Here is a 56,131-nt window from a genome sequence, read left to right on the forward strand (position 1 = left end):
GTGAGCACGACGATCACGTCAGGCGCGTAGCCGGCCGCCTGCTCCCGGTCGGCCGTCGCGCCCGTCGGCGCCACCGTCGGGTCGATCTCGGCGATCGCGTCGATCGCGGTCAGGATGGCCTGCCCGATCGCCGTCCCGCGCGAGGTGGTGAGGCCGTCGAGCGCGTCGAGGAGCTCGTCGGTGTCGTCGGTCGGCGGCACCGGCAGCCCCGCCGTACCCGCGAATGTCACCAGACCGATCCGCGGGCCGCCGGACTGCGAGTCTACGAACTCCTCGGCGGCCTTCTCGGCGGCGGTGAGGCGGTTCGGGTCGACGTCCGTCGAGCACATCGAGCCCGAGATGTCGAGGGCGAGCAGGATGCTGGTCGAGTTGTCGACGACCGGCACCGACGCCTGCGGCCGGGCGGCGCCGACTGCGAGGACGCCGAGCCCCAGGAGGAGTACGCCGGCGGGGACGCGCCTGCGCCAGCTGCTGTGCCGGGGGACGGCCGCGCGCACGAGCGCGACCGAGGTGACCCGGAGCGCCCTCCTGCGCCGACGGCGTCGCGCCCACCACGCGTACGCCAGCACCAGCGCCGGCAGCAGCAGCGCGGCGAACGCCCAGGGCCAGGTGAACGACATCAGACGATCCGTCCCGTCCGCCGCACCGTGAGCACGGCGCCGAGGGCCAGCAGGAGCAGCGCTGCCGCGGCGAACGCGCCGGCCAGCGGGAGCTCGCGGTCGGCGACCTCGAGCCGCAGGTCGATCCCGGACGCGACGTCGTCGAGGTCGGCCGCCCCGGTGGCGGCGTGGTAGTCCCCGCCGGTCGTCGTCGCGATCCCCTTCAGCGTGTCCTCATCGAGCGCGGTACGCAGCCGGTAGCCGTCGACGTCGACGACCGTGCCCTGCGTCGTACCGACCCCGACGGTGTCGACATGGACCCCGGCGTTCTGCGCGGCGGTCGCGGCCGCCTCGGTCCTGTCCGGGTCGCCCTCGTCCTCGCCGTCGGAGACCAGCACGACGGTCGCCGAGCTCCAGTAGCCGAGACCGGTCGGCGCGCTCCCGTCCCGCTTGAGGGCGACCGGGCGGCCGGTGATGGCGGAGAGCGAGGCGAGGATCGCGGCGGCGAGCGACGTACCTCCCGTGACGCGCAGCCGGTCGACGGCCGCCAGCGCCGCCGTGTGGTCGGTGCTGGGCCGGGAGGTCGTCAGCGCCCCCTGCTCGAAGGCGACCACGCCGACCTTGACGTTGTCGGGCTGGGCCTCGACGACGGCCTTGGCCGCGCGCTGGGCGAGCGCCAGGCGGGTGGGGCGTACGTCGTCGGCGCCCATGCTGTTGGAGACGTCGACGGCCACGACGACCGTGCCGGTGCTCTGCGGGACCGGCACCGACGCGGTCGGCCCCGCCGCGGCGACCGCGAGGACGCCGACGCCTGCGACGGTGCACCACAGTCCGCCCTGACCGAGCCGGCCGCTCGGCGTCAGCCCCGCCCGGCGCAGTGCGGCGGAGCGCTGCCGGCCGAGGCGTACGGCGGCCGTGACGAGCCCGGCCAGGACCAGGACCCCGACGACCAGGAGGAGCGGCGAGGAGAGGCTCACGTCCGCCACCTCGTCCGCGCGACCACGTCGACGAGCGCCTCGACGAGGTCGCGGTCGGTGGGGATGCGGTACGCCGGCACGCCCGCCCGCCGCATGCCGCTCTCGAGCGCCGCGTCGCGCTCGCCCACCGCGGTGCGCAGCTGCACCTGGAAGAGCGGGTCGCTGGAGTCGACGACGAGCTGCTCGCCGGTCTCGGCGTCCTCGACGACGATGAGCCCCGCCTCGGCGAGGCCGTCGTCCACGGCGTCCACGACCCGGAGCGCGACCACCTCGTGGCGGCGGGCGAGCCGCATCAGCGGCCGCTCCCAGTCACCGATGCCGATGAGGTCGGAGACGACGACCACCAGCGACCGCCGCCGGGCCAGCGACGCGGCGGTGTCCAGCATCGCCGCGAGGTCGGTCGTGGCGCCCCGCGCCGGGGTCGCCGTGCGCTCGAGCTCGGCGCCGATCCGCAACGCCTGGTCGCGGCCGGTGGCGGGCGGCACGACACGCACCGTGCCGGCGCCGGCACCGGTGTCGTAGAGGATCGCCCCGACCCGGTTCCCGCCGCGCCCCAGCAGCCGGGCGAGGACCAGGGCGAGCTCGGTGAGCACATCGGCTTTCCCGCGGTCGGGCGCCCCCGCGACCATCGACGCCGACCGGTCCAGCACCAGCCAGGTCGTCAGCTCGCGGTCCTCGACGAACTCCCGCACGACGGGCTCGTCGAGCCTCGCGGTCGCGTTCCAGTCGATGTGGCGGGCGTCGTCGCCCTCGGCGTACGCCCGCAGCGAGGTGATGTCCACGCCGGAGCCGCGATGGGTCGTGCGGTAGGCGCCCTGGAGCCGCCCGTCGAGGCGGCGTACGACCCGCCACTCGAGGCGGCGGAGAAGGCGGTCCGGGGCGGTGGCCATGGCGCGCTGCCGGTCAGCGGTCCTGGAGCACGACGTCGGGCGCTGGCACGGCCCGCAGCACGCTGGTGACGACCGTGTCGGGGTCGACGTCGTCGGCGAGCGCCTCGTAGGACAGCACGACTCGGTGCCGGAGGACGTCGAGCGCGATCTCGCCGAGGTCGTGGGGGAGGACGTAGTCGCGCCCGCGGAGGAAGGCGATCGCCCGAGCCCCGAGGACGAGCGCGATCGAGGCGCGCGGGCTGGCGCCGTACGTGACGTAGCGCTCGAGTTCCCCGAGCCCGGCGGTGCCGGGCGCGCGGGTCGCGGTGACGAGGCGTACGGCGTAGTCGACGACGGCCGGGTCGACGTAGACCTGCTGCACCCGCTCCTGCATCGGCAGGATCTCCTCGGGTGTGAGGATCGCCTGCGGGGGAGCGGGCGGCCGCATCGCCCGCTCGACGACGGCGTGCTCCTCGGGAGAGCTCGGGTAGCCGACGACGACCTTCATCATGAACCGGTCGACCTGCGCCTCCGGGAGCGGGTAGACGCCCTCGGACTCGATCGGGTTCTGGGTGGCCATGACGAGGAACGGCTCGGGGACGCGGAAGGTCTCCCGTCCGATCGTGACCTGGCGCTCCTGCATGACCTCGAGCAGCGCGCTCTGCACCTTCGCCGGCGCCCGGTTGATCTCGTCGGCGAGCAGCAGGTTTGCGAAGACCGGCCCGAGCGCGGTCTGGAACTCGCCGGTGTGCTGGTGGTAGACGCGGGTGCCGACCAGGTCGGCCGGCAGCAGGTCGGGGGTGAACTGGATGCGCTGGAACTGTCCGCCGATCGCACCCGCGAGCGACTTCACCGCCAGGGTCTTGGCGAGACCGGGCACCCCCTCGACGAGCAGGTGGCCGCCGGTGAGCAGGGCGACGGCCATCCGCTCGAGCAGCACGTCCTGCCCGACGATCGTGCGCTTGACCTCGAACAGCACCTGCTCGAGCGGGTTGGTGTACGGCGTGCTCCCGGTCGTGCTCGGCGTACTCATGGCTGCTCCTTCGTCACAGCAGCGGCCCGCCGCCGCCTCCGCCGAGGAGGCCGCCGATCGGCGCCGCGAAGCCGATCCCGGCGAACGCGTCGTCGCGTCCCGGGTCGGCGATGGAGACGACGATCCCGATCACCGCGCCCTGGGCGTCCAGGAGCGGTCCGCCGGAGCTTCCGGGGTTGACCGAGGCGTCGAACTGGATCAGACCGGTGAACCGGCCGTGGTCGGTGCGGGCGGGGCGGTCCACCCCGGAGACGACGCCCGATGAGACGCTGTCGACGAGGCCGAGCGGGTGACCGATCGCGACGACCTGCCCGCCGACCTGCACCTCGCCCCCGATCGTGGCCGGCACCAGCGGCTGGGGCAGCCGTGCGGGCTTCAGCGACGCCACGTCGGCCCGCTGATCGCGGGAGACCACGGTCGCGGGGCTGCGGGTGCCGTCGAAGAAGCTGACGCTCACCGCGCTGCCGTCCTCGATGACGTGGTCGGCGGTGAGGATGGTCCCGTCGTCGGCGGCGACGACGCCCGAGCCGAGCGACCCGTCCTTCGTGCGTACGACGACCACCGACGGCACCAGGTGCCGGTAGATGTCCGAGACGGTCGGCGTCTTCGACGCGCTCGGGCTGGCGCTTGGGGACGTGCCGCTCTGCGGCGTACCGCCGTCGTCGGGGTGGAAGGCGAGGACCGCCAGCACCACCACGGCCGCGACGAGGGCGACGACCAGCAGGGCCGCTCCGAGGACCACTCCGCGCCTCCCGCGGATCCCCGGCGCGCGCCCCTCCGACTCCGAGACGGGCTCGGGCCCTGGCGCCATGTGGTTGATCGTAGGACCACTGCGGAAACGTCCGCGCCGGCCGGATATCTCGTTGCCGCGTCCCCCGGCGGCGCCTAGCGTCACCGGATGACCTGCCAGCTCCTCGGCCTGGGCTTCTTCGCGAACGACCCGCCGCTGCTCGCCTGCTTCTGGGCGGGGGTCCTGGGTCGTGAGCTCGACGGTGGCGGGGTCGTCGTGCTGCCTCCGGACGACGTCGGCCTCCGTCTCCGCTTCCTCCCGGCCGACGAGCCCAAGACAGGCCTGAATCGTACGCACTTCGACCTGACGAGCGAGTCCGCCGAGGGTCAGCGGGAGACGGTCGAACGGGCACTCGCGCTCGGCGCCCGACCGTTCGACGTCGGGCAGTCCCCGGACGAGGGCCACGTGGTGCTCGCGGACCCCGACGGCAACGAGTTCTGCGTCATCGAGCCGGGCAACGGCTTCCTGGCGGGATGCGGCTTCCTCGGCGCCGTCAACGGCGACGGGACCCAGGCGGTGGGCTACTTCTGGGGTCGCGTGCTCGACTGGCCCCTGGTCTGGGACCACGACGAGGAGACCGCGATCCAGTCGCCGCGGGGCGGCCCCAAGCTCGCGTGGGGTGGTCCGCCGGTCATGCCGAAGCCGGCGCGGAACCGGCTGTTCTTCGAGATCGCGCCGGTCGACGCCGAGCAGGGCACGGAGCTCGACCGTCTCGTCACCCTCGGGGCGCGGCCCCTCGAGACGCTCGACGACGGCTCGCTGTTCCTGGCCGACCCCGACGGCAACGAGTTCCGGCTGCTGACGGCCGGCGGGCCCGGTAGGCGGCCCCGCGAGCGGCGTCAGTCGATCGCGACCATGACGTCGGAGGCCTTCACGACGGCGTACGCCTTCTGGCCCACGGCCAGGCCGAGCTCGTCGACCGCCTCGTTGGTGATCGAGGCGGTGACCGTCGTACCGCCGATGTCGAGGCGCACGTGCGAGGTCGTGGCGCCCTTGGTGAGCTCGACGATGGTGCCTTCGAGGATGTTGCGCGCGCTGATCTTCATCTCGTACCTCTCGGGAGACTGCCACCGGACCCACGACGCGTGGACCGATCGGAGTCTCGTCCCCGGGGCGCAGTCCGGTCAACCGGCGGAGGCGCGACGGTCTCGCCAGGGCCTCCCGCCTCGGAACCGCCGTAGGCGGACGGGTAGCGTGGCCGGGTGGTCGAGATGGGTCCGGTGCTGGTCGACCACCGCGAGCGGGGCAGCGGGATCCCGGAGGCTCTCAGTGCCGCTGGTCTCGACGTGCGCCTGACGGATCTTCCGGTGGGCGACTATGTGCTGGGGCCAGGGCTGGCGGTCGAGCGGAAGGGCCCCGCCGATCTGGGTGCGTCGATCCGTGATGGACGCATCTTCGACCAGGCGGTGCGTCTGCAGTCGGCGTTCACCCAAGCGGTGCTGCTGGTCGAGGGTGAGCCCTCGGGGATCCCTGAGGCCGCGTGGCGGGGCGCGGTGTGCCGGCTGGTGGAGGACGGGTTCACCGTGTTGCACAGCCTGGACGCCGAGGACAGCGCGGCGTGGATCGTCCGACTCGCCAAGCGGGCCCGGCGCGCTGCGCCGACCACTCGAACGGAGGGTCCCCGCCGGGCGCCGCGGCACCCGTCCGCTCAGGCGGAGGTGATGCTGTCGGTCGTGCCGGGCATCAGCCTGACCATGGCCCGCAGCCTGCTCGCCGCCTACGGCAGCGTCGCGGCGGTCGCCGCGGTCGCGCCCGAGGGTCTGCTTCGTCACCCCGGCATCGGTCGCGTGCGAGCTGGTCGGCTCGCCTACGCGCTGGGCGGCGAGTACGTCGCACCGGTCGACCGCGAGCCGGAACCGGAGCGGCCTCGCCGCGGGACGCGACCCGTACGGCGGTGGATCCTCGCCGAACCTGATCGCGGCGCGGAGCCCCGGTCGTTCGACCGTCGCGCGATCGCACTCCGTGCGCTGCGCTCGGCCGCTGACGGCGCCCAGTTGATCGACGGCCTCACCGGCGAGGTCCTCGAGGCGAGCTCCCACGCAGGCTCCCGGACCGACTGAAGCGCCCGACGACGCGCGTCGTTCACAGACAGCGGTGAAGATCAGATGAGTGACACCTTCTCGCCGCGACGTACGGCGCGGACCGTGCTGGGCACCTGTCGCTCGCGGGCGACGCGCACGAAGTCCTCCAGCGGCGAGCGGAAGACGGTGTAGTCGTCGTAGTGGACCGGCACGGTGACCGCCGGGCCGAGCAGCTCGACCAGATCTGTGCCCTGGTGCGCATCCATGGTGACCAACAGACCGAAGGCCCTGGTGCCGCCCAGGTGGATCACCATCGCGTGAGGTGTGCCGAGCCGGTCGGCGACCTCGCGTAGCCATGGACGGTAGAGGGTGTCCCCGGTGATGTAGGCGCGGAAGGGGTCCTCGGGCGTGCCGTACTCGATCACCGAGCCCATCACCGGCGGCAGCAGCGCCTGCGCCACGCCAGGTGCGTGCTGCCCCGGCACCGACGTGACGCGCAGATCCTCGGCCAGCGTCATCGTCTCCCAGGTGGCCATGCCGTGTGCCTCGCCGAAGCCCCAGCGCGTCAGGCGCCGACTCGCGGCGGGTGTGGTGAGCACCGGCAGCCGGCGCTCGAGCCGGTCGCGTGCGATCGGGTCGAAGTGGTCGCCGTGCAGGTGGGAGAGGAGCAGTGCGTCGAGCGGCGGCAGCGAGTCGGGTTGCCGCGAGGGTTCGGTGCGGCGTCGGGAGAAGAGCCCGTTGCCGAGGTAGGCGCGGTGGCCGTGGTGGCGGAAGTCAGGGTCGGTGAGCAGGGTGTACGGACCCAGGCGGAGCAGGGTCGTCGCCGTACCGATGAACTCCAGCGTTGCCTCCACGACCACCAGTGCCCGCGAGGCGTCCGGTTCTCACCTCGGGCCGTCACGTCAGCTGCGGGAGCTCCTGGTCGACGCCGAGCAGGACGCGGAACAGGTCAGAGGTCCTGTGCGGACGGGCCGGTCTGTAAGCCGGGGTCGGACCCCGCGTGGACGGCCGGTGGTGGCAGGTAGCGCCAAATGCCCTCTGACCTGGGAAAACGTGATTCCGTGGTGATGGTCGTCAACGGGCCGCGCGGGATCTCCTGCGGACTGTGTGCGGACTGAATCGCAGCAGAGGATCGGTCGGACGGGCCATTCGCGTCGACCCTGGGACCTAGCGGATCTACCTCCACACCTAAGGGGTGAGCATCACTGCCCAGCAACGACCGGGACCGGGTTGGGCCGGCCGGTCGGAGCGGGGAGGGGTGCGATCCCTGTGAGTCAACGGAGGCACCATGTCCACCCTGCACACCCAGTCGTTCCACGAGCGCGACGACGACGAGCTGCTGACCATCTTCGAGGTCGCCGAGATCCTGCGGGTCCCGATCAACACGCTGCGCTGGTGGCGCCAGCTCGGCCAGGGGCCGCGCTTCTTCAAGATCGGCCACCAGCTGCGGACCACGGTCGCGGAGGTCCGCGGCTACCTGGATGAGGCCCAGGGCGACCTGCGACCGAGCGTCTGACCGGACACGGTCATGGCCAATGTCCAGAAGCGCCCCGACGGCCGGTGGCGTGCCCGGTATCGCGACGCCGCCGGCAAGGAGCACTCGCGCCACTTCAGGCGCAAGGTCGACGCCCAGCGCTGGCTCGACGAGGTCACGGCGTCCATCGTCACCGGCCAGTACGTCGACCCCAACGCCGATCGGATCCTGTTCCGCGACTACGCCGAGCCCTGGCGGGCGGCGCAGGCCCACCGACCGGCCAGCCAAGCCCACGTCGAGGGCATGCTGCGTCGGCACGCCTACCCGTTCTTCGGCGAACGCCAGATTGCCAGCATCCTGCCCTCGGAGATCCAGGCATGGGTGACGAGACTGTCCACCGGTGATGCGGCGACGAAGAGGAAGCCGCTGGCGCCCGCGACCGTGGGCGTCGTGCACGGGATCCTCTTTCAGATCTTCCGAGCCGCTGTCCGGGACCGGAAGCTGATGGCCAACCCGTGCGAGGGGACCCGGCTCCCGCGAGTCGAGAAGCGCCGGCTGACCCCGGTCAGCACCGCCCAAGTGGAGAAGCTCCGCGAGGCGCTCCCGGCCCATCTGAAGGCGCTGGTCGTCCTCACGGCCGGCACCGGGCTGCGGCAGGGCGAGGTCTTCGGCCTCACCCGTGACCGGCTCCGGCTCCTCGGCAGGAACCCGGTCGTGGTGGTCGATCGCCAGCTCGTGCAGCGGCGCGTGACCGGGCCGGCGTTCGGCCCGCCCAAAACGAAGGCGAGCTACCGCACAGTGCCGCTGCCCAAGATCGTCGTACAAGCTCTCAACAACCACATCGCCCAGTACGACATTGCCGAGGACGGCCTGCTGTTCACGATGTTCGGCAAGCCGATCGTCCGATCCACGTTCGGCCATATCTTCCGCCCGGCGGCCCAGGCCGCCGGGTTCACCGCCGAGACCGGGACCGGGATGCACGCCCTGCGGCACTACTACGCGTCGCTGCTGATCCGATACGGCGAATCGGTCAAGACCGTCCAAGTACGACTTGGCCACGCGAGCGCGGCGGAGACGCTCGACACCTACTCCCATATCTGGCCCGACGCCGAGGACAGGACACGCGACGCGATCGATGAGGTCCTCGGGAAGGCCGAGGAGAGTCGCCATCGTGACCATCTCGGCGGACCTGAGCACCTTTGACCGCAATCGCGATCAGATTTGGGGAGAGTCTGCGGCGGCCGCCGGGCGGTGGATGAGGGCGGAGTGGAGGACCGAGCGGCTGAGCCCCGGTGCCACTGGCTCGGCCGGGTCGCGCGGGAGGAGTCCTCGGACGGCGTCGACGAGTTCCGTGTTGACGCTCCGGTCGAGAGGCATGAACCGTTCACGCACGGGTGAGACCATCTGCCCGGCGGCGGTGACGAGGCGGGGGACCTGCACACGCTGGAGGTACGCGCCGCGGTCGATCCCGGTGTCGACGATCTCCGCGACTCGTTGGTCGATGCCGTCGAAGAGGGTCTGGAAGCCAGCCGCGACGCGTGGTTCGACGATGGTGTCCGCGGGCACCGCCCGGAGTCGGGAGACCGCCTTCGAGGCTTCGGCGACGGCGGGTCCTCCGTTGCCGATCCGGCCGCCGACGTTGCGCAGCTGCTGCTTGAGGAGTGCGTACGACGCCGCGCGGGCGCGCCACGTCTCGGCGCGACAGGCATCGGTCCGCTCCACCATCGGAGCGAGTCGCCGTGACAGCCGCTGCTGCGAGTCGACGATGAGCCGCAGGTTCATCGCGGTCGGGAAGGACTTGAGCCATACGAGGAGGTCGTGTTCGGCCTGGAGGACGCCGAGGATGCCCTTCTGCGGGCTGATCCGGAGCTCGTGGGTGCGTGGGCGCCAACCGGTGTTGTCGATGCTGTAATCAGGCTGGCCGAGGCTGACGTCGAGGGCGGTCGCGAGCGCCGCCCAGCCGAGCCGGCCTGGTTCGGCGAGTCTTTCCCAGCCGGGGATGTTGAGGTAGCGCTGGTCGAGTACGACGAGCGCTTGCGTGACGGCGGCGACGTCACCGACGAGCGCCTGCGCTTGGGGGCTGGTAAGTCGTGCGCCCGCGGCACCGTTCGTGTCATGCTCGGCCAAGGCTGCGGCCCGTGCGGCCTGCCGCCAGTGCTCGACGACTTCGTTGGGGCTCGGGATGGTGAGCAGTGCGGTGGTCGCTCGGCGCGAGGTGGACGCGTCGCGGGCGAGACGGAGTGCGCGGGCGAGTTCGCCGACCGCCGTACCAGGCTCGTTCGCTGTCTTGAAGGGGTTGGCCGGCGCGGGAAGCGTTGCGCTGAAGATGAGTGGCTTCGCTGCCATGACGGCCTCGGCGCACCAGCTCAGGATCGTCTGGCGGTACTGCTGCATGGCGATGCCCGCGGCCTCGCGATCAGCAACCGCGTCAGCGGCTGCGGGGGAGTGCTCGCCGAGGCGGTGCAGGATGCGGTGCTGGCGCAGCAGGGCGGCGAGCTCGGTCCGCATCAGGTCGCCCGTCTCGCCGTACATCAGAGCCTGTCCAGAGCTCGGGCTGCCTCGAGCCGCACGAGAATCAGTTCAAGGTCGAGCGCGTCCAGACCGAAGAGGGCCAGGGCCTCGATCGCCGCGGTGGCGGCCAGGTAGAGGACGTTGCGGTCCTCGCTGAGCCCGTCGGTGTCGAGGCCGGGGGATTCATCGCCGTGGAGCCAGTCGAGCTCAACCAGAACGCTCTCGAACGCGGCGGAGACGTCGTCATCTACCGCCGCATCGGCGAGAGCGGCGACGAACGACCGGGCCTGGGCCAACCTCAGCGCGTGCTCAAGATCCATGACGACTCCTTTCGTTGCCGTCACGCAGGTTGTGTCGACCGACGCGGCTGAGGGGCAGCAGGCGGCCTCGCCGGTGGACGGCGCTCGGGTCTTGGGCTCCGTGGCGCACTCGCGGTCACGCGAGCAGTTGGTGGCGGGCGATCTCTTCGGCACGCGAGCGCCGAGAGACGTCCTGGTGGACGAACTTCTTGAAGTCGGCGGCGCGGTCGGTGATCTCGACCTCGCCCCCGGCTGAGCTGACGGGTTCGCCAGGCCAGGTCGTCTGCCGGGTCGGTCGATCACGGTCCAGGCGGGTTCCGCAGATGGCGACCCAATCACGAAGTCGCTGGCGGCAGTCGGCGAACTCTCGCATCCACGCGACTGGTGCCGAGGGCGAGGCGGTGTCGCCGTAACAGGCGAGGAAATGCGTGTGGAGTGCGGAGAGTTCCCAGATCAGCTCGTCGTGGCGGTGCCAGCACGGCGGCACGATCGCCGGCGGGAGACCGAAGGTGTCCTTCAGCCAAGTCACGAACGTGTCGAGGTCGCGCCACTCGATCGCCGCGGTCGGTGCATCGAGCAGGTTCCAGTTGATCGGCCCCGGCGGCAGGTCACGGTCGGTGCCGAACGTCGGCTCGTCCTCCATGACGGTGCCCCTCAGAACCCGATCGCCGGGCTCGGGGGGTCCTGGACCGGCGGAGCCGGAGCGGGGGCGAGGCGGCGGCGCTGCACTTCGTACGCCGTCCGGTTGGCGTTGTGCCCGATCTTGCGGGCGACGAACTCTTCCTTGATCACGCTCGGCTGCCCGGCTCGTTCGACCTCGTACTCATGGACGTAGCCGCTGGCGACAAACGAGTCGCCCTTGCGGAAGCGGGCGTACGTCTCCCGGGCCGTGCTCTCGAACGCGACCATGTCGTGGAAGGTCGGGTCGAGCTTGGTGAACTCGCCGTCGACCTCCTTGCGCCACTGCTCGACACCGACGCGGACGCGGCAGCACTCCTTGCCCTCGCTGGTGAAGTGCAGTTCCGGCGCTGATGCGACGAACCCGACCAAGCTCATCTGAGTGGGGATGGACATCGTGACTCCCAACGTCATGTCGCTCCGCTTGGAGCAACTCTTGGGAGTCAGGTGCGATTGTCCTGCCAATGGAGGCTTTCGCGGCGATATGACGCAGGCCCTGTGGCGCGTTGTTAGCGGCGGTCCGGCATGGGTGATGTAGCGCCGACAGGCGGACGTGACCGCCCGTGTGGACGTGCACTTTCAGGCGTGGGTCCGTCAGGGAAGGACTGGAACCCATCCACCTGCGCCACTCAGGCCCGAGCGCGCCGGAGGCGGTCGGCGCTTACGGCATCTCAGCGACGTCCACGCTCTCAAGCTGTCGGATGAGCCCGGCGGCACGTTCAAGTTGCTTCATGGCTGGTTCCAGAGCGTCGGGCGGGTTGTCTGGCACCCCGAGTTCCTGATGCAACGCTTTAAGCGCTGCTACTCGAGAACTCGTTGCCTGCGTTTTCAACCTAATGTCGTTGTATGCGCTGAACACCTGCTTGACCCGATTCGCCACGAGCGCTGCAGATGTCGCCATTGCCGCAACACCGGTCGAAATTCCGACGACGACCTCTAGGGGGCTGTTGTAAGAGACGCTTTGCACTCTTACTTGGCCTACGAAAGCAGCGGCGCGCTGATCGAGCTCTCCATCGAGACGTGCATAGGTCCAGTCCTCGAACGATGCCACGTAGAAGAGGGACTGGGTTCTTGCGAACGCCTCAATGAACTCCCGGATCTGCAGCCCGAGGCCAACGTCCCCGTCGAGGTTGAAGACGAGGCGCACTTGGACGGCGAATCGGGTGCCGAGTCGCTCCTCGGTCGTTGTCATGTTCGCAGGCTAGATGCTCCGAGGCGGTTACCGGGTAGTGGCGCGCCTTCCAGGGGTGACGACGCCGCGCGGGCCCAGGGCCGACGTGAACTTGGCAATAGGGTCGTCCGGCGTCGGGGCGTCCCGGACCACCCTCGCGCGTAGGCAGGGGGAGCAGCCGACAGGCGGCGGATCGACGCGCCTTCACAGCGGAACCGACACGAGGTCCTCCGGAGCGCAGTCCAGTGCCTTAGCTGCACTGCGCGCGTCGAAATCGACCCTGTCCCGTGACCCTCGGCTGCGGAGAACACCGCTGCCGGCCACCTCTCCTAGCCTGAGGCGCCGTCGCCCGCGACAGCCGATCCGTTCAGATTGAAGACGGCGTTGGCGTAAGGCCCTGGTGGGTCCCCAGCGCCCGCCGCGGACTCGACATATATCCGTTGTGGATGCGTCGCAGTCCAACCTCGGGCGAAGAGGAATGGATTGTCGTTGAGTCCTCTGATCCCAACACGTAGGTCCACATAGCCCCCCTCGACGCAAACGTCGTCCGCGGAGATGTGCAGCAGCTCCCCGTCCGTGGCGGGGGCCACAATGGTGCCGTCCAACCGGCCGGCGATTCGCATCGCGTTCATCGTCAACAGTTGACCAGGACCCAGAGAGGTGTAGTGGAACGTCATCTTCGCGCCCGAGGCGATCACGAGTTTATCCATACTCATGAGCCCTCCGAACTTCTTTGGACTAAGAGACAGTTCGCCCTCCACACGCGCCGCCGTCATCGCAAGACCAGAAGAGAAGGTCGCGCCCAATGACGAGAAACCCCTGAAGGTGGCGCCGTTGAAGTCCGGGCGATGCTGGAAGACGGCTCCGTAGAGGTTGAGGTCGCTGAACACGGCGCCCCCAAAGTCGAACTCCAGATCCGACCAGCTCACCGTTGCGTCGGGCATGAGATGGTGCGCGATCGTCCGCTGGACTGACATCCGCACCTGCAAATCATGGACATCGACCGCTTCCGAGGCGGTCGTGCCGACCGGCATGCGCAGGTAGGCACAGAGTAGGTCGATGCACGTTTGGCGCTGGTCGGGCCAATCATCCGCCAGACGCGCCAGCGCGTAGACGCCAGCGAGCCTGACTGCAGCCTTGTCGTGACCAAGTTGCGCGGCCGCATCCTGATAGCGCTTCGACAACGACTCCGCGTCCGACCGACGACCAGCGGCTGTGGCGTTCTCCGCATTCAGCCTCACCGCAGCCTCAGCTGCGTTCGCCGACCGCTCCGCGGCTGCGGCGGCGGTACGGGACGCCGCGGCAGCGTCCTTACCAGTCTTGCGCTGTAGGAAGGCGGCGAGCGTGGCTGCTGACGCCGCGATGACGGCCGCAATCAGGGTTACGTTGGTGAATAGAGAGGTTGAGTTCGTCGTGCTGCCACTTGACCCGCTACTTGCCGCGGCAGCGCCCGTGGACGTCGGCACCGAGGCCGCGAGGCCGATCAAGACATGCAGCATCATGATGCCCATCAAACACGAGCGGACCTGCGCCGTTGGCGAGACATCCATCGCGAGCAATCGACATTTGGGGCAGCCCGGCCCACAACGATGGGCCTACCCGCGGCGAATGACGCGGCTTCCAGGCGAGCTGATTGCCCGGATCCTGGGCCGGGCATATGCGGTGCGCCCTAGCCTGTCGTCACGCGAGGCTTCGGCGACGAGGACCTCACCGGCGCAGAGTTGCGCGAGTGTGAACCGAGCGGAGCGCGGATGGTCGGCGTGGTGATGCAGGACGCCGAGATCGACGGCCTGGTCACCAATCTCGTGGTCAACGGCGTCGAGGTGATGTCATATGTCGAGGCGGAGCTCGACCGCCGTCACCCGGTACGGCTGCTGCTCCGCTCCGATCAGCCGGAGGCCCTGCGGGAGGCTTGGCGGCAACTGCGGGACGATGGGCCACGACCATCGAGCGGGTTCGGTCCATGCCCGAGAACAGCGAACATCATCGCGTCGACGGTGAGTGGTCGATGGTCGAGACCCTGCGCCACCTTGTCTTCGTGCACGACTCGTCGTTCCGGCGTTGCGTGCTCGGGCTGACCGAGCCGTTCACGGCTATGGGGCTGGGTCCGGCGCTCGTCATGGACCAGGTGGAGAACGGGCTCGACCCGTCCGCCCGACCGAGCCTCGACCAGGGTGCTCGCCGTGCGGGTCCGGCAGGGTTCGGAGGTTGAGACATGGCTGGCCCAGGTCACGCCTGATCAGCTGGCGCGTACCGCGCCGGTCCCCGACGACGCCAGATGGCCCCCGTACGCGAGGGGACGGGCAGTGCGGCAATGCCTCGGCACCGTGCTCAATGAGGAGTGGGCCCATCACGGGTTCTGCAAGCGTGACCTGGACAAATTGTCGCGTCGGGCTTCGGCGCAGGGTTCATGAGCGGCCTCTGAGCTGAATCCCTGCAGGGCTGGCGACGGCGCTCAGCCCGGTTCGAAGGGTCGGCCAGTGCGCCACGGTGCTCGCGGCGCCGCCTCTCCTTCATGCGCTGACCCGGATTGCACCGGCTCGCCAGCTGACACCGGCTCGCGGCGGTATGACGCAGAGCGGCGGCAGTCGAGCGGGAGCAACGTCCAAACCTGCATGATGGTGCCGCCACCATCATTCGACACCGATGCGGACCCATGCCTACAACTCCCAACGAATCAATCCCGAGCGACGGTGAGCGGAGCGCGCTTGTCGGCTTCACAGCGCAGTTCGCACTCGCGGCAAAGGTGGTACAGCGGCACCTCCCGATGCTCGAGTGGATCCGTGTAGCGGATCCCGATGCGGGTGTTGCGGACGACTTTCAGTTTCTCGCTTCAGGTCACCGACACGCTCTACAAGTCAAGTGGTCGCAGTTTCCAGGCTCATTCACTTGGAGCGAGCTAGTTGGCAGTTCAGGACAGAGCCAGTCTTTGCTGGGCGATCTCGCCCACGCATGGCAGCGCCTCCGGAAGGTCTGGGACGGCCCGCTCACCATTCACCTATGTACGAACAACTTTCCGTCGACTGCGACGCCTAGTTCGGGTACGGCGCTTGCATCGGCGTCAACTGTGCCACGGCACCTAGCCGCGTTCTTGAGCCGCTCATTGTCCCCGCTGTCCCAACATCTACGGCTGAACCCAGGCCACCGTTGGGTGGACGTCAGCGGCCTCGACTTGGTCGCGTCATGGTCGGACGCGTGGACGGCGCTGCTGGCGTCCTCTGGGCTGACAGAAGTGGAGTTCCCAGCCTTCTTGCGAGACTTCGAGTTCGCCTTTATCCCGCTCGACCAATCAGAACTCGTTTCTAGTCGCGACTCGGTCGACGTGAGCCACCTAGCGGGAGTCCTGCAGTCAGTCGTCGTCGATCCGGCCCGACCAGTCGAGCTGTCCCGCTCCGAGCTGATGCAGCGCCTCGGGTGGGCGGAGCGCCTCAAGTACCGAAACCCCCACAAGTTTCCAGTCCCGCAGGCTTACACCGCCAATGCCGCTGCACGCGCGTCCCTTGAGCAGGCGATTGCACGGCATACCAGCGGCTATCTGGGCCTGATTGGCCCGGCGGGGTCGGGAAAGTCGACTCTTGTCGAGAGCTTGGCCGTGCCAGGTCGACTCGTTAGGTACTACGCCTTTGTGCCTGATGCGCCTGATCCCTTCAGCGGTCGAGGCGAGGCGCAAAGCTTCATGCATGACCTCTCTCTGGCACTCGAAGAGGCCGGCGTGTACCGCAATGGATTCGGCAGCGATCTGCTCGGCCAGCGTGAGGTCTTGTTCGATCAACTGGCTCGAGCCGGCGAGCAATTCGCGCATGACGGCGTTCGCACCACGATCATCGTGGACGGTCTGGACCACATTCCCCGTGAACAGAATCCGACGCGCTCTCTGCTTGACGAGTTACCACCTCCGACCGCGCTGCCCGACGGGGTCTGCATCCTGATCGGTTCGCAGACCATCTCGGTTCTTCCGCGCCCGATCCGCGATGCTCTGAATGGCGAGCAGAGGATTGTCGACGTCCCGCCGCTTTCGGATCGGGAAGTTGAGGCCATCGCGTCCTTGGCCGGAGTCACCGATTGGCTGGCTCCTGGCCAATTGAGCGCTCTCGTCGACAGGAGCGAGGGCCACCCGCTCGTCCTGACGTACATGATTCAGGATTTGCGTGCTCTTGAGACCACGGAGGACGTTGACGCACGCCGAGACGAAGCCGAGCAGATGCTCATGGAGGCATCTGAGTATCGCGGGAGTATCGATCTCCGGTACGCGCACTACTTGGGCTCTTTGCTGGATGACACCGAAGTTCTATCGGTGCTCGGCACCGTGTGTCGACTGCGCATCCCCGTTGATCTTGCTTGGCTGGAGACGTGGACCGCCCCCGCTGCAGTTTCGCGATTCGCTGAAAGCACCCATACCTTCTTCCGTCGGTCCGGCGATGAGTGGACCTTTGTCCATAACAGCTTTCGCCGTTTCCTGGTAGAGCAGACCGCATTGGTTGGCGGCGAGTTCCGCGAATGGCGTTCGCGCGAACTTCACGAACTACTGGCTGATCGGTGCGCGGCGAGCACCGATTGGCCCCAGTACCAGGACGAGGAGCTCGCTCAGCGGTACCTTGCGGGTCAGCATGAGCTTGTGTTGCAAGCGTCGTTGCCAGAAGTTCTGCGCCAAAAGCTCTTCGATGGCAGGCCATACGGAGTCGTTCGTGATCAGGCCCTAGTTGCGGTCCGGGCTGCGGCCGAGGCTCGCGACTACCGCGCCTTGATCCGGACATTAATGTTTTTGAACGAACTAAACCAACGGGGGTACGTGCTCAGCGCCGAAGAGATCGCGCGAACCATCTCTGAGGTCGATCCCCGCAGCGCCGTCGAGCACACTGTTCAGGGTCGGAGTCTGCGGGTCGAGACAGCGCCTGCTCTTGCAGTCGCTTCATCCTTGGCTGCGTACAACGCGCTGGAGGACGCCGAGGCGATCGTTCGAGCTGCTGGAGGGCTACAAAAGATCGTCGGGGAGCGCATCCATCGGGGTCGGGAGTGGGTTGAGAGTGTTGCTGACTGGGCGGAGGTTACCTGGCACCGATCCGGCGTAGATCGGGTGCTGGACGAGCTCGACCACCTACTGCCCGTTCCGACCGCTGAATTGGCGTCAAACGATGAGGCAGCGAGGTCCGGCGACGACGAACGGGACTGGGTGGCTGCAAGGGACGAGCGGGAAGCCCGTGAGGAGCGAGACGCAGTCATCGCGGCGCGAAATGCCGTCCACGCCCGCTGTTTCGACTTGGCGGATGCCGTTCGAGATTCAGTCACAACGTCGCTGCTTGCTGCTCGGATCGATGCAGAATCAGACATCGATTGGCGTGCCCGCAGGCACGTAGTTAGCGCCACCTCAGCGCAGCTCGACGGAGAAACCGCAGAGGTTTTGCGGCAGATCCAAACGATGCTCGCACTCGAGACATCCCAAGGGGATGCCTCGTTGGCGTCAGTTTCCAGCGGTCCGGTGGGCCAGGACTCAGGCGATGACGACGAGGAAGTCGCGCCTCCACGCAGGCGAGTTGCCCTCGCGCTCAGGGTCGCCGCGGCGGACGTACTCGCCAGAGCAGGACTTGCGGAGAGCAAGGAGTTCGCGCAACTCCTACCGCCCGAGACAAAGGTCGCATGGCCAGCCTCGGTCGCCAGTTCCGAAGGACTGGCTCCGTACAGAACGATGCTCGGAGTGTTCCGCATGCGGGCTCTGACGCAGTGGATGAAGGTCTACGAAGACTTGCCCGCGGAGGGGCTCACAGCTCCGGGGTGGGATCAGGATCCAGCACGGCGACGGTTCACAGATGCGATCACTCGGGTGGCCGAACTCGAAGCGCAAGCGATTGCCTTCACTGTGGGTGTAGCAGATGCCCCAGACGTTGCTGCGCTCGCTGATCCCGTAATTCGCTTGCTGGACGTTCCACGCCAGACAACCCAGGATTGGACCAGCTGGTATCTGTTTACTGATGCGGCGCCTGGCCTATGCGCCCGACTTATCGAACTGTCATATAGATGCGGAGGCTACGACCAGCTCGAACGGCTTATCGGCCAGTTCAGGCTCGCATGGAACAGCCCCGAGAGAGCGGCCTACTGGTCAGTTAGTAGGCGCGTCGGCGTTATTCGCGCTGCCGCTCGCTTCGCCGAGGCAGCATAATGGTGTGCTGCCGAGCTCCGAGCGTTTGAGGCTCTGATCGCCGAGGACAATGATCCCCACGGTAGCGCCGCCGCCTGGCTTGAGATCGCAAAGGCGCGATCCGACATCGGCGACCGAACCGGCGCGACGAGTGCTGTCGGCAACGCACATCGAAACGGTTGGGGGCCAGCGCAACACCACGACGACAACCAACTCGTCACTTGGTTAGCATGGTTGGTCGACGCCACGAAGATCGGAGAAATCGATCCAGACTCGTTCGTGGCCGAATCTCGCGTATATGCCCATCGACTTACCGCAGCCGTAGATGGGGCAGAAGCGCAAGCTTCAGAGGCTGCCGGGAATCTAGTGAAGGCGGTTTTCGATTATAACGCGGGCCTCGCCATAGACGTAGGTGAGGCGCTATGCAATCACGGGGTGTTTTCCGAGGCCGAGATGGTGCTCGCGATCGTCAACGGTGCAGCTCTCAACTCGACCGTGGACCCCGGGTTGGCAACTTCTGTGCTGACCGAACTATTGATGCCTTTGAGCACCGACACCCCCGCGAGTGTTCGGGACCTTCTGGTCTCGCGCAGTGCTAACCCCGTCGAAACCGCGGAGCGGATCTCGTGGGCACGAGAACTGTGGTCGGCTTCCGACGGCCGGAAGTCGGACGTATCCGCAGAGTCCGGCCCGTCATCAGGCGCAAGCGCAGAATCTGGAGCGGTGTCTCTCATTCAGCCGCCGACGATGCTGGGTCAGATGCGCACCGTGGAAGCCGCAGAGGTGACCGCGCAGGAAGTCGAGCGGTGGTCTCGGGCGGTCGCGGCATTCGACGGCGTGGCGCCGCGGGTCGTCGGGATTGAGCTCTTGAACGAGGCGGAGCGCCTCGAACTCGATCCGACCACCGTCGCAAGACTTGCCGGGGTGGCGGCGCGGGCCGGAGCAGTCGAAGAAGCACGAGCAGCTCTCAGTCGCATTCTCGCTAGAACGAAGGCATATGCCTGGATGCGCCACTATGACGGGGGGAGCCGGGCGGCCCTGTTCGAGGCGGCGATCGAAAAGGCGGGTGTCGAACTCGTTGACTTCGCTGCTCGCGATTTGGCGGGACTCGTCGCCTCTAGAGCCATTGGTGGTGACTTCCGGCCTAGCGATCTGAGGCGCTTCGCGGAGCTCTTCGGGGGCGAGGAATTGGTTGGGCAATGCTGGTCGGAGGTCCGGGCCTACCTAGACGTGTTTGCGCCAGCGGCCGACGAGTTGTCTGAGCTGGTCGATCGCACCCCGAGGGCGCCCGAGGTGGAAGTCCTCGAGTGGGTGGCTCGGCAGTTGGGGCATCCAGTGCGCATTATGGACTTCGGAGCTCGGCGGGTGCTCGCAGCGGCTCACGAAGCGCATGGCTCTGTAGTCGAGGAAGTCTTGGCCGAAGTGCTTGAAGGCGGAGGGTGGGCCGCGGAAGCAGCACTTCACGTGTTGATAGAAGTTCGCAAACGCCCCGGACTTGGTCGCGATGAGAAGCTCCGTTCGGCGCTCGTCGAAATGGCGTCCGATAAGGACGCGGTTATCCGCGTATTGTCGCGGCGACTTTTGTCCCTTGAGAATCTCGAGGCACCCGCCCTGACGTCAAAGGATCTGCCGGCCTTCTACGACCTCGAGTTGCCGCGCCTGCCGGAACGCAGCATTCCCGAGTTGGACAGATACGGTGTGCCCTTCGTCGACATGACCGACCCGCAGCAGGTCATCGGGCCATTCGACCAGCACCTCGACGCCGTCGCCGAGGAGATTGGCCTAGACGCGGCGACGCTGGTGCACCGCGCCGCAATTCTCGGCAAGGCGGCCGCCGATCGTTGGACCGAGGGTGGTCATCGCGAGCACTCCGACCGCCTGAGGATGCGAGGAAACCTCCACACTTATCGGCCTTGGGCGTACATGATTGGCCGTCGCGGGTGCGCGGAGGTGATGACCGAACTTATCGACGGGCAAGCCCTGCCGGGTGGTGCACGTTCGATCTCACTTGACCTCATGATTGATGAGGCGGCTAGTTGGATTCCTCCACTCCCCTTGAACGAAACAACGCCGATGCCGTGGAGGGATCCCGACAACAAGGACTATCCCTCGTCTGACTGGTGTAGCGAGGCACCGGACGCGGCTCACGCCTATGGCACTCAGTTCTCGAACAACAACGTACTTGCCGAACACTCGAGTTGGCGGTGGCTCGGGTGGGGCGTCCCTGAGGAGGATCGCTGGATCCGCACCCGGCATGGACACCGGACGGCCTCTTCACTTATCGCCCCAGCGGCGGGTTCGGTGTGGGAGATAACGGTAGACGTTGCGTCGAGATACCCGGCGCTTCGCGACCTCACTTGGGCGGATCGCGAACTTGTCGTTCAGGGGCGCGGGCTGTACTCGGACGCAGAACGTATGGAGTGGCTTTCGCTGCACCCCGCAGCCGCGCGTGAGCTCAACTGGACGCCCGGGCACAGCCAGTTCGAGTGGGTGCGGCGCAGACGGTTCGTGGCGCGCCCGTACGGCCTTGCGGGTTCGCGGACAACTAAGCCACAGGCCGCCGTCGGATTCCGTGTGCGCAGAGGTGTGGCAAGTCGTCCTGAGTGACCAGGGTCTCGCTGAGCTTGCCGCAGCCTTCCCCGGACTGCAGCGCACCGTGGCGGTGCGACGAGTGCTTCCTGCAGACCGTCGCGAGGGGCGGGAACGAATTGTTGCTGCGGGCGTTGCGACTGTGGCGGGCTCGTGAAGTCCTCAAACGATCTGTGACCACGGCAGTCCGGAGCCGTGACTCGAACTCGCGTATTTTTCGGCCGTGTGCAACTTCGGCCTGTCTCGTGGGCCTGACGTTGTCGCAGCGAAGACTTGCTGTCCGGATATGGTCGTCGCGGCGCAAAGGAGTTCCAGGCTGCTAGGTCGCCACCGAGCTGGCCGATGGAGACGTGGATCGGACTCTGCCACCCCGCAACCTCGATGCCGATGTTGAGGGGCGCAATATCGGCGTCTAGGTGCTCGATGCGAGTAGGCAGTGGCCGGTGAATCTATTCCTTACGCGGCGATATGGGCGACCGGGACGGTACGCGGCGATATGGGCGACCGGGACGGTACGCGGCGATATGGGCGACCGGGACGGTACGCGGCGATATGGGCGACCGGGACGGTACGCGGCGATATGGGCGACCGGGACGGTACGCGGCGATATGGGCGACCGGGACGGTCGCACAGATTCAGATGCACGCATCCGCGGAGCAGTCCCGTCCTCTTGCGGTCTTGTTTGTCACTGCGGCCGACCCGCGAGAGTCAAGAGCTCCGCCGTCCTCCGTGGGGACTTTGGTGCTACCACGGCGGAAACGTAAGCGCACTGGTGCGGTCCGATTAGCGATCTACGCCCGAGCCGCCCAATTTGGCGAGATCGATCCCGGCGTCCCATGCGGGGCGGTGCCCCGTCAAGGCGAGGCGCCCCTCGGTGTAGCAGGCGGCCGCTGTGCGACGACTGTTGCACGCCGTGGTGATAGGTCACGATCTCACGTGTCGGTGCAGCAGTCCGCGAGACGCCGTCAGGGCCGAGCTGGTAGCGTCCAACACAACCTATATGTGCGATTGAAGCGCGGTTTCGGTACACGCAACTCCATAAAGACGCCCGGAAGGCCATCGACCAAGTCGGTCCACTCTCGGTAGAAACCGGACGCCACTAGATCGGCGCTTCCGGCGTCGTCGATGCTTCCCTGGCGGCCGACCCGTGGACCAGCCGGGACCGCGCTAATCTCGTCGGGTAAGAAAACGCGCATTACCAAGAGGTTCGTCGGAAAAGTAATCTGGCGTGAGGCATAGTCAAACGTAGTTGGCCCCAATACGGTTCTAGGGCCAGCCTGCAACAGGTCGTCGAGATAGGCGAATTTGTAATTTGGCAACTCGGCTGAGATCGATATGTCTACTTCCTCGTCGCGCCCAATTGGCGGGGAGAAAAGGATGTCTTGAGCGAAGGCGGCGCCCACGGTCTTGCGTGGCGGTGCCAGCCGAACAGTTCCTGGCCCAGAGCGATGCCACTCCGTCAGGGTTAGCTTGGGCTGGTTGCCTGTAGTAAATGGAAGAGCCTCCGATGCGCGGCTGAAATCTTGGACGATACTCTTGACCCCTTCTGCAAGGTTTCCACGAATTTTTCGACGACCCATGTACCTGTGATCCAGCTTGGACGGGTCCGATTTGGACGCTCGTAGCACGTGCTCGATCTCGATTAGTTCGTAGGTGAGAGTGAAGTCTGTCTCCTGAACAAACATAGGTCGCTTGCCGGCAGGGATCCAACCATCAATCTTCCCATCCCGCTTCAGTGCGGAAATCGACGCAAAGAGACCGGTGACCAACTCGGCCTCATTGTTGAAGTACCTGCATCCGGTCGTGTTTTCTACTTCCATCTTGAAGGCCTCTAGGCTCTCCCGCTGCTTCGGGTCTCCCTCCACTCGGTTAGCAGGTAACTGGTCCGAGTTACTGTGGATTAGGGCGATGATCGGCTTGCCCTGAGTGACCGACTCTCGGAACTCGCGGTGAGTCCAGGAAATGCCCAGATCGCGAACCATTGAGCCGTAACGTCCGGCAATCACAAAAACGCAGAAGTCCGCCGAATGTATGGACTCCAGGATTGCCTCCCACTGATTCGCGCCCGTGGAGGGAAAAAACTCCATCCCGAGGGGCACGCAGTCTGAGGATAGGAGGTTATTCGCGACCAACTTCCGCTCCTCGACCAGGTCCAGGAACGTTGAAGATACGAAGGCGGTGAAGAGTCGGTCCACCGGCGCAGTATCTACTGCTCCCTCGGTACGCCGCTGACGAATCTAGGTGCGCATCCCCAACATCGGGTTGTCGTCGACGGCGCCGCGCGCCGGCGTCACCGCGCCGCGATATGCTCCAGGGCCAGCCCGCTCGCTGGCCGCAGAGGTTGTAGAGCCGCTGCGTTCGCGACGTCGCCGTCGGGCCACGCATTGCGTCGGGCTGCGGGGGCATTCTGGGCGGAGTGACACGGCGATGTGTCAACGGGACGGGTCGATGCTCAGCGGTCGGTCCAGCGCCGCAGGTTCGTCACGATGGGCGGGGCGCTGCGGAGCAGCACGAGCCCGGTGCCGAAGGGGAGAGTGCGGATCTTCTCGGGCGGGAGGATCGGAACACGGCGCGTCGACCGTTGAAGCGATCGCGCGCCGTAGTCGCCGACACTAACGGCGTCGGAGAGTTCGTCGCGTTCGCCGATCAGGACGGATAGTTCTTGGAGGTCGCGGGAGGCGGAAGCGCCGCCGAGGATGACCTTCACAATGGAGGCATCCCAGATCGCGCTCGCGGCATGGCTCCTCCAGCGGTCCCTCGCCTGGGAGAGCGATTGCAGTACCGGCATGGTCGTGATGCCGGTGCCGCCGCCTTCGGCCATCAGGGCTGGGAGCGAGGGGAGTGGTGAGAGGTTGCCGATCTCGTCTAGGGCGAGCAGCAGCGGGGGGTCGAGGCGGGCGCCCGGCGATGCGGCGGCGAGGTGGCGGGCGGTCTCGGCGAGGTCCTCGATGAGTGCGGCGACGAGCGACCAGGACGCTCCCGCTCCCGCGCCCGTGGACAGCAGGTAGAGCGTGCCGTTGTTGGTGAGGAACTCGCGTGGGTCGAACTCGTCGGCTGGCGCAGGGCTGACAGCGTCGAGGACGCGTGGGTCGGCGAGGCAGGAGAGGGCTTCGGCGACGGCCATCCAGATGGAGTCGCGGGTGCGTGGATCGGAGCCGATCATCGACTCCAGCGAGTCGCTCCAGCCCTTGGCGGCTTCGGGGTGGCTCGACAGGATGGCGACCGCGTCACTCGCGGCTGCGGGCGCAAGCGACCACTCGAACAGAGTCCTGGTGGTGAGCTTCTCCAGTGCCGCGGCATGAAGCAGTGCTTGGAGGGCTGCCCGGGTCTTGCCCTCCCAGAACCCGCCCGACTCGACGCCGCCCGAGGACAGCCCGGTCGATGCGGCGAGGCCGTTGGCCCTGATCATCGCGGTCAGCGGGTCGTCACAGCCCCTCACGAGCGCCCAGCGCTTGCCGGCGGCAAGATTGAGTTCGGCGGCGAGGCGCTGAGGGTCGAAGACGGCAACTGGCCCACGGTCGGCGCGAGCGGCGATGGTGGCCGTGATGTTGTCGGGCCGGGTCGAGGTGGTCACGACCGATCCGGGCGCGTCCAGGATCGCGTTGATGACCAGATGCAGGCCCTTGCCCGATCGGGGAGGCCCAACGATGAGGATCGAGTCCTCGACCGATGCCCAGATCTCCTGGCCACAGGAGCGCCCGAGCAGGTAGCCGACCTCCTCGGCCCTCGGGTCGTCCAGTGACGGTCGCAGAGTTCGGCCGCGGCATACGAGCGCTCGCTTGGATGCGACCGGCGCGATGTCGGCGCGCGTTGCGAGCCCGACGATCCGGTGGGGGTCATGCGCGGCACGGTGACGAACCCACGCGACCACGCGCCACACGGCGTACGCCAGCGCGGCGAGCGCCGTCAGGATCGCTGCGACGACGACCCAGTAGACCACGGTGGACATGCCCGGCGCGGCGAGAGCCCCGGGGGATTATTCGGCCGTACGAGCACGCGCAGGCCAGCGGCGACGCCTGACCGCGGGTGTCGTGTGCCGGCGACCCGGGTGACGATGCTTCCGGCACCGCGCAGGGTCGCTGCGAGCGCAAACACGGCGCCGATGCCGACCAGTGCGAAGTTGACCAGGTCGTCGTCGACGCGGCGTAGGCCGGTGTTCATGCTGGAGCCTCAACGGGCGCGACCCTCTGGGACGTCAGGCCGAGCATGACGAGTCCGCCGCGCGTTGCAGCCAGAAGGGCTGGCGGCAGGTTCATGGCGGCGTGGCCATCGGAGTCCGCAGGCTGCCGGGTGACCACATAGGCGAGTGCAACCTCCTCGCCGGGGGCGAACCCGGCACCGGCGAGCGCGTGAGGCCGCGCGATCGGTGAAGGCTCGTCGGCTGCCGGCGCCGGGCGTTTGGGCGGCGTTGCGAGGTCGGCGTACGTGGTGCCGTCGGCCTCATGGATCTCGACCCGGACTGCGGTGTCGAGACCGGTGGTGATCTCGTCGAGGAGCGCTCCGAGATCGGCACGGCCGAGGTCGCGGTCGGCGGCGTACGGCTCTCCATCGAGCTCGACGGACAGAGCTCCGTCGGCCTCGATGTGGACCAGGACGCTGCTGAGGACGATCGGGATCTTCATAGCCCGAGCACCGCCTCGGTGCGCTGCATCCCATTGCTGGCGGAAGCGGTCCCGCGGCTGAGCGCCTCGCGGTCGAGTCCAGGCGGGCTGCCGTCGCCGATCTTGGGGGTGTCGAGCTTGTCCAGGACGCCGAGCGCGGTCGCTCGGACTCGTTCGGCGGTCGACTGGACAACCGCGACCGGAGTCTTGCCCGGCACGCTCGCGGCCCAGGTCGAGACGTATGGAACCGTGTATGAGGACGTGTCGAGCCCGTGGGCAGCCCCGACCATCAGCGCGATGGACTCGGCTTCGACCTCGGCGACGCCACGGTGGAGCGTCGCGTCGGCGGCGAGGTCGGTGGAGAGCTTGTCGTCCGGCGGTTGGTGCACCAGAACGTGCCCGAGCTCGTGGGCAAGCGTCTTGACCTGGGCGGCATCGTCCATGTCCATCCGAATCGAGACCTCTCGGATGAGGAAGTCGGTGATCCCGTTGGCGCCGCCGATCGCCGCGGCCGAGGAGACCAGCCGCAGCTCGAACCCCGCGGCGGTGATCTGGTCAGCAAGACCGTCCCACAGACCCGCGGGTGCCTCGCCTTGAAGCAGAGCCGGCCGGGGGAGCTCGGGGACCGGGTCGCCGGCGGTCTGAGACACGTCCCAGACGTGGGCCGGTTTGAGTCCGATGACCTTCGACCGCACAACCTCACCCGGCGCGGGCTTCTCACCGCGGCCGAGGCGATGCCACGAGGTCTCGACGGTAGGGTTCCGGGAGGCGAACCTCGCGGTGACCGGGGCGAGGATGCCGTACCCGCGCTGGCCCTTTGAGACGTGCCGCCCGAGGCTGAGCCACTGGTGGAAGCCTGCGACGTAAGTCGGGGTCGGCTCAGGCACCCGGCCCTCGACGTACGCCGCGTAGTGCTGGGCATAGATCAGCATCGTGTTGTTGAAGCTCCGGGAGCGGAACTGCGCGGCGTAGGTCAGTGCGCGCTTCCAGTCCTCGCCGGAGATGAGCGCCTCGACCGCGCTCGTGAGCTGCGCGTGCAGGGCCTCGAGCTTGGCGTCACGCGTGGTCGATGATGCGTGCATCGCTGCCTCCTTCGGACGGTGACACCGAAGAGGGACGCCGAGCCGTCCGCCGGCGAACGGCAGTCATCGTGATCACCGGCCTGCCGCACGGGCCGAGGTGTCGAAGAGTTCGAGCTCGGCTGGATGCATCTGATGCTGTACGACGAAGGAGCGGCTCTTGATCCGCCACAGCCCCTGCCCGGTGCCGAGCGTCGGGATCAGCGACTGCTCCGTGCCCGTCAGCCCGAGAGCGGCTGAGGTAGAGCCGAGCTGGTCGGACTCCTGGCGGTAGACGATCCTGGTCTCGGCGTTCGCCAGCAGCGAGGACGCCAGGGCGCGCATGGCGGAGCCCTGATCGCCGACGTTGTCGAGGTCGGAGAGCTTGTGGAAGATCAGCATGTTCGCGATCCCGTAGTGCCGTGCGAGTCGCCAGTGGGCGTCCATCCGGCGCAGCAGCGCGGGGTGGGACATGAGTCGCCAGGCCTCGTCGTAGATCACCCACCGTGGCCCCCCGGCAGGGTCCATCAGGGCGGACTCCATCCACGCCGAGGCACAGGTCATCAGGACCGAGATGAGGGTGGCGTTCTCGGTGACGCGGGACAGGTCAAGAGAGATCATTGGCAGACCCGGATCGAAGTCCACCGTCGATGGGCCGTCGAACAGCCCGGCGAGGTCGCCAGCGACGAGCCGCCGCAGGGCGTGGCCTACGAGGCGTCCGTCCTCGGTGAGTCGCCCCTCGTGGTCATCGGCGGGGTCGGGGGCGAGCAGTCGGTCGACGACCATCGGGAGGGCGGGTACGTCGGTGCCGCGGACTGTGCGGTCGAGAGCGAGGTCGACCGCGGTGTGCTCCAGCGGGGTTAGCCGCCGGTCGAGAACGGTCTCGGCGAGAGCTCCGATGAGGTCGCGGCGTCGCGCGGTGACTTGGCTGGCCCACTGGACGTCGTCGAGCCCCGCGGGCCGGTGGCCCTCGTCCAGGGGGTTGAGCCGGTTGGCCATGCCGTGCCCGAGCGCGATCGCCTTCCCGCCGACCGCTTCGGCGACAGGTGTGTGCTCGCCCTTGGGGTCGCCGGGCACGTAGACGCGCCGCCCGAACGGAATGGAGCGGGTGTAGAGGCTCTTGGCCAGGCTGGACTTGCCGGCGCCCACGATGCCCGCGAGGACGAGATTCGGCGCCGTGATCAGACCTCGGGCGTAGAGGACCCAGGGGTCGTACACGAACGAGGAACCGGAGTAGAGGTCCTGGCCGACGAAGACGCCCTCGCTGCCGAGTCCGCCTTCGGCGAGGAACGGGTACGCGCCAGCGAGCGTGGCCGAGGTGTCCTGGTGGCGTGGGAGTCGCAGCCGTCCCGGGGTCCGGAGTGCTGCTGGCCCGGGCTCGCCGGCTCGGGGGAGTGCGACGGTCGAGCGCCGTTCGGCCGCGAGGGCTTCGGCGTTCTGCTTGGCGCGGGTCCGTCGTGCCGCGCGGTCCTCGGCGATCAGTGCCCGGGCGGAGGCATTCCGGAGCTTGCGGTCGCGCCGGCGCTCCCGTCCCGGCGTGACGAGCACGCTCGAGTGAAGCCGGTGCTCGTCGTACCGGTCGGTCACAGCGAGAGGCCGTGCTCGCGGCCCGCGGTGGGCACGGGCGCTGTGGGCAGGTGGACGTCGTAGGTGATCGCGGCCTCGAGTTGGTGCGCCTGATCGACGGTCGACGCGACCTGATTGACCATCTCGGCGGCCCGGTGGAGCTCCCATGAGACCTGGTACGCAGTGGCCCTGTCCTCCCTGCCGATCGGCACCTGGCCGCCGACCGCGGACATGCGGTCGTGGGTCGTGCCGAGCTGCTGGAGAACCTGCGCCATCGACGCCAGCGACGAGGTCAGGGAGCCGATGATGCTGTAGATGGTGGTCGGGTCCTGGATGTTCCTCGTCGCGTGGGCGAGTCCGCGCACGGACTCCCGGACTTCGGCCGCGTCCGCGACCGGGTCGTCGAAGGTGGTCATGGTCGTCTCCTCGATGGATGAGTGCTCATCAACGAGGTGCGCGTGGTGTCCCGCCGTGTCGGCGGAGCACCACGCGATGGGCGACCTACCCTTTCGCCATGGCTGATCTGACCGAGCCGTGCCCCAACTGCGGCCACATGCTCCGCTGGGAGACCTCGCACGAGCGATGCGACAGCTGCGGCTACATCCGCCCGTGCTGCGAAGGCGCTCCCTGCCACTGACGCTACCTACTCGGCGGCATCACCGAGATCCCGGCGCCGGACACGACGCTGCTTCCCGATCTTGCGCAGAACGGGCCAGGGCTCGCGCACGCAGCGACCGTTGCGTCGATTCTTGTGGGCTTACAGAGCTGGCAGCCCTTGTGCTGCCGATGAGGTGAGTGGGCCATCGAGGCTGCAATCCGTGACCGACTCCCGCCACGGAGGGCGGGGTGGGTTCGGTCCGGATGGCAGGGAGCGAGGGTACGACGATGCGCCGACAGTTCGCTCGGACTAAGCGAACCCGCCGGAGTCTCGGGTCTCCGGCGGGTTCTGAGGCTCATCGTGGGGCATCGGCAGCCGCGTGTCCCCGGAATCGAGAAATTCGAACGCGGTCGTAAGCAGTGGTGACCCACCATGTCGAGGTTGACTCGCGAAGTGCCACTGGTCAGACGGAGCGCCCGAGCGGCAGTGCGGCAACGGCAAAGCTCCGAGCTTGTTGACCCCAGAGCCTCCGGGTCTCGGACGACGCCTGGATAGCGGCCTGTTCGATGACGGCCACAGCGCGCTCGAGTTCGTCGGGGTCATTGGCGCTGACGGCGACGAGGCCGGTGCAGCGGAGGACACCGTGGCCAGCGGTGAGATCAGCCTCCTGCTGCAGGACGTCCTGGTACTCGGCGGTCTGCTGGGCGTCCTCGATCTGGCCGATCTTTTGGCGTTGGGCAGCGTCGGAGATGTACTCCGTTTTCTTCTTGCGGATGTCGCGCGCAGCGCGGTCGGTTCTCATCGGCGTGTAGAGCAGCGTGAAGGTCCGACGGATGCCGGATGAGAGCAGTGGCGCGAGGAAGCCGGGGAAGACGAGCGAGCGCGGCCATTCGCTGATCCACAGCACGCAGTGATGGGCTGAGTCGCTGCGCAGCGATCCCCAGGATTCGGTGACGGCGACGGGGCCGGCGGTGGCGAGGTCGCGGCCGAGCTCGCCGTGGCGTTCGAGCGCTCCGGCGACGGCTGGGTCGTACGCCGACCGCAGGATCAGGGCGAGGTCGCCGGGAGTGAGCCAGTCGCTGGGGGAGAGGTCGGCTGATCGGAGGGCGGCTGTCATCGTCGACATTTCCTGGCGCAGCACGGCCGCGGCGCCCTTCATCCCGCCGCCAGCGGCACGGATCGCGCGGCCGGCGGTCTTTATGTCCAGGCAGATCGAGATCGTGCTGGCGTGGCGTTCGCCGGCGGGTCCAGCGCGGTCGATGAGCTCGGCGTACGTCTGTGAGGTCCAGGTCCGGTCGTGGGTGCCGTGGCTGTCCCACCACTGCGCGAGCCCCTTGCCGGAGTCGGGCAGTGTCCGCTCGCTCACCTGGAGCGCGGCGAGGCGTCCCGAGCGACACGCGGTCGCGAGGACACGACCCCAAGCGACCACGCGACGCTCCTGCTCGGCAGGGTCGAGCAGCACGAAGGCCGGGTGAGACAAGCCGACGATCGCGGTGAGCGTCGCGGCGTGTGGGTCTTGGACCATGACCGCGCCGGTCTCCGGGTCGAGCCACTGGCGCAGGCAGGCGGCGTCGCCGGGCAGCGCGAGTGTCCCGGCCGGTCGAGGCTTCATGATCTTGCGGCGGTAGATCAGCTGGCGGCCGGTCGACCGCCAGAGCCAGCGAGCTCCGACTGGCGCCCACTCGATCAGTTTCCGTCCGCTCACTCCGATGAACGCCAGGGCGAGGAAGACGCCGATGGTCGGGAAGGTCATCACGACGGCGCCGACGTACAGGCCGAGGATGAGACTTCCCGCGGCGAGGCTCGCCATCACGAGCTGCGGGCCCGACAAGCCCAGCAGGATCCCGCGCCGCGCGAGCCGGGAGAACTTGATCGGCGTCAGTGCAGGCTCGGAGTCGGTGGAGGCACTCATCGCCGGCTACCTCCGCCCGCCAACGTCGTGGAGAGTGGAGTCCGCGACCGGCGGCGGGACGGCCGGGGACGCTGAGGGTTCGTGCGCGTCGGCGTGCTCGGTCGCTTGGGCGGCGACGAAGCCACCGAGCCGTGGCCCGGCCGCCGCCGCGGTCTTCGCGACGACCAGTCCCGCGGAAGCTGCACCGCCCGCTGCGGCCGCGCCGCCGCTGGCAGCACCGGCAGCTCGACCCGATGCGCTCGCGCTGCCGCCTCCAGCCGTTGGCGCGGCGCCCCCGCCCGATGGTGTGGGCGCAGGGCCGTTCGGCGTACCGCCGCCTCCACCGCTGTCTCCGAGTACTTTGGCCGGTTCGGCGCCGCCGCCACGTCCTCGAAGCGGGATCGGCATCGGCCGGTTGAGGGAGGCCTTGGCCTCCTGCTCGGCCGACATCGCGTGGTACATGTCGAAGCCCATGAAGGAGATCGCCTTGTAGGTCAGGTACGGCGCGAACCCGGCCATGAGCATCAGGACGACGCCGGCCATCGGCTGGCTGACGGACTGCAGGTCGGCGTCGATCGGTGCGGAGACTTGGGCGGTGGCGAGCAGGAAGATCACGACCAGGACGACCTTCGAGAGGATCATCGCGATCACGAACGAGGCCCAGCGGCTGACCCAGTTGCGGGTGTGGTCCCAGCTGGATCCGGCGAGCGCGATGGGCGCGAAGACGATCGCGATCAGCAGCAGCGCCTTGCGGGTGAGCAGGCTGATCCACACGACCATCGCGCCGATGATCGCGAGGCTGGCGAGGAAGATCGTCAGGATCGCGCCGGCGCCGGGGGCGGAGAGGTTGATGGCGCCGAGCCCTCCGGCGAGTACGGCGACCTTGTCGCCCATCTCGTTCATGTTCGTGCCGGCTGCGTTGACGATGCCGATGCAGAGCTGATCGGCGATCTCGAGCGCGGTGCCGAGGAGGGCGAGGGCGACGAAGGATCCAAGGATCGACTTCGCGAGTCCGAGCGCGGCTCTGGAGAGCGCCGCCGGCTCGCGGCGGATCATGCCGCCGATGACCTGGAGCATGAAGAAGCCGAGCATCAAGAACACGGCGATGCCGAAGATGACGTTGTAGACCTTCGTGTAGTCGCCGCTGGTCACGTCGACGTAGGTCGTGGTGTCGATGACCTTCCAGACGGTCGCGAACATCCACGCGGCAGCGCCGGCCATGCCCTGGGCGAGCCAGTCGAACGGCGCTGTGACGACGGCGCCCGCGGCGTCGCCAGCGACGTTGCAGACGGTGTGGATCACCGGGACGTTGCAGACACCCATGACTGACCTCCGGTCTCAGCGGACCTGCTGGCCGACGTTCCAGAAGAAGTTCACCAGCGTCACCGACGCGCCGCAGACAATGGCTGCGCCGAGAGCGATGAGGACGCCGAGCTTCCCGCGGCCGGCCAGGTGGGGGTTTGAGGAGTTCGCGCCCAGCGCCCACACGATCGCCGAGATGATGAGGGCGAGTACGGCGAGCACCAGCCCGACGGTCATCGAGGCGCCGACGATGTTCTTGAGCTGGCTGATGCCGGGCAGGCCGTTCGAGTTCGGGCCGATGTTGATGTCGAGCGGCACCAAGACCGGGTTGAAGAGGCGGAACATCGCGGGTTCTCCTGTCGACGACAGCGGACGTCCTACAGGTGGGCGCCGATGCCCAGCAGCCAGTTCGCCCATGTCAGTGCTGCGCCGGTCAGGGTCGCGCCGCCGAGCGCGACGAAGCAGCCGAGTTTTGCCTTCTGCGCGGTATGCCAACTCCCGGATCCGGAGGCGATCGCCCAAGTCGTCGCAGAGACGATGAGCATCAGGACGGCTATGATCAACCCGTACGTCAGCAGCGCTCCGACCATGACGCGGAGGCCGTCAGCGCCGCCGACGGCGCCGAAGTTCGGCCCCACATGGGTGCCCGCGAGCAGGGTTGTGCTCATGGCGTTCAGGTGCGCGGGGACTGGCATTCGTCGAGAGCCGACGTCGGACCGTCTGCATAGGCTCGACCTATGCAGCAAACGGCCATTCCGCTCGCCTCCCTCTTACCCACGAACTTCGACCCTGCGAGCTGCAAGGTGCATTGTGCGGTCTTCAACGGCCGGAATTACCCCATCGACGTTCTGGCCAACGACCCCGAGGAGTGGCAGCGCTGGAACTCCTGGCGCCCGGATACGAACGCCTTCAACCGGGACTTCATCTTTTCCCTCGCTCAGGGTCGCCACGATCCGACGCTCTGGCTCTTCGGCGGGATCTGGCGGGTTACCGGACGGCGCCCCGAGCCGCGGACCTACTCCTACGACGTCGTCCTGTGCGACGACCTGATGGGCCCCTTCATCTGGCGCCTCTACATCCGGTTGCGCCTGGCCGGCCGGCAGCGGCGCCGGACCATGGAGTCGTGCCTGGAAGAGATGACGGTGTCGTCCATCCTCGAGGAGGCGTTCGTGGGCGACCCGTTCCCGGGTCACGATCGCATCAACCACACGCTCTCCGACCTCCAGAGCATCGTGAGACAGCAGCGACCTGATTGGCGGATCGCCCTGGAGCACATGAAGGGCGTCTACGTCATCCATGACCAGACGACGGCCGCACGGTACGTCGGGTCTGCCTACGGTGACACCGGCATCTGGCAACGGTGGAGCACATATGCCGAAACGCTTCACGGCAACAACGTCGGCCTCAAGGAGCTCTTGAAGGAGAAGGGCCCGGAGCACTTCCGCGCGAACATGAAGTTCGCGTTGCTTGAATTCTGGTCGATGCGTACCGACGATGCCCACGTGTTGGAGCGCGAGTCGTACTGGAAGGAAGTCCTTCACGCCCGCTCGCTGGGCTATAACAAGAACTGACGACGATTTGTGGCGCCGACGCCGTACCGTCGTCGCATGAACAGCGACAGGCTGCGCTGCGCCGAAGCGGCCCTCCGCACGGTGCCCGAGGACTACGTTGCCGTCACTCCCGACGCCGTCGCGCTCGTCGACAACGGCCACTCCTTCCACCGCGGCATGCACATCGGATGGGCGTGGGCGGAAGATCGCCGTGGCTGGTTCTTGGACTTTCTCTCCGAGCACCGCATGGCCGGCATGAGCGCCGAGCGTTTCCACGCCGATGGAACCTCCGAGCGCCTCGAGACACCTGCCTCGATGTACCAGGTGACGGGCGACCCCGCGCGGGACGCAGAGGCCGAGCGGCGCTTGTACCAACAGAACCGAGCCGCCTACGAATGGCTACGTGCTCGGGGGCTCCTGCCGCCTCAGGGCGCGAACGTCGGCTCGCAGGACATTAACGAAGTCCTTCTCAAGGGCGGCGTCGTGGAACCGGACTCGTAGGAGGGAGCTAGCTCGCGGGTTAGCCCTGTCGTCGGACCGTCATCGTCTGTCCAGAAAACTCGTCGATCCTTCCGTAGCGGACGGCCTCGCCGGTGCGCGGCGCCTGGAGGATCTTGTCGCCGCCGACGTAGATGGCGACGTGGTGCGGGCCGATGGCGCCCGGATAGCTGAAGAAGATCAGGTCGCCGGGTTGCTTGTCGGCCCAGGCAATCGGCTGGCCGAGGTGGATCTGGTCGCCGGTGTAGTGCGGGAGCCGGATGCGTCCGCCGGAGGCTTGGTAGACGGCGTAGAGGACGAGGCCTGAGCAGTCGAAGCCGCCGTCCGTGGGGCCGTCGAAGTTGCCGCCGCCCCAGACGTAGGGCGTGCCGATCTCCTTCGCCGCTGTCGCGATCAATGCGCCGGGGAGGCCGGGCGGCAGGTCCGCAGGAACAGCACCGGTCGGTTGTGCGCATCCGAGGTCGCTGCTCAGCGAGACGCCGCTGAGTGCCGCCAGGATCTTCGCGGCGACGGACTGGTTGACGGCATACCGGCCGGGATAGCCGGAGCCCTGGACGGCCTGAGCAGCAGCGCCGGGGTCCATGGTCTGCCAACCGTCGAGGTCGAGCAGGCCGCGGGGTGAGCCATGGTTCGGCCCGCTCGGTCCGCCATAGAAGGCGCGCGAGGACCAGACGGGATCCATCAGGTTCTGGACCGTGCCCCATCCCGCCGCCGGCCGCTGTTGGAACAGCCCGAGCGAGTCGTGGTCGCCGCTGTTGCCGTCGTTCGGGATCGATCCGGACTCGGGATAGGCCGAGACGTTCGACAGGACCCGGAGCGACGACTCGGTGAGAGCTGTCATCAGTGCGATGAGTTGGCCGCGGGCCGGGACTCCTTCGCTGCGGCCGACGGCGATGATCGTGGCGGCGCGGGCGAGTTGTCGACGGTCGAGGGTGACGGTCCGGCTGTTCGTGTCGGTCGCCGTCAGGCTGTCGGGCACGTTCCCTGACCCGGCCTTCGCCGGCGCGACGGACTCCGCCGTGCTGCGAAGAACGAGAGTGGTCACCAGGGCGTGCGGATGGTCCGAGCTGACCGGGACGAGGCTCGTGCCCAACAGCCGCGCGGTGCGGGGGAAGAACTGGTAGATCACCGAACGGTCGTATGCGAACGAATACCCCGCTCGAGCGAGTTGGTCCGGTGCCGACCAGCCGCCCTGGCTCGGGTGGACGTTCATGTCCCCGGCGAGCAGGACGGGGCCGTAGACGGACAGCCGGGTGATCAGTTGTCGGAGCAGGCGCATCCCTGCGGCATACTGTGCGATCCTGCTCGGCCAGGCATAGTCGCCGTGGGTACGTCGCTGTTTCTGCGGGTTCGTCATGTTGTGGGTCGCGATGACCACGATCTGTCGACCTGTGCCGTGGTTTCGCAGGACGGTCCAGATCGCGTAGCGGTTCCAGTCGACCGGCCGTCCTTTGAAGACGACCAGGTCGTCTGCGACGTACTCGAACCGTCCGGCGTCGACGAGGCTCCACCTGCGCGCGTCCCACATGACGGCGTTCTCGAGGCTGTTGCGGCTGTTGCCGTGGCGCGTGGCGGAGACAGGATCCTTGTACGCGTCGTAGCCCGGGGCATGGGCGGACAGGAACCGCGCGCCGGCCGCGGTGATCTCATTCAGCGCGATGAAGTCCGGGTGGCGGCGGGTCATCGACCTCAGCGATCCGGGCACGGTCGGGAGAGAGCCTGCACCGTGGTGGGTGGTCGGCAGGTTGGCGACCGCCATCCGTACCTTCCCGACGTACGGCGTCCCCGTCGCGGCATGCACGGTTGGCAGGGCGCCCAGCCGGAGCCCCGTGCCGACACCACCGCGGGTGCCACCGGATACTGCGGTTGCCGGCGTTTGCTCACTGGTGGGAGTGCTGGTGCTGCAGGCGGTCAGGGATGCTGTCGGCGCGGTCACGGTGGCGACCGCGATGAGCACCGCGCCCGGCACCGACAGGACGGCGGCGCCGGCTGCGATCGCGAGCTTGAGTCCCACCGGTGCGAGCCCCAGGGCCTCAGCGGAGCGGGTTGTCGAGCTGGGAGAGCCGGAGCACGTGGCATCGGTCGAAGGCGGGCGGGCAGGCGACGAAGACGGTGAACGACACCGGGTCCGACGACGCCGCGGGCTCGCCATCCCAGACGCCGCTGCGGTGCCGGGTGCCGGTGATGGTGACCGCCGTCGTGCCGGGACGAAGCTGCCCGTGGGCCTGTGCGAGTGCAGTTGGCCAGGACGCGGGGATGGACGCGCTGGCGATGTCGATTGTCTGGACGACGTCCAGCGCTCCGAGGTCGAGCCACTGATCTGTCGTCGGCAGGTAGGTGGCGACGTCGTCGAGCAGGCCCGGTGTCTCGTCGCCGGAGGGATCGGCATCGGCAAGGACCGCCGCGGTGTAGTCGGGGGGAAGGTGGCCCGAGGAGGTGTCCCAGTCGAACAGCGACGTGGCGACTGCACGGGCGTAGGCGATCGGATCAGTCGTGTGGGGGAGTGACCGGTCGCGGAGGTCGGCAACTGGCGCATCTGAATGCGTGACTACGGCCGGTTCCGGCGACCTGCCCGCGAGTGACGGCGAAGCCTTGCCACCTGGTCCGCGCACCAGCCCGTAGACGCCGACGACGACGGTGGCGAGCAGGGCCACAGCAGCGACGAGAAGCAGGACCTGTCGGCCGGTGAGGCTACGCATCGGGCGCATCCGGGTGTGTGTGCGCGCACCGTCGTGCGGCGGCGAGCTGGTCGCGGAACGCGATCGTGGTGGTGACGACGCTGTCGAACTGCTTCCAGTCGGCGTCGGACATCTCGACTGCGAGGACGTCGACGTCGTACATCTCGCCGAGTCCGTCGAGCTCGGTCCAGATCAGGTTGAACGAGCGGGTGCTGCGGTAGTGCTTCGCGGGACCGTTGCTGTGGGTGAGGTGCTGACCCGATTCCTTCTTGCCGTTCACCCGCTCCAACGCCTCGCGTGCCATCCGGGCCAGGTCCGTCTCGACCTCGGCCTGCGGCAGTTGCGTCTCGTCGTACGCCGCCTTGACCTCCAGATAGAGAGGCTTGACCGGTTCGCCGTTCTCGATCCGGCGGAGCGCCTCCGCGGCCATCGCCCGGACCCCGGGCGGGGTGGCCTTGCGGGAAGCCCAATCCATGAGCGCGCAGACCCTTTCGTGGGTGTTGTACGACGCCTTGCCGGTGATCGCCATCGCCGCCTGCAGTCGTGCGTCACCGTGCTCGCCCGGGTCCGCACCCGGTGCGGACCCGGAGCCTCCGGCGTTGGCCCGGAACTGGGTGGCCTGCATGCGGGCCTGGGCTTCCTCAGTTCGGATGGCCTTGAGCTCGCGGTAGAGCGAGGCCTTCTCGAGCTCGTTGAGCGGCTTGTGCAGCTCGTTGTCGTCCTGCTGAGCCAGCAACGCATTGAGCTTGTCGGAGATGCCGGAGCGGACCCATACCTTCATCGACTTCCATCCGAGGCGACGCACAGCCTCGAGTCGCCGCCAGCCGCACACCAGAACTCCGTCCGGGGTGATCGTGATCGGCTGGAGCAGCCCCAGTCGGTCGATGGATTCGGCGAGCTTGGCGAGGTCGCCCGGGTCCTTGCGATGGCGGGCGCCGATGGTGATCGACTCGATCGCCCGATCCAGCTCGATGTGGCCGCGCGTCTCAGGCATGGGCCCGCCCCCTGACTCGCGGCGCCGTTTGGGCGATCTCCCAGAGCAGCAGGTCGTCCTCGAGGATCTCGCTGATCGGGTCACCGATGAGTAGGCGAAGCAGCACGCCGCGCCCGTCGGAGGTGCAGAACTCGTCCGGATTTGGATTGCCCAGGATGATCCGCAGCACGGTCGACCACGCCTCCTGGTCGATGTCGAGCAGCGCCCGGGCGCTGTCGTCGCGCCGGAGCGCGGCATGGGTCCTTGGCCGTGACCCGCAATCGCACAGCCGGGCGGTGATGAAGTCGAGTGCGCAGGTGGCGGTGTCGCGCGGCCAGCCCAGGGCGGTGAACAGGTTGATGGTCGCGTCGACCGCCTCGTACGCGCCTGTCGGCGCGTCGTCGTCGCTCTCGAACGGGTCGACGGCGAGTGCGGGTAGGAAGCTCGGCAGGTCGACTTCGGTATCGCAGAAGCGGCGTACGTCGTGGCGCTTGGACACCTCGGGCCGGCGCGCCTTCTCGACGGAGCACAACAGACCGTTGGCGCGTTCCTCGGCGATCAGGCTGACGTTGACCGCCATGGTCACCACGGCCCAGGGATCGTCGGCGGTGCGGACGGCGTACGTGCGCATGGCCTCGAACGCCGCGGCCGCGCCGGCGCTCGGGTCGAGGTGGTGCTTGATCGCGAGGGCCTCGTACTTCTTGGCCGCGAACAGCATCAGCTCACGCGCCTCGGGGTCCTGCTCCCACGCGCGCGAGCCGAAGACGCGCAGGCGGGTCAAGAGTCGGCGAAGCCCCTGAGAGGTGTCGAACGAGTGGGTCACAGCTGTAGTCCTTCCGTGCGGTTCGCGGTGGGCGGCGGGTTCGCCGGTGTCGTCGGTGTCGGGTGTCGCATCGCTCTGCTGGCGGTGATCGGTGCGCGTCGCGCCCGTCGGGCGAGCTCGGCGTGGAGATCGATGCCGCGGCCGACCATCGGTCCGGCGTACGACGCCATCTCGGTCGGCCGGACCCACGCGACGTGCTTCTGCGCGATGGACGGCTTGCCGCTCTCGGCGGCGAGCGACGGGTCGCGGTGACGGGCCAGTTCGCTCGCCTCCGCATCCGGTTGCGGGGTGGGCGGCTCGGGCGGCTGGTAGCCGTGGCGTCGGTACTCCGAGTGTGTGTTCACAGCTGGAGCCCCTCACTCGTCCGTGTAGGGCCCGGGCGGCTCACCGGGCCGAGCGGGGTGGCGTGGTGGACCGCGGAGTTGATCGTGGTCTCGATCTCGCGGTCGCCGAGCCCGGCATGCTGAGCGGCCGGTGTAAGCCAGCTGGCGATGTCGGCCGGCGTGAAGTTGTTCTCGACCATCCGGCACGACGCCCAGAAGAGCGCCCGGTTGCGTCCGCCCACAGGTGTCAGCGCCACAGTGCGGGCGAGCGCTGGTGGGTGACAATGTGGGCCGCTGAGCGCGGCCGGGGGTCCGAGGTGACGAGTCGATCGGGGCGGTTCCAGGAACTGGCGCAGCTTGATCGCGTCGACCGTCCTGGCCGGCTGGGTCGTGACCGCGATGACGTCGTACGCCTTCGCGACGCCGTCGACCTCGATCCGGGACGGGGGAGCGATCACGTATCCGCCGTCGCCGCGGAAGTCGAGGTGCGCCGAGGGCACCTGCCAGCTGCGCTGCTCCTGGTGGCCGCTGGTCGGGTAGTAGGCGTGCAAGCCGCCCGACGGTGTCCGCACCAGCCATCCCCACCGATCGCCGAGCCCCTCGGAGCGGGCGCGCTCAAATGCCTCGAACCCGCTCCCGCCGGCGTGGATGTCCACGTCGACGACGAGAACGCCGGTGCGGGCGCCGGTAGGGAGGCCGATGTTCGCCTCTGGCGTGCGTCGCCACCAGGCATGGACGGCGGGTGCCGACGAGGTCGCGTCGTGGAACCCGTTCGGGGTCAGCGGTTGCTTGCCGCCCGGGACACACGGGAAGACCGGGATGCCGAGGTTGGCGTAGCGGATCGCAGCCCCGGCCAAGGTTGGCTCGGCGGCGACGCGCTGCATCGTCGAGACGGTCCACTGGGGGACCGGGTTCTCAGGGTCGTACATGCCGACGACGCTGCACCGGCAGGTTTACGCGAATCAGGTTTACCCGACCGGTTAACCTGCCCGCTTTCAGCGTTTCCGCAGGTCAACAGGTATCCCCAAGTGACGTCGATTCCCCTAGCCAGCGGTCGCCGGGCGCTGTTCGTGGGAGAGGCCGTTGGCATCTTCGTAGTCCCAGAGGGCCCATTCGTAGCCGGCGACGTATGCGAGGCCGGCCTCGCTGTGCTGGCTCAACCACCCACCGGCGAGCGGCTTCCGTGGACCCGGTCCGAAGCGCGATCATCCGCCCGGCGTTGTAACCGGCAATGTACTGCTGCTCGCCGCTCGTTCCCACCGGACTAATTCGAACAGGTGTTCGCAGGCGCGTCAAGATGGGATTCGTGGGCATGTGTGATGTATCAGGACATGCGTGACAGTTCTGCATCAGGACATCGGTGACGCTTGATGTGTCAGGACTTCGGTGACACTCGCGGGTTTCTTCGGGCGGGTTCCTGGTGGTCGTCCGTTGCCGACGTAGGTGGTGCCGGGTGCGGGTCGGGAGTGCTCGGCGAGGATCTCGCCTTCCAGGTCGGTGATGGTGATCTTCTCGCCGGGCTCGGTGCCGTCGGTGATGACGAGGACCTGCTTGAACGCGTGGTCGACGTCGAGCTTGTAGAAGACCTTGTCGATGGCGACCACGCCTGCTGAGTTCACCTTCCGAATGAGAGTGTCGGTTCGTTACGCGCCTGCGGGCTTGCTTCCGCCTCCAGTCACCAGTGCGAAAGAGGGCTTCGTCGACCGGAGCGAGTCCGAGGGCATTCGCCTCATGGAACCATCCTATGCCGCTCGCCTTTGGCGAAGACGTGACCAGGGTCAACGATGGCAAGGAGACTGGACGTCTCGAAATGAGCCGGACACCTGGCGCTGGGCGAGGGTTACGACGCAGATGAACGCCAAGGCTCCTCGCGCACCGGCTGCCGGTCTTCGACGCCATTGGAGAGAGGTTCCTGCTGGCGTTCCGAGGGACGGCGGAGGTGTAGCCCGATGGCTGAGACGAAGCGCGCTTGGCACCAAGCAAGTCCGTCAACAGCGCGGAAACTACAAGTCCACAGAGGAGCTCGCGATCAAGTCCTCGTAGTGGTGTAGCGATGCCCTCTCCTACTTGAGGGGTTCAGGCGGGGAGTGTAGGCAGGTCGTCGGCTCCGATCTCGGGTTCGGTGGTGGGCACGATGTTGATGCGGCAGCGGTCGGGAGGTCGCGTCCGAGGTAGCGGTGGGCTTCGGCCACTCGTCGGTCTGTTCGGCCAGGACGGCGCCGACGAGGTGGACGACGGCGTCGGCGGCGTCGTCGCCCTCATCGAGTCCGGCGCCTGCTACTGATACCCGGTGATCGATGTAGAGGTGGGGGCCTGCGCGGACGTCTGGTTGTCGTAGGAGTAGACCCACTTGCCGGTCTTGACGGCACAAGAGCCGGTGACCGTCGTGCTCTTCTTCTCCTGGCGCAGGACTTCAGAGCGGGGTCTTGACAGTCGTGGTCGCCGTCGACCCACAGCTTGAACTTGTCGCGGTCGTAGACGGCGGGTGTCTCCTTGCCCTTGGGGAGGCCCACGATCCCGGCCAGGAGACGCTTGGAGACGACCGTGAAGTTCACGGCGTGAGGCGCCGTGGCGGCACCGGCCGGGGACGCGGTCAGGTATCCGAGGGCGACGAGCTGCAGCCCGGTTAGCCACGAGCAGGGCGGCGGCCGTCGAGATGAGCCTCTTCAAGAAGAGCCTCCGAGATAGGGACGCGGAGGCCGGTCAGGAGACAGGCCTTAACAGTCCGCTGTTCAGCGAACACCTCACGCTAGGCGAACGCGGGATCTGGTCGTCGGAGAATGCGACAGAAACGTGTCCAACGGACATGCCAGTGGCTAAGGCCAGGAAGTTGCCGCTAGTCCGACGAATATCGGTGGTCAAAGGGGTCGTGATGAAGCCAACGTTTTCCACCGGGCTGAGCGCCACGGATCGCCCCGGCCTAACTGGTCCCAAAATCGAGGTATGGAAGCCTCTCGGTGAAGGATGTTCGCGCAGAGCCGCATACGGTGCCGTCGTGACCGACCAACAGTTCAACGTCGTTCCCCAACGACAGCCCGGCGCCATCCCGATTCGCCCGATCGGTCCAGGTGACTGGCGCCCACCGGGAACGGTCCACGGCGTCGGGACGGACCTTGGGCAGCGCGCCTACGTCGACGTTTCAGACCCTCGCGCCGTACCGGTGATATTCGAGAACGTCTTGGCCATGTCGCTCGACCCTGGATCGCCAATGTGGTCAGGGCCGCCGGGGCCCCCACCAGGCGGCCCAGACACGAGCGCCGACGACGACCTGCTGCTGCTCCTATGACCGCCTGGGAGTACCTCACCGTCTGGCGCTGCATCGGGGTCAACACGACCTTGCCCGACGAACATCCCGACCGCCACAAGCGAAACTCGCAATGGTGCCTGTGGTGGCAAGTAGCAGCACGAGATGACCAAAGGGGGGATTGGGAAGCCCATACCACTACCGAACACTGGGTCGTCGTAACCGGAGAACTCGGACTCGACGGCTGGGAACTGGTGGCAGCGGTTCCGGTCCAGACAACGCTCGCCACGGGCATCAACGGCACGGACTTTCGCGGCAGCGAAGCAGCGACTACGCAGTATTTGTTCAAGCGCCCGATCACCCGTGACTGCAAGCACCAAAGGGTGAGGACCTTGGTCGACGACGTTTACGACCGATGCGCGCAGAGTTGACGTCTGGCGTGGACCACTTGGTCTCAAGGGCTTGGGGGCTTCGGAACTTTCTGCTTCTGAGTCGGCGTGCGGTTCACGGCGGCTGGGCGGGGCGGGCTTCTCCGATCCTGAGGCCTTCACCTTCCGATCTTGCTACTTCACTGGTCGACGAGATCGACTGCCACTTCGAAGAGCCATTCCATCGATCTAGAACGTCGGCCGTCAGCGACGCAAGGCGGCCGGCCCGGGGAAGGCATGATCAGCACCCGGCTCAGCTCGGTGGGACACCGGCTCACCGGTGGGAGACGAGCAGTGGCGGCTATCGCCCGGAGTTCTGAGAGGTCATGAATAGCGCGGCCGCCCCGGACCATGACGCGAGCAACTTCGTCACCGATGCCGGCACCGCCTGCCCAATGCGGCTAGAAGATGCCGGTCGCTTCGCATCCGGTTGGGACCTCATCGACCAGCGACCACAGATACCGTCCGACGCCCCATCCGGAGATGGCGGTCGCCACGGCGACGAGCGCCGATACTCGGGCGGACGCGGAAGGGGCCCGTGCGGGGCCCAAGCTCGGCGTAGCGCTTAGCAACCCATCTCCGCCGACCCGGACCGTGCGCGGACGAGGCCGCCCCGATCGGCGAACGCGTCACCGCGGCCGAGAAGGCAACCGCACTGCTCAAACACATCCACACCATCGTGCTCCCCGAGCCCGCGCTGCGTGTCCTCGAAGCCACCACCGCTCAAGCCATCCCCGCCCCCGCTGGGCCCGTGCTGGCGTCGGCGAGCACCCGCGCCTGACACGGCCAGGCGCCGTCGGACACTACGTGAGGTGGCGGATCCCGACGCCGGGACTCGGCCACCCCTGCGCGTATCGGCGACGGTCACGCCTAGGGCGACGCGGTGGGCTGACTGCGAGAACCGAGTTGCACGGCACAGTGCAGATGCGACGCACCCAGGACCGCGTCCGCGAAGTGCCCGCGGTTGAGCAAAAGCTCATCCCGTTGCCCCCATCGTCTAGCGGCCCAGGACCCCGCCCTTTCACGGCGGTAGCGCCGGTTCGAATCCGGTTGGGGGTACCAACAGCAACGCCAAGCCGGCGGGACGCCCACACGGCACGGCTGACACAACCATCGCTACCCGGGCGTTTCGCAGCCGCGACGGTCAGCCAGCGAACCGACAAGGCAACGGGGCCCACGTGGCCGCGACACGCACCGTTTTGAGAAGGAGGGCCCGATGAGGGTCACTAAGGCCGATCTGTCCCTGCTCGGCAGTGGCTGGCGCAAGCAGAACGACGTCATTCAGCGGCGCCGGGCCGAGAGAGCGTTCGACTCCTACGAGACATTCACGATCGTGAGCCTGACCGAGTAGGCGCGCGCCCGCGGCGCCGGCCCGGCTACTCTCGCCTTCGAGATCGACATCGACAGCGACTGGGAGTACGGAGACAAGGTCTACTGGGTTGAGGCGACCTGGTGGGAGAACGTCTCCGACGAGGACGTCAAGGCCGAACTGCTTCGTATCCGCCAGGAGCGGGCGAGCCAGGTAGCCACGAAAACCCAGCGCGACCTCGCCGAGCTCAACAGGCTCCGCGAGCTCTACCCGGACCAGCTCAAGGACTGATCCGACCAGACACGTTGAACGCGCCTCCCACATCTGGGGGAGGCGCGTTCCGGTCGTGCGGCGCGCCGGCCTGGGCGCGGTCTACGCCGTCTCGAGAGCCGGGTGCGCCGTAAGGCGCGTGCGTCGGGTGCGGCGCAGCTGGCGCTTCTCGCGAACCGTGGCCACCGCGACGACCATCGCCGCGTAGGCGCAACGCGAGGGCCGAAGTGACGATGAAGGTGACCGTGAAGAAGTCGGACACAGCAGGACCCCTTTCCTAATGGGTTGAGCGCCAGGACGGGCGCGTCCCAGACGACTGTTCGTGTGCGCTGCTCAAAACCCCGATGGACAAGAACGCGTTTGTCGGACCAGATCTGGTCGGCACGGTGCCCACCATGACGCTCACGACGCTGCCACCCAGCACCGTGCCCGGCCCGCCCCGGGCGGCGAGACCGCCTCAGTTTGACCCGACCGTCTACGACGCCGCGTTCGTGGAAGCCACCGCCGACGAGTGGGGTTGGGCGCTCGCGTGGGCGGTCTCCGAGGTGACCGGATACCCGGTCGTTCTCGCCGCCGGCCACAACGGCGCCTGGCGGCCAGCGGTCCTCCTAGGCGATCGGGTTGTCCTCGACGATCACGGGCCCTGCCCGTCCCCGTCCGGCCGACCAGAGAGCCGGACACGGCGCCGGTGCGCGAGGCCAGCGGGTTTTACGTGGACGCGCTGCCCGCCGAGGACGTGCACACGTTCATCGTGGCCGCCCATACGCTGCTTGCGGCCCACCGCGTCCCCGTTCACGGGGACATCCCCGGTATCGGCGATCCTCGGTAAAAGACTCCGCCAGTCAGGGTCGCGGCCCCTAGGTTCCAGATCGTTGTGCCGAGCGGCTCATCGACCTGCTCGGCTCAGAGGGAACCCAAGGGGGACACGTGCTGCACGACCACATCGCCGCTCCTCGCGCCCGACGGAACCGCGCAGCTCGCCGCCGCGGCGTCCTCACCGGCCGTTCCGGCGCCGCCCTCGTCGCCGTCACCGCGGTCCTCGCTGCGGCTCTGTCACTGCCCGCAGTGTCCCCGGCGTCCGCGGCCACCTCAACGCCGACCACGGTGTCGTGCCCGTCGCTGGAGCTGATGGTCGTCCGCGGTTCCGGTGAGAAGACGACGAACCAGGCCGGGTACGGGAAGCTGTGGACCGCGGTCTCGCGGGTACTGCACAAGGTTCCCGGAGTCGACGTCTCCTACGACACCATCGGGTACGGAGCCCGCGCCTCCGACCATGGCCCAATCGCCGTCGGCGGCGGAGGGGTGAAGTACCCGGCGCTGTACAAGAAGTCAGTCGCCAACGGCGAGCAACATCTCAAGGCGGCCATCCACGCATTCACCACCGGCTCGTGCGGCTCCAAGACCGGGATCTACCTCATCGGGTATAGCCAGGGCGCCCAAGTTGTCGGGAACGTGTACCAGACCAAGCTCAGCACCGCCGACAAGCGGCACGTGAAAGCGATCGCGCTGCTGGGCGACCCGAGGTTCGCCGGGAACCAGAAGTACGGCATCAACGTCGGCACCTACAGCCACCGGCTCAACGGCGTGTGGGACATCAGCTGGGCCCGCGACATCGCGCAGGTCAGCCTGCGAGCGCTCTCCAAGGTCGCCGGGCTCGCCTGGGTCGTCATGGTCGCCAAGCACTGGGCTGGCACAGAACGGCACTGGGCGAAGGCGGCTGCGTCGAAGGTCCGTAGCTTCTGCGCGAAAGGTGACCCGATCTGCAACACGTCACCGGGCAACCTCGAAGGCTGCTTCATCCACAAGGCGAACTGCGTCCACTCCCGCTACGGGAGTGTGAAGCTGAACGGCGAGACGTACATGAACAGGGTCGGCGACTGGATCGTGTCACGGTGGAAGGCGAACGGCGGACGCGCAGGCGCGGTCGCGAACATCCGCAACATCAACTTCAAGAACGCAGTCGTCCCCGGCTCGGTGTGCGGGGTCGCTGCGCCGATCCGTCTGAGTGGCGGGCACGGCAAGGTGAACTCCCAGAGGTTCGCAGACACCGGGGCTGTCCGGTACGCCGATGCGACCGGAGACGGGAAGCCGGAGGCGTGGGTTGCAGTCAGCTGCAACAACGGCAGCGGGACCGTCGACGGGGAGATCCGCGAGAACCTTCTCATCTACACGCAGACACCGACCGGGCTGCGGCTGCTCGGGGCGATGTTCGCCCACCCGAACTGGCCCGGCGGCGCGATCCCGACAGTGTTCACCACTTCGAAGTCGATCGGGTACGGACGAATCCAGACGCGGGAGAACTTCCACGGCAGCTACGACGCGTCCTGCTGCGGCTCAAACAACGCGAACGTTATCTGGACCAGGCACTTCGGGAAGCTGGTCTCCGGTGCGCCGGCGTACACGCCCTCGCTCTACCTGGTCACCCCGACCGGCATCGGGCGGGCACGCCTCGGGATGACGCTGGCGCAACTGAAGAAGCAGTACAAGGTCGCCTGGTACGACGCCCCCACCGCGTCGTGGCCGTGCGGGACCGCAGCGTTCGGCAGCGTCTACAACTGGGATACGCAGCGCAACGAGACGGCGGCGTTGGCCGTGTTCAAGAACGGCAAGATCACCGAGCTGGACTCGTGGTCTGCGTGGGCGTCCACCGTCGGAGGCGTCGGGAAGTGGGCGCAGATCGGTATCGCCAAGAAGGCGTTCCCGAAGAACAAGATCACCGTCCTCAAGTCCAGCACCGGCGCACCGAACGAGCTCCACATCCGTTTCGCGAGCTCCACGATCGCGTTCCCCTACACCTACGACTCCGACATCGACGAGACGTGGACGACCAGCGGCCCCTCGGTCTACCAGGGCACGAAGGCGCACCTGCTCCAAGCATGCTGACCGGTCCAGCCGGCACCGTACTCACCGCCGGACCATTCTTTCCACGGGTGCCCCCGCGCGGGCGGGCGGCACGAGACCGCCCCGTTCCCTGCGACGGCGGCCGGCTGACTATCCGGCCGCGCACTGCATCCAACTCCCGGACAACACCTCGGCGCAACGCGACCCGGCGCAGCGTAACCCGTGCGCCTCGGCTCTGTTCGGCACTGTTCGGGGCCGGGCCCTCCGGTGAGGTGTCAACAGCGGAGCCACAGTCACACGATGGTGCGGTCCTTGAACGCCGGAATTGCCACCGGCGTCAACCCCAGTTGTGTCACCGATGTCCTGATGCAGAACTGTCACCAATGTCCGGAGACATAACAGGATTCGTGGGCATGAACCCCTCGAAGCGCGACGCGTGGCCTCAACCGGCGCGTTGGAGTCACTGCTGGGTGCGCTTCACGCGCGCGCCCCAGCCTCCACCAGCGCCGGGGCTGATCCTCGACTGGCGTCGCGACCGCCAGCAGTGGCGCGCGGGTGGTGTGGATCGACTACACCGGCAGTGGCCAGACGGTGAAACAGGGTTGGCTTCCGCTCTCAGTTCTGCGCCCTGCGCAGAGCGACATCAACGTCTGGAACGACGGTCCGTGGCGGCAGTCGGATGAACTACTCGATGTCGACCACATAGGCGTCGTGATCCGAGAGCACGATCCCCTCCACGATGGAACTGACGCGCTCCGCCGAGGTGACCGACCAGAACGAGGGGACGGCGACGTGGTCGATGCTCGTCGCTCCTGGCAGACGGTGCGTCCGGCGATACTTCCGGCATAGATGCGGCCGGCGAGTTCGTGGTTCCAGTCGCCGCCCCAGATGACGGGGTTGGCGGCTTCGATGTCAGTAACCGCCGCTATCGTCCGCGAGCCCTGGTCTGGGCCGGTCCAAGGGAGCGAGCCGCCGCAGTTCCTCCAGGGAAGGACTGATGATGCGACGCGTAGTCCGTCCACATCGGCGCGGGCAGTCGCCCCGTGAGGATCGGGGAGCGGCGATATCGGGGTCCGCGCGGCCACTGCTGCCCATCGGCGGCCGGGCTGCATCTCGCCTTGCGTGAGGTGGACGCGCAGCCCGGCGATCGCCACACGATCCGGGACCTCGGTCAGAAGCAAGAGATCGGCGTCAAGGGATTCGATCAGGTGGCGGTGGCGGAGCGTCCACTTGCCTTCCAGGTTCCACGTCGCAATCCGCACGTCGGAAGTGTGGCGCAGTCGGCGGCTGCTGATCGTGGTTCACCCAGTTCGGTGAGAGCGGGATCGCGGCGGTGCCCACTTCCTGCCCTCGACGATCTCAGCCGTGCGCTGAGGGAGTTCGATCGGCGGCTGGTCGTCGTCCCGGCGGTTGAACACCCTGTCAGCAAGCTGCTTCTTCGCCTGCTCGTCGTCGCCGCCGGCGGCGACGGCTTCGATCACGTCGAGCTGTGCGACCTCGTCGTACGGAGCCGCGGCGTACGCGGTTCTCGCGGCCCAGAGCGCCAGCGCGGTGTCGTCATCGGCGAGGGCGTGCGCGGAGACGATGTGGGCGACATCGATGATCGCGCTGGTCATGATGTGGTCCCAGCGCTCGCCTTCGAAGAGCCAGGACCAGTCGCGGTCGTGGAGGCGGCTGAACGGCTCGCCGCTGACCAGGCGCAGTGCCCTGATGAGGTCGTCCATGCCGCCGGAGCCCTTGCTCTGGGCGCGGGTGCGCAGGCGGCGGAAGAGGTCTAGGTCGCACAGCACGCCCTGGACGTTGTACGCCGCCAGTGCCCCGGAGGTGTGGGTCTGCTTGGCGTCGGGGAGGTAGGGCCTCTCGGTGTTCGGGTCCGTGCCGAGCCAGCGCCGCAGATTGCTCATCGAGACCCGGGCGCGCTCCCTGGTGATGCCGAACGCCTCAGCCAGGTCGTCTGCGGTCGATCCTTCGGGGTGGAGGACGAGGTAGGCGAGGAGCTCGACGTAGTACGGACGGCGGGCGGCAGTGGTCTTGGCGTCACCGGTGGTGCGTGCGCCGACCGGACCCAGCAGCGTCAGCTTGGTCGAGGTGAGTGTCGGCGACTCCCATCGCGCCAGGTCCTCGTCGAGTCCGGGATCCGCGTCGGCGACGACTGCTTCGGCCTCGGGCGCGGCGACGGGTGCGAGCGTCTCGATGTCCTCGACGGTGGCAGCCGCGGCGTCGGCGTACACGTGGGCGTCGAGCGGCAGGAGCGAGGCGTCCCCGGCAGGCCCTTCGTCGGGCCTTGCTTCGGTCAGCTCGTCGACGAGCGCGCCGCCCTGGTCCGCCGTGGCGGTCGGATCGGCCGTTCGGGGGACGGGCACATCCTGTGAGTCGAGGGTGAGATCCAGAAGCAGCGCACAGGCGCGGGCCTCGTCCTCGCTGAGCCCGGCGGCGATGACATCGAGTCCGAGACTCGAGCAGGTGAGCCGACCGTCTCTGGCCAGGCGCAGGCGAGCGCCTGTCTGGCGAGGTTCGCCGGCGAGGTCGATGAGCGCGGCCGCCGTGCGACCGGTGAAGCCTTCGAGCGCTGAGCCCAATGCGTCGAGCTCGTCGTCGGGCCGGTCGGCGGTGGCGATGATCGCGGCGTAGAAGTCGTCCGGATCGCAGCCGGAGACGGACTCGCCGACATGTCGGGCGAGGGCGTTGATGAAGGCGGTGTCGCCCGGCGGGTGAGTGCTGACGCGGCCCAGATGGAACGACGCGAGGTCCGCCCCGAGGCCGAGGACGTCGACGTGGTTCACGATCGACCACGGGTTGACCGCCAGTTCGGCGGCGAGGTGACGAGCGAACGCTGCCTTGCGGTCGGAGTCACCGGTGACCCTGACGACGCGCAGCTCTTCGAGGTTGACGAACACGAACGCTCCGCCGTCGTCCTGGCCGACGCTCACGAGAAGCGGGTACGGCGGGAACGCCTCGCGCCCATGGGGTACGTCGGCGAGCGCGAGCCGCCACGCGGCGCCTGACCCTGTCCACGGGGCTGCCAGGTCGGCCGGCGCTGCGAGCGTGATGCCGATGTCCTCGCCGGTGAGCGTCGCGGTGAGGATCCGGACGTTCGTCGGTTCGAGCGACTGCAGTGCGGCGTCGAGCTCCTCGACGCTTGGCGCGAGTGACGTAGCAGTGACCCGTGCGGTCTTCTCGGCCCGGACCACCTCGGGTGGCGGCGGTGGCATGATCCGGCCCGGTCGGCGCCAGCGCAGCTGGGTACGGCGCTGTGCCCGCAGGACGATCCAGAACGCGGCCCCGAAGACGGCGCCCGTACCGGCGAGTCCTGGGAGTAGCCAGGCAGATAGGTCCGAGTGGTCGGCATCTGCTTGCGTCTGGGGCGCGCTGGTCGCGTCGGTCGTCGTTGGAGGCGTTGAAGCATCGGTGGCCGGGTGAAGTGCCGGTCGCCGGTCGTGCGGTTGCGCTGAGTGCTTGGGCGGCGGCGGAGCGACCGGTTCAGCCCGTCCCGGGATGGTGAGCCTCCAGCCCGGCAGGATCAGGTCCGGGTCGGCCAGGTGGGCACCGTCGGCCTGAGCGGTGCCGCGGGAGGCATCGAAGATCGACGGGTATGCGTCGGCGTCGCCGAGTTCGTCCTCGGCGATCTCCGAAAGTGTGTCGCCGGGCTGGACGACGTACTCGCCCTCGTTAGCAACCCCAGGAGCGGGAACCTTGAGGACGGTGCCGGGGACGAGGAAGTCGGGGCGTCCGCCGAGGACTGGCTCGTTGAGGTCGACGATCTCGACGTACCTGCTGCCGTCGCCGAGGCGTTGCTCGGCGATCTTCCAGAGGCTGTCGCCTCGCTTGACGGTGTAGCGCTCCGTGGCCGGTTCGTGCTTCGCCGGCGCAGCGGGGTGTGTGGCCGGCGCAGGCGGGGTCGGCGCGGCAGGGACTGGGGCGGCGGGCAGGGGAGTCGCGGTGACCGCGGCTTCGGCCTTGGGCTGGGGGACGAGCGTGGTCGCCGTCGGGATGGCGACGAACAGCAGGGCGGCCGCGACGAGCCGGTCGGCTGCGAGCTGGGGAACGGCAAGCCCCGGCACTCGTGGAGCACGGATGCCGCGGATCTGGGAGAGGATCGAGGCGATCAGTTGGCAGGTGAAGATCGCCCAGGCGACCCAACAGACGACGACGATCACCTGCAGCACCAGGTTCCCATCGTCCGGTGAGGTCAGCCGCGACCACGAGAACGCGCCGGCGTCCGGGGTGGCGTCGATGGCGAGAAGCAGGGCGGGGACGCCGAGCATGAACGCGACCAGGGCGAGGGTCGCGGCCAACCCGCGGAGCCGGGTCGAGAGCGCGTTGGGTGTGCTCATTGCTGGCTACCTCCGAGGGTGCGGATGAGGTGTGCGCTGCCGGTTCCGGTGACGTCGAGGCGGTGGATGCCGATGAGGCCGAGGAACTGCGGGTCGTAGCTGTCGTGGACCGTCACAGTGATGGTGTCGTTGCTGGTGACCGTGACGGTGCCCTGAACTCCTGCCTGGTCGAGGTAGCGCTGAGCGGCTGCTCGTGCTGCGGCGGGGTTGACCGTGAGACCGGTGCCCTGGATCGCGGGGCCGCCGGTCACCTCTTCGCCGCCGGCACGGGCGGCTTGTGCGGCGACGTCGTGGACGCGTTCGTGGGCGTGCACCTGCCCGCCGAGGTCGACGGCCAGGCCGACGAGGAAGATCATGGCGAAGCTGGCCAGCGCCAGCCAGACGGTGATGGATCCCCGCTCGTCGCGTGCTCGCGGTCGTGGCCGTTTCATCGTTCGCGCCAGGTGTCGATGGGGCTGGACATCGTGCTGCTGAACACCTTGGATCCGGGCACGCCCGGTACGGCGAGGTCCGAGAGGTTGAGGCGGCAGGAGACGGTGACCGCGACGGATCCGGGCACGCCGGATGCCTTGTTGAAGTCGGAGGTGTCGACAGTGACGTCGACCTGAGTGCAGTGGATGTGTTGGTTGGTCACGCTGGCGGTGGCCGCGGTGCGCGCGTCCATCGTGGCTGTCTGGGCGTCGCGCGCGATCGAGGCTGAGCGGGCGGCGTCCGCGGCTGCGGACTGGAGTGCTTCGTGGGTGTTGGCGGTACGTCCGCCGAAGATGATCAGGCCGACGAAGAGGGCGAAGGCCGGTACGCCGATCGCCGCTTCGATCGCCGCCGAGCCTCGCTCGTCCCGCCGGTTCTGGCGGGTCATGGCGCGCCTGCCGCGCTGCTTGCTGGGACGGGATCGGTGAGTCTTTCGACCGGCACGGTGGCGGTCTGGGTGATGCGGACGTGCCAGCCCGGGATGACGCTGAGGCTGAACCCGGTGACCGTGACGGTCGCGATTGCGGCGGTGCGCGAGACCGTGGTTGAGGCGTTCTGGAGGACGCCGTCGCCGCCCGCCTCGTTGATGAAGGCGTTGGCTGCGGCGGCGCCGTCCGAGGTGCGCCCATTCTCGGCTCCGGCGGCGCGGGCGCCTTCCTGCGCGGCTGCGATCGCCGTCGTACGGGCGTGGTAGAACAACGCGGCCTGCATCCCCAGGAACATCAGCGCGAAGAGCGCGGGCAGCAGGATCACGAGCTCGATCGAGACCGAGCCCCGCTCCCCGCGACCACCACTCCCGCGCGGGTGGTTACTTGAGGTTGCCTGACTGCTTCGTGACATAGCTGGTGATGGCTGCGACGACGATGCCGACGATCGCGATGACGGCCACCGCCCAGAGCACGTGCTCGGTGGTGACCGAGCCGCGTTCGCTGCGCGTGCTCTTCTTGGCGCGTTCGGCGAGGTGGAGTGCTGCGAACTGCAGCAGAACGAGGGCTTTCAACATCGGGTTCCTCCTGGTGGGTTGTCCTTCCGTGTCACGAGGCCGTGAACATGCGAAGCAGGGATGGGGCGACGAGCAGGGCCATGAAGATGACGCCGAGCAGCGAGCCGGGGATGGTCATGCGCTCGCCGACGGCGTTGGCCTGGGTGATCTCGTCGTTGAGCATGGCGGTGCGCGTGGCGGCGGAGCGGGCCCGCAGGTTGGCGTACACGCCGGCTCCTTCCTCGCCGCCCAGGCGCATGATGTCGGCGAAGTCGTCGAGGTCGGGCAGTCCGAGCTCCGTCGCCAAGGTGTGCAGGGCGTCCCAGGGCGGGAGGCCGGACCAGCGCGACCGGGTCAGTTCCTCGGAGAGTCGGGTGAAGACCCACGAGTCGCCGACCTCGGCGGCGGCCTCCATGGCCTGTCGCACGCCGATCCCGTTGTTGCGCTCCAGGGCCACGAGGTCGATGTAGGCGCCGAGCCCGCGGGCGAACTCGAGCCGGGCCTTCTTGGCGTCGTCGAGCGCGTTGTAGTTCGGGATGAAGAACATGCCCGCGGCGAGAACGAGCGAGGCGAGCGCAGGGATCTGCAGCGGGATGCTCAGCCCGAGGAAGTCGAACAGGGTGATGAGCCCGGGCGGGATCACGAGCCCGAGGCCTGCGAAGGTCAGCTTCTCGCCGTAGAACTGGGCGGTCGAGATCCGCAGCAGCGCGAGCTCGCTGGTCGGCGTACGGACCCAGAAGCCTGGCGGGAGGACGCGCAGGCCCCAGAGTCCGAGACGCTCCTTGCCTGTGCGGGCGGTCTGGGTAGGGGTGCCCGTGCGGCTGCGGGTGGCGGTGATGCGGTCAAGTGCGTCGGCCAGGTCCGGCTCGGCGGGTAGAGCGCGGGCGACGAGCAGCGTCAGCCCGAGGCCGACGAGCCCACCGGCCACGATCGCCAACGGGAGTCCGGTGATCATGGCGTGACCCCTGATCCGAGGCTGAGATCGGTTCGCCGGTCGAGGAACCGGGGGAGCGGCTTGCCGGTCGCCATGCGCCGCATCCAGACCAGCGTCGCGACGTACGCCGCGAGCAGCACGACGAGGATGACCTGCCCGATCGGGCTCCCATAGGGCTTCACGTAGCTTCCGGACAGGGCGAGTACCACGAGGACGCTCGCGCTGATCACCGTAACCCAGCGGGCGGTGGAGCGGGGCTTGGCGCGGTCCGCCTCGACCTGGCGCCGAGCGCGGACATCGGCGGCGACCGACTCGGCCAGCCCTTCGAGGACGCTGGTGAGCCCGGCGCCCCGGCGCCGTGCGGCGAGGATGAGGTTGGCGGCGATCAGGTCGCCGGTGGCGTCGTCGAGCTCGTCGGCGAACGCCCGGAGCGCGGTCTCTGTGTCCCAGCGAGCGCGGAGCCTGCTCACCAGCCGGGTCACCCCCGCGCTGATCGGGCCCGGGGTTGAGCGCAAGGTGGCGACGAGCGCCTGCTCCAGTCCAATCCCGACGGTCAGCACCCCGGCGAGAGACCGGGTCCATTCCTCCATGGCCTCGAGCCGGTTGATCTGGGTCGCGGCCGGGGGAGCCGACAGCAGGACCGGGAGGCCGATCACCGCGACCGGCGCGATCACGAGCGCCAGGACCCACCCGGTGACAACCCAGCCGACGATGCCGAGGCCGAGGCCGATCAGGAGAAGCATCCGCGTCCGCGAGTCGATCACGAACCGGCCGCGGCCAGAATTCTTGCGAGGCTGCTTCGGTACGACGGGGGCCGGCCGGAGCCCGACGACGATGCCGAGGATCCCGAGAGCGACCAGGCCGCCGGCAAGGCCGGGAAGCAGGGGCGTCACGACGCGCCTCCCATCCGATCCCGCATGGGCCGGGTCTGTAGGTAGCCCGAGAGGTCGAACCCGTGATGCGCGAGCGCACGGTACTTGTCGGGCAGAACGTCGGGGACCGCGACGCCGGAAGCATCCGGGCTGAACACATGGGTCGTCGCGTAGCCGGGGTCTTTCTCGCCCGGCGCGAGCGCGATGATCTCGGCGACCCGACGGATCCGCTGTGCACCGCCGGGGACGTGCGTGGTCTCCATGCTGAGCTGGACGATCAGATCGACGGTTGCGGCGAGCTTGCTCGTGGCGAGGCCCTGGGTGATGTGAGGCCCGGCCTCCATCGCGCAGGTGACGAGCTTGCGGACCGCGGCGACGGCGTCCGATGCGTGGGTCGTGGAGATGGACCCGGTGCCGGACTCCATCGCCTTGATCATCGCCCAGGTCTCCTTGCCGCGGACCTCGCCGACGATCTGGCGCGACAGGTTGAACCGGAACGAGTCCACCAGCGCCTCGTCCAGGGTGAACTCGCCCGCCTGACGCCCGTCCGGGCCGCGCTCGCCAGAGCCCGGACGGGCCTCCCAGGCATGGACGATCTGGTTCGGTCTGACCTCGTGCAGGTGGAGCTCGTACTCGGTCTCGAAGGTGCCGATCGCCTCCGTCTCATCGATCTCCGCACACAGAGCACGGACCAGCGTCGTCTTCCCCGCCCCTTGAGCGCCGGCGACCACGATCGACTTCCGGGCGCGGACCGCAGCGCTCAGGAACGAGGCGGCGATCGGCGTCATCATCTCCCGCGCCACCAGGTCGTCCAGCGTGACGTGCATCAGCCGGTGCCGCCGGATCACCACAGACGGCCGCGGCGTCACCCACGCCGCAGCCGCGAGACGGGCGCCGCCGTCCAGGCGCAGATGCAGGCGCGGCTGGGCCTCGGAGAACGAGCGGGCGTTGACCTCGCTGCGGGAGGCGAGGAAGACGAGGAAGTCGATCAGCTCCTGATCGGAGTCCGCCACCGGCGGCCCTTCGACGACGGTGCCGTCGATCAGCTCGAGCCGGACCCGGTCGTAGCCGACGATGATGATGTTCTCGATCCGGTCGTCATCGACCAACGGCTGGAGACGGCCGAGCCGGAACAGCGAGTCGAAGACCGCCTGGGCCGTGGCCTGCTGCCGAGCGGGACTCCACGCGCCCTCACCGGCATTGGCAGCATCGGCCATCGCCGACTCGATCAGGTCCAGGACGATCGAGCGACCGAGCTCCTGCTGGGCATCCCGGTCGAGCCGAGCACGGCCCGAGGCGATGCTCTGGCTCAACTGCTCCGACGCCTGAGCCCGAAGCGCCGCGACGAGGGACCAGTCGACGTCGCTGCTGGCCGCCGGGGGTGCGGTGACTTTCGCGTCGAACCGCTGCGGGAGCGGCGCCGCTGCGGCAGGAGCCTGGG

53 protein-coding genes and 1 tRNA gene (2 of these 54 running past the window's edge) are annotated in these 56,131 nt (G+C 68.1%); 16 read left to right on the plus strand and 38 right to left on the minus strand.

What is annotated here, in order from left to right; genetic code table 11:
- The 5 genes in view from ABLE53_RS10890 to ABLE53_RS10910 are tightly spaced (at most 13 nt apart) and all read right to left on the minus strand, a layout consistent with a single transcriptional unit that may run on beyond the window.
- Positions 1-620 carry the 5' portion of a vWA domain-containing protein gene (locus tag ABLE53_RS10890; RefSeq protein ID WP_348858934.1) on the minus strand. Its footprint begins 475 nt before the window's first position, so 620 of the gene's 1,095 nt are visible here — the first part of the coding sequence; its start codon is at positions 618-620; its stop codon lies off the left edge, out of view.
- Positions 620-1,576: a VWA domain-containing protein gene (locus tag ABLE53_RS10895; RefSeq protein WP_348858936.1), complete on the minus strand. Its 957-nt coding sequence runs from the start codon at positions 1,574-1,576 to the stop codon at positions 620-622. The genes ABLE53_RS10890 and ABLE53_RS10895 overlap by 1 nt, the downstream gene beginning before the upstream one ends.
- On the minus strand, positions 1,573-2,466 hold the full coding sequence (locus ABLE53_RS10900) for a DUF58 domain-containing protein (protein WP_348858938.1): 894 nt from the start codon (positions 2,464-2,466) through the stop codon (positions 1,573-1,575). The genes ABLE53_RS10895 and ABLE53_RS10900 overlap by 4 nt, the downstream gene beginning before the upstream one ends.
- A 13-nt stretch (positions 2,467-2,479) precedes the next feature.
- A complete protein-coding gene (locus ABLE53_RS10905) occupies positions 2,480-3,478 on the minus strand; it encodes an AAA family ATPase (RefSeq protein ID WP_348858939.1) in 999 nt (332 codons plus the stop codon).
- A gap of 13 nt (positions 3,479-3,491) precedes the next feature.
- Complete coding sequence (locus tag ABLE53_RS10910; RefSeq protein WP_348858940.1) at positions 3,492-4,289, minus strand: S1C family serine protease; 798 nt, start codon at positions 4,287-4,289, stop codon at positions 3,492-3,494.
- A gap of 87 nt (positions 4,290-4,376) precedes the next feature.
- Between ABLE53_RS10910 and ABLE53_RS24820 the strand changes: the two genes are divergently transcribed.
- Complete coding sequence (locus ABLE53_RS24820) at positions 4,377-5,564, plus strand: VOC family protein (protein WP_425474865.1); 1,188 nt, start codon at positions 4,377-4,379, stop codon at positions 5,562-5,564.
- A complete protein-coding gene (locus ABLE53_RS10925; RefSeq protein ID WP_348859781.1) occupies positions 5,480-6,328 on the plus strand; it encodes an ERCC4 domain-containing protein in 849 nt (282 codons plus the stop codon). The genes ABLE53_RS24820 and ABLE53_RS10925 overlap by 85 nt, the downstream gene beginning before the upstream one ends.
- A 41-nt stretch (positions 6,329-6,369) precedes the next feature.
- Here the strand turns inward: ABLE53_RS10925 and ABLE53_RS10930 are convergent, their stop codons facing one another.
- Entirely contained in the window at positions 6,370-7,143 is a 774-nt protein-coding gene (locus ABLE53_RS10930; protein WP_348858941.1) for an MBL fold metallo-hydrolase, read from the minus strand.
- A 434-nt stretch (positions 7,144-7,577) separates the two neighbouring features.
- Here ABLE53_RS10930 and ABLE53_RS10935 point away from each other — a divergent pair, with 434 nt between their 5' ends.
- A complete protein-coding gene (locus ABLE53_RS10935) occupies positions 7,578-7,805 on the plus strand; it encodes a helix-turn-helix domain-containing protein (protein ID WP_348858942.1) in 228 nt (75 codons plus the stop codon).
- 12 nt (positions 7,806-7,817) lie between these two features.
- Positions 7,818-8,966: a tyrosine-type recombinase/integrase gene (locus ABLE53_RS10940; RefSeq protein ID WP_348858943.1), complete on the plus strand. Its 1,149-nt coding sequence runs from the start codon at positions 7,818-7,820 to the stop codon at positions 8,964-8,966.
- A 12-nt stretch (positions 8,967-8,978) separates the two neighbouring features.
- Here ABLE53_RS10940 and ABLE53_RS10945 read toward each other — a convergent pair whose 3' ends face one another.
- The 6 genes from ABLE53_RS10945 to ABLE53_RS10970 all read right to left on the minus strand — a co-directional run bounded on the left by ABLE53_RS10945 (position 8,979) and on the right by ABLE53_RS10970 (position 13,972).
- Entirely contained in the window at positions 8,979-10,295 is a 1,317-nt protein-coding gene (locus tag ABLE53_RS10945; RefSeq protein WP_348858944.1) for a hypothetical protein, read from the minus strand.
- A complete protein-coding gene (locus tag ABLE53_RS10950) occupies positions 10,295-10,594 on the minus strand; it encodes a hypothetical protein (RefSeq protein ID WP_348858946.1) in 300 nt (99 codons plus the stop codon). Before ABLE53_RS10950 ends, ABLE53_RS10945 begins: the two co-directional genes overlap by 1 nt.
- Positions 10,595-10,709: 115 nt before the next feature.
- The gene (locus ABLE53_RS10955; RefSeq protein WP_348858947.1) at positions 10,710-11,216 is read right to left on the minus strand and encodes a hypothetical protein; all 507 of its coding nucleotides are present in this window, start codon (positions 11,214-11,216) and stop codon (positions 10,710-10,712) included.
- 11 nt (positions 11,217-11,227) lie between these two features.
- On the minus strand, positions 11,228-11,647 hold the full coding sequence (locus tag ABLE53_RS10960) for a single-stranded DNA-binding protein (protein ID WP_348858948.1): 420 nt from the start codon (positions 11,645-11,647) through the stop codon (positions 11,228-11,230).
- Between the two features lie 265 nt (positions 11,648-11,912).
- The gene (locus tag ABLE53_RS10965; protein ID WP_348858949.1) at positions 11,913-12,443 is read right to left on the minus strand and encodes a hypothetical protein; all 531 of its coding nucleotides are present in this window, start codon (positions 12,441-12,443) and stop codon (positions 11,913-11,915) included.
- A gap of 308 nt (positions 12,444-12,751) precedes the next feature.
- On the minus strand, positions 12,752-13,972 hold the full coding sequence (locus tag ABLE53_RS10970) for a hypothetical protein (protein WP_348858950.1): 1,221 nt from the start codon (positions 13,970-13,972) through the stop codon (positions 12,752-12,754).
- A 413-nt stretch (positions 13,973-14,385) separates the two neighbouring features.
- On the opposite strand from ABLE53_RS10970, the gene ABLE53_RS10975 reads away from it, so the two are divergent.
- From ABLE53_RS10975 to ABLE53_RS10985, 3 genes are all read left to right on the plus strand, one after another.
- Complete coding sequence (locus tag ABLE53_RS10975) at positions 14,386-14,634, plus strand: hypothetical protein (RefSeq protein WP_348858951.1); 249 nt, start codon at positions 14,386-14,388, stop codon at positions 14,632-14,634.
- Positions 14,635-15,573: 939 nt separating this feature from the next.
- The gene (locus ABLE53_RS10980) at positions 15,574-18,576 is read left to right on the plus strand and encodes an ATP-binding protein (protein WP_348858952.1); all 3,003 of its coding nucleotides are present in this window, start codon (positions 15,574-15,576) and stop codon (positions 18,574-18,576) included.
- A 213-nt stretch (positions 18,577-18,789) separates the two neighbouring features.
- A complete protein-coding gene (locus ABLE53_RS10985) occupies positions 18,790-21,162 on the plus strand; it encodes a hypothetical protein (RefSeq protein ID WP_348858954.1) in 2,373 nt (790 codons plus the stop codon).
- Positions 21,163-22,109: 947 nt separating this feature from the next.
- Here ABLE53_RS10985 and ABLE53_RS10990 read toward each other — a convergent pair.
- The 6 genes from ABLE53_RS10990 to ABLE53_RS11015 form a co-directional block, all read right to left on the minus strand.
- Complete coding sequence (locus ABLE53_RS10990; protein ID WP_348858955.1) at positions 22,110-23,339, minus strand: DUF4062 domain-containing protein; 1,230 nt, start codon at positions 23,337-23,339, stop codon at positions 22,110-22,112.
- A 257-nt stretch (positions 23,340-23,596) separates the two neighbouring features.
- Positions 23,597-25,093 (minus strand): type IV secretory system conjugative DNA transfer family protein, encoded by a 1,497-nt coding sequence (locus ABLE53_RS10995; protein WP_348858956.1) that lies wholly within the window; start codon positions 25,091-25,093, stop codon positions 23,597-23,599.
- Positions 25,094-25,301: 208 nt separating this feature from the next.
- Positions 25,302-25,766: a hypothetical protein gene (locus tag ABLE53_RS11000; RefSeq protein ID WP_348858957.1), complete on the minus strand. Its 465-nt coding sequence runs from the start codon at positions 25,764-25,766 to the stop codon at positions 25,302-25,304.
- The gene (locus ABLE53_RS11005; RefSeq protein ID WP_348858958.1) at positions 25,763-26,827 is read right to left on the minus strand and encodes an ArdC family protein; all 1,065 of its coding nucleotides are present in this window, start codon (positions 26,825-26,827) and stop codon (positions 25,763-25,765) included. Before ABLE53_RS11005 ends, ABLE53_RS11000 begins: the two co-directional genes overlap by 4 nt.
- A gap of 72 nt (positions 26,828-26,899) precedes the next feature.
- A complete protein-coding gene (locus tag ABLE53_RS11010; protein WP_348858960.1) occupies positions 26,900-28,390 on the minus strand; it encodes an ATP-binding protein in 1,491 nt (496 codons plus the stop codon).
- Entirely contained in the window at positions 28,387-28,785 is a 399-nt protein-coding gene (locus ABLE53_RS11015; protein WP_348858961.1) for a hypothetical protein, read from the minus strand. Before ABLE53_RS11015 ends, ABLE53_RS11010 begins: the two co-directional genes overlap by 4 nt.
- Before the next feature lie 98 nt (positions 28,786-28,883).
- Between ABLE53_RS11015 and ABLE53_RS11020 the strand changes: the two genes are divergently transcribed.
- Entirely contained in the window at positions 28,884-29,006 is a 123-nt protein-coding gene (locus ABLE53_RS11020) for a hypothetical protein (RefSeq protein WP_348858962.1), read from the plus strand.
- 424 nt (positions 29,007-29,430) lie between these two features.
- Here ABLE53_RS11020 and ABLE53_RS11025 read toward each other — a convergent pair whose 3' ends face one another.
- Genes ABLE53_RS11025 through ABLE53_RS11040 form a run of 4 tightly spaced genes read right to left on the minus strand, consistent with a single transcriptional unit; the run spans position 29,431 to position 32,828 of the window.
- Positions 29,431-30,879 carry an SCO6880 family protein gene (locus ABLE53_RS11025; protein ID WP_348858963.1) on the minus strand — a complete coding sequence of 483 codons (1,449 nt, stop codon included), beginning with the start codon at positions 30,877-30,879 and terminating at the stop codon, positions 29,431-29,433.
- A gap of 6 nt (positions 30,880-30,885) precedes the next feature.
- Positions 30,886-32,181: a TrbL/VirB6 family protein gene (locus tag ABLE53_RS11030; protein ID WP_348858964.1), complete on the minus strand. Its 1,296-nt coding sequence runs from the start codon at positions 32,179-32,181 to the stop codon at positions 30,886-30,888.
- 15 nt (positions 32,182-32,196) lie between these two features.
- Positions 32,197-32,505: a DUF6112 family protein gene (locus ABLE53_RS11035; protein ID WP_348858965.1), complete on the minus strand. Its 309-nt coding sequence runs from the start codon at positions 32,503-32,505 to the stop codon at positions 32,197-32,199.
- A gap of 32 nt (positions 32,506-32,537) precedes the next feature.
- Positions 32,538-32,828, minus strand: a complete 291-nt coding sequence (locus tag ABLE53_RS11040; RefSeq protein ID WP_348858966.1) for a DUF6112 family protein — start codon at positions 32,826-32,828, stop codon at positions 32,538-32,540.
- 69 nt (positions 32,829-32,897) lie between these two features.
- Between ABLE53_RS11040 and ABLE53_RS11045 the strand changes: the two genes are divergently transcribed.
- The gene (locus ABLE53_RS11045; RefSeq protein WP_348858967.1) at positions 32,898-33,731 is read left to right on the plus strand and encodes a GIY-YIG nuclease family protein; all 834 of its coding nucleotides are present in this window, start codon (positions 32,898-32,900) and stop codon (positions 33,729-33,731) included.
- A gap of 36 nt (positions 33,732-33,767) precedes the next feature.
- Positions 33,768-34,211, plus strand: a complete 444-nt coding sequence (locus ABLE53_RS11050) for a hypothetical protein (RefSeq protein ID WP_348858968.1) — start codon at positions 33,768-33,770, stop codon at positions 34,209-34,211.
- A 19-nt stretch (positions 34,212-34,230) separates the two neighbouring features.
- Here the strand turns inward: ABLE53_RS11050 and ABLE53_RS11055 are convergent, their stop codons facing one another.
- From ABLE53_RS11055 to ABLE53_RS11085, 7 genes are all read right to left on the minus strand, one after another.
- The gene (locus ABLE53_RS11055; protein WP_348858969.1) at positions 34,231-36,222 is read right to left on the minus strand and encodes an NlpC/P60 family protein; all 1,992 of its coding nucleotides are present in this window, start codon (positions 36,220-36,222) and stop codon (positions 34,231-34,233) included.
- A gap of 19 nt (positions 36,223-36,241) precedes the next feature.
- The gene (locus tag ABLE53_RS11060) at positions 36,242-36,907 is read right to left on the minus strand and encodes a hypothetical protein (RefSeq protein WP_348858970.1); all 666 of its coding nucleotides are present in this window, start codon (positions 36,905-36,907) and stop codon (positions 36,242-36,244) included.
- Positions 36,900-37,880 (minus strand): ParB N-terminal domain-containing protein, encoded by a 981-nt coding sequence (locus ABLE53_RS11065; protein ID WP_348858971.1) that lies wholly within the window; start codon positions 37,878-37,880, stop codon positions 36,900-36,902. The genes ABLE53_RS11060 and ABLE53_RS11065 overlap by 8 nt, the downstream gene beginning before the upstream one ends.
- The gene (locus ABLE53_RS11070; RefSeq protein ID WP_348858972.1) at positions 37,873-38,640 is read right to left on the minus strand and encodes a serine/arginine repetitive matrix protein 2; all 768 of its coding nucleotides are present in this window, start codon (positions 38,638-38,640) and stop codon (positions 37,873-37,875) included. The genes ABLE53_RS11065 and ABLE53_RS11070 overlap by 8 nt, the downstream gene beginning before the upstream one ends.
- Positions 38,641-38,678: 38 nt before the next feature.
- Positions 38,679-39,026, minus strand: coding sequence for a hypothetical protein (locus tag ABLE53_RS11075; RefSeq protein WP_348858973.1), 348 nt, complete (start codon positions 39,024-39,026; stop codon positions 38,679-38,681).
- Positions 39,023-39,934 carry a bifunctional DNA primase/polymerase gene (locus ABLE53_RS11080; RefSeq protein ID WP_348858974.1) on the minus strand — a complete coding sequence of 304 codons (912 nt, stop codon included), beginning with the start codon at positions 39,932-39,934 and terminating at the stop codon, positions 39,023-39,025. The genes ABLE53_RS11075 and ABLE53_RS11080 overlap by 4 nt, the downstream gene beginning before the upstream one ends.
- A gap of 420 nt (positions 39,935-40,354) precedes the next feature.
- Positions 40,355-40,624 (minus strand): hypothetical protein, encoded by a 270-nt coding sequence (locus tag ABLE53_RS11085; protein WP_348859806.1) that lies wholly within the window; start codon positions 40,622-40,624, stop codon positions 40,355-40,357.
- Positions 40,625-41,130: 506 nt separating this feature from the next.
- Here ABLE53_RS11085 and ABLE53_RS11090 point away from each other — a divergent pair.
- The 6 genes from ABLE53_RS11090 to ABLE53_RS11115 all read left to right on the plus strand — a co-directional run bounded on the left by ABLE53_RS11090 (position 41,131) and on the right by ABLE53_RS11115 (position 47,139).
- The gene (locus ABLE53_RS11090; protein WP_348858975.1) at positions 41,131-41,289 is read left to right on the plus strand and encodes a hypothetical protein; all 159 of its coding nucleotides are present in this window, start codon (positions 41,131-41,133) and stop codon (positions 41,287-41,289) included.
- A gap of 372 nt (positions 41,290-41,661) precedes the next feature.
- Positions 41,662-42,291 (plus strand): hypothetical protein, encoded by a 630-nt coding sequence (locus ABLE53_RS11095; RefSeq protein ID WP_348858977.1) that lies wholly within the window; start codon positions 41,662-41,664, stop codon positions 42,289-42,291.
- Positions 42,288-42,680: a hypothetical protein gene (locus ABLE53_RS11100; RefSeq protein ID WP_348858978.1), complete on the plus strand. Its 393-nt coding sequence runs from the start codon at positions 42,288-42,290 to the stop codon at positions 42,678-42,680. Before ABLE53_RS11095 ends, ABLE53_RS11100 begins: the two co-directional genes overlap by 4 nt.
- Before the next feature lie 983 nt (positions 42,681-43,663).
- Positions 43,664-43,739: transfer RNA gene (locus ABLE53_RS11105), tRNA-Glu, on the plus strand.
- A 154-nt stretch (positions 43,740-43,893) separates the two neighbouring features.
- Positions 43,894-44,028, plus strand: coding sequence for a hypothetical protein (locus ABLE53_RS11110; protein ID WP_348858980.1), 135 nt, complete (start codon positions 43,894-43,896; stop codon positions 44,026-44,028).
- A 1,155-nt stretch (positions 44,029-45,183) separates the two neighbouring features.
- Positions 45,184-47,139 (plus strand): cutinase family protein, encoded by a 1,956-nt coding sequence (locus ABLE53_RS11115; protein WP_348858982.1) that lies wholly within the window; start codon positions 45,184-45,186, stop codon positions 47,137-47,139.
- A 527-nt stretch (positions 47,140-47,666) separates the two neighbouring features.
- Here the strand turns inward: ABLE53_RS11115 and ABLE53_RS24825 are convergent.
- The 9 genes in view from ABLE53_RS24825 to ABLE53_RS11155 are tightly spaced (at most 39 nt apart) and all read right to left on the minus strand, a layout consistent with a single transcriptional unit that may run on beyond the window.
- Positions 47,667-48,359, minus strand: coding sequence for an endonuclease/exonuclease/phosphatase family protein (locus tag ABLE53_RS24825; RefSeq protein ID WP_425474866.1), 693 nt, complete (start codon positions 48,357-48,359; stop codon positions 47,667-47,669).
- Between the two features lie 39 nt (positions 48,360-48,398).
- Complete coding sequence (locus tag ABLE53_RS11120; RefSeq protein ID WP_348858983.1) at positions 48,399-51,431, minus strand: LysM peptidoglycan-binding domain-containing protein; 3,033 nt, start codon at positions 51,429-51,431, stop codon at positions 48,399-48,401.
- A complete protein-coding gene (locus ABLE53_RS11125) occupies positions 51,428-51,862 on the minus strand; it encodes a TadE/TadG family type IV pilus assembly protein (protein WP_348858985.1) in 435 nt (144 codons plus the stop codon). The genes ABLE53_RS11120 and ABLE53_RS11125 overlap by 4 nt, the downstream gene beginning before the upstream one ends.
- Positions 51,859-52,290, minus strand: coding sequence for a TadE/TadG family type IV pilus assembly protein (locus tag ABLE53_RS11130; RefSeq protein WP_348858986.1), 432 nt, complete (start codon positions 52,288-52,290; stop codon positions 51,859-51,861). Before ABLE53_RS11130 ends, ABLE53_RS11125 begins: the two co-directional genes overlap by 4 nt.
- Complete coding sequence (locus ABLE53_RS11135; protein ID WP_348858988.1) at positions 52,287-52,742, minus strand: TadE/TadG family type IV pilus assembly protein; 456 nt, start codon at positions 52,740-52,742, stop codon at positions 52,287-52,289. Before ABLE53_RS11135 ends, ABLE53_RS11130 begins: the two co-directional genes overlap by 4 nt.
- Positions 52,711-52,905: a hypothetical protein gene (locus ABLE53_RS11140; RefSeq protein ID WP_348858989.1), complete on the minus strand. Its 195-nt coding sequence runs from the start codon at positions 52,903-52,905 to the stop codon at positions 52,711-52,713. Before ABLE53_RS11140 ends, ABLE53_RS11135 begins: the two co-directional genes overlap by 32 nt.
- Positions 52,906-52,936: 31 nt before the next feature.
- A complete protein-coding gene (locus tag ABLE53_RS11145; RefSeq protein ID WP_348858990.1) occupies positions 52,937-53,839 on the minus strand; it encodes a type II secretion system F family protein in 903 nt (300 codons plus the stop codon).
- Positions 53,836-54,711, minus strand: coding sequence for a type II secretion system F family protein (locus ABLE53_RS11150; protein ID WP_348858991.1), 876 nt, complete (start codon positions 54,709-54,711; stop codon positions 53,836-53,838). The genes ABLE53_RS11145 and ABLE53_RS11150 overlap by 4 nt, the downstream gene beginning before the upstream one ends.
- Positions 54,708-56,131: the 3' portion of a TadA family conjugal transfer-associated ATPase gene (locus tag ABLE53_RS11155; RefSeq protein ID WP_348858992.1), read on the minus strand. The gene runs 61 nt beyond the window's last position; the window shows 1,424 of its 1,485 coding nt (coding positions 62-1,485); the start codon falls outside the window, past its right edge — the gene reads right to left on this strand; its stop codon occupies positions 54,708-54,710. Before ABLE53_RS11155 ends, ABLE53_RS11150 begins: the two co-directional genes overlap by 4 nt.

It is taken from the genome of Nocardioides asiaticus, assembly GCF_040049175.1.
Taxonomy (GTDB): Bacteria; Actinomycetota; Actinomycetes; order Propionibacteriales; family Nocardioidaceae; genus Nocardioides; species Nocardioides cheoyonin.

Excerpts from the sequence above, each read along its gene's own strand:
- ABLE53_RS11035 (WP_348858965.1), bottom strand. The coding sequence starts at position 32,505 with ATGTTCCGCCTCTTCAACCCGGTCTTGGTGCCGCTCGACATCAACATC.
- ABLE53_RS11120 (WP_348858983.1), bottom strand. The coding sequence starts at position 51,431 with ATGAGCACACCCAACGCGCTCTCGACCCGGCTCCGCGGGTTGGCCGCG.
- ABLE53_RS11080 (WP_348858974.1), bottom strand. The coding sequence starts at position 39,934 with ATGTACGACCCTGAGAACCCGGTCCCCCAGTGGACCGTCTCGACGATG.
- ABLE53_RS11100 (WP_348858978.1), top strand. The coding sequence starts at position 42,288 with ATGACCGCCTGGGAGTACCTCACCGTCTGGCGCTGCATCGGGGTCAAC.
- ABLE53_RS10925 (WP_348859781.1), top strand. The coding sequence starts at position 5,480 with ATGGGTCCGGTGCTGGTCGACCACCGCGAGCGGGGCAGCGGGATCCCG.
- ABLE53_RS11025 (WP_348858963.1), bottom strand. The coding sequence starts at position 30,879 with ATGAGTGCCTCCACCGACTCCGAGCCTGCACTGACGCCGATCAAGTTC.
- ABLE53_RS10950 (WP_348858946.1), bottom strand. The coding sequence starts at position 10,594 with ATGGATCTTGAGCACGCGCTGAGGTTGGCCCAGGCCCGGTCGTTCGTC.
- ABLE53_RS11065 (WP_348858971.1), bottom strand. The coding sequence starts at position 37,880 with ATGCCTGAGACGCGCGGCCACATCGAGCTGGATCGGGCGATCGAGTCG.
- ABLE53_RS10940 (WP_348858943.1), top strand. The coding sequence starts at position 7,818 with ATGGCCAATGTCCAGAAGCGCCCCGACGGCCGGTGGCGTGCCCGGTAT.
- ABLE53_RS11140 (WP_348858989.1), bottom strand. The coding sequence starts at position 52,905 with ATGTTGAAAGCCCTCGTTCTGCTGCAGTTCGCAGCACTCCACCTCGCC.
- ABLE53_RS10910 (WP_348858940.1), bottom strand. The coding sequence starts at position 4,289 with ATGGCGCCAGGGCCCGAGCCCGTCTCGGAGTCGGAGGGGCGCGCGCCG.
- ABLE53_RS10955 (WP_348858947.1), bottom strand. The coding sequence starts at position 11,216 with ATGGAGGACGAGCCGACGTTCGGCACCGACCGTGACCTGCCGCCGGGG.
- ABLE53_RS24820 (WP_425474865.1), top strand. The coding sequence starts at position 4,377 with ATGACCTGCCAGCTCCTCGGCCTGGGCTTCTTCGCGAACGACCCGCCG.
- ABLE53_RS11000 (WP_348858957.1), bottom strand. The coding sequence starts at position 25,766 with ATGAAGATCCCGATCGTCCTCAGCAGCGTCCTGGTCCACATCGAGGCC.
- ABLE53_RS11060 (WP_348858970.1), bottom strand. The coding sequence starts at position 36,907 with ATGCGTAGCCTCACCGGCCGACAGGTCCTGCTTCTCGTCGCTGCTGTG.
- ABLE53_RS11015 (WP_348858961.1), bottom strand. The coding sequence starts at position 28,785 with ATGACCACCTTCGACGACCCGGTCGCGGACGCGGCCGAAGTCCGGGAG.
- ABLE53_RS10970 (WP_348858950.1), bottom strand. The coding sequence starts at position 13,972 with ATGGATGTCTCGCCAACGGCGCAGGTCCGCTCGTGTTTGATGGGCATC.
- ABLE53_RS11130 (WP_348858986.1), bottom strand. The coding sequence starts at position 52,290 with ATGACCCGCCAGAACCGGCGGGACGAGCGAGGCTCGGCGGCGATCGAA.
- ABLE53_RS10975 (WP_348858951.1), top strand. The coding sequence starts at position 14,386 with ATGCCCGAGAACAGCGAACATCATCGCGTCGACGGTGAGTGGTCGATG.
- ABLE53_RS10960 (WP_348858948.1), bottom strand. The coding sequence starts at position 11,647 with ATGTCCATCCCCACTCAGATGAGCTTGGTCGGGTTCGTCGCATCAGCG.
- ABLE53_RS10905 (WP_348858939.1), bottom strand. The coding sequence starts at position 3,478 with ATGAGTACGCCGAGCACGACCGGGAGCACGCCGTACACCAACCCGCTC.
- ABLE53_RS10995 (WP_348858956.1), bottom strand. The coding sequence starts at position 25,093 with ATGTCCACCGTGGTCTACTGGGTCGTCGTCGCAGCGATCCTGACGGCG.
- ABLE53_RS11020 (WP_348858962.1), top strand. The coding sequence starts at position 28,884 with ATGGCTGATCTGACCGAGCCGTGCCCCAACTGCGGCCACATGCTCCGC.
- ABLE53_RS11145 (WP_348858990.1), bottom strand. The coding sequence starts at position 53,839 with ATGATCACCGGACTCCCGTTGGCGATCGTGGCCGGTGGGCTCGTCGGC.
- ABLE53_RS11125 (WP_348858985.1), bottom strand. The coding sequence starts at position 51,862 with ATGAAACGGCCACGACCGCGAGCACGCGACGAGCGGGGATCCATCACC.
- ABLE53_RS11110 (WP_348858980.1), top strand. The coding sequence starts at position 43,894 with ATGAGGGTCACTAAGGCCGATCTGTCCCTGCTCGGCAGTGGCTGGCGC.
- ABLE53_RS11045 (WP_348858967.1), top strand. The coding sequence starts at position 32,898 with ATGCAGCAAACGGCCATTCCGCTCGCCTCCCTCTTACCCACGAACTTC.
- ABLE53_RS10935 (WP_348858942.1), top strand. The coding sequence starts at position 7,578 with ATGTCCACCCTGCACACCCAGTCGTTCCACGAGCGCGACGACGACGAG.
- ABLE53_RS10900 (WP_348858938.1), bottom strand. The coding sequence starts at position 2,466 with ATGGCCACCGCCCCGGACCGCCTTCTCCGCCGCCTCGAGTGGCGGGTC.
- ABLE53_RS11135 (WP_348858988.1), bottom strand. The coding sequence starts at position 52,742 with ATGTCACGAAGCAGTCAGGCAACCTCAAGTAACCACCCGCGCGGGAGT.
- ABLE53_RS11040 (WP_348858966.1), bottom strand. The coding sequence starts at position 32,828 with ATGAGCACAACCCTGCTCGCGGGCACCCATGTGGGGCCGAACTTCGGC.
- ABLE53_RS11030 (WP_348858964.1), bottom strand. The coding sequence starts at position 32,181 with ATGGGTGTCTGCAACGTCCCGGTGATCCACACCGTCTGCAACGTCGCT.
- ABLE53_RS11050 (WP_348858968.1), top strand. The coding sequence starts at position 33,768 with ATGAACAGCGACAGGCTGCGCTGCGCCGAAGCGGCCCTCCGCACGGTG.
- ABLE53_RS11095 (WP_348858977.1), top strand. The coding sequence starts at position 41,662 with ATGAGCCTCTTCAAGAAGAGCCTCCGAGATAGGGACGCGGAGGCCGGT.
- ABLE53_RS10945 (WP_348858944.1), bottom strand. The coding sequence starts at position 10,295 with ATGTACGGCGAGACGGGCGACCTGATGCGGACCGAGCTCGCCGCCCTG.
- ABLE53_RS10965 (WP_348858949.1), bottom strand. The coding sequence starts at position 12,443 with ATGACAACGACCGAGGAGCGACTCGGCACCCGATTCGCCGTCCAAGTG.
- ABLE53_RS11005 (WP_348858958.1), bottom strand. The coding sequence starts at position 26,827 with ATGCACGCATCATCGACCACGCGTGACGCCAAGCTCGAGGCCCTGCAC.